This window comes from Sedimentitalea arenosa, from assembly GCF_016428585.1.
In the GTDB taxonomy this organism is placed as follows: domain Bacteria; phylum Pseudomonadota; class Alphaproteobacteria; order Rhodobacterales; family Rhodobacteraceae; genus Sedimentitalea; species Sedimentitalea arenosa.
This window is the reverse complement of the sequence record NZ_JAELVR010000003.1, coordinates 222,737-278,690: the sequence shown is the minus strand read 5'-3', so window position 1 is coordinate 278,690 and position 55,954 is coordinate 222,737. Positions and strand designations below refer to the sequence as shown.

At 66.0% G+C, this 55,954-nt stretch carries 53 protein-coding genes (2 of these 53 cut by a window edge); 21 read left to right on the top strand and 32 right to left on the bottom strand.

What is annotated here, in order from left to right; translation table 11 throughout:
* Together JF290_RS06020 and JF290_RS06015 are read right to left on the bottom strand one after the other, a co-directional pair.
* A protein-coding gene (locus JF290_RS06020; protein WP_199023858.1) for an amino acid ABC transporter permease crosses the window boundary here: on the bottom strand, window positions 1–611 show its 5' portion. Its footprint begins 61 nt before the window's first position; the window shows 611 of its 672 coding nt (coding positions 1–611); the start codon lies at window positions 609–611; its stop codon lies beyond the left edge, outside the window.
* A 98-nt stretch (window positions 612–709) separates the two neighbouring features.
* Window positions 710–1,450: an amino acid ABC transporter ATP-binding protein gene (locus tag JF290_RS06015; protein ID WP_199023857.1), complete on the bottom strand. Its 741-nt coding sequence runs from the start codon at window positions 1,448–1,450 to the stop codon at window positions 710–712.
* Window positions 1,451–1,581: 131 nt separating this feature from the next.
* Here JF290_RS06015 and JF290_RS06010 point away from each other — a divergent pair, with 131 nt between their 5' ends.
* Entirely contained in the window at window positions 1,582–2,352 is a 771-nt protein-coding gene (locus tag JF290_RS06010) for a transporter substrate-binding domain-containing protein (RefSeq protein WP_199023856.1), read from the top strand.
* 85 nt (window positions 2,353–2,437) lie between these two features.
* On the opposite strand, the gene JF290_RS06005 is transcribed toward JF290_RS06010, so the two are convergent.
* Genes JF290_RS06005 through JF290_RS05960 form a run of 10 tightly spaced genes read right to left on the bottom strand, consistent with a single transcriptional unit; the run spans window position 2,438 to window position 10,037 of the window.
* Complete coding sequence (locus tag JF290_RS06005) at window positions 2,438–4,135, bottom strand: Na(+)/H(+) antiporter subunit D (RefSeq protein ID WP_199023855.1); 1,698 nt, start codon at window positions 4,133–4,135, stop codon at window positions 2,438–2,440.
* Window positions 4,128–4,475: a hypothetical protein gene (locus JF290_RS06000; protein ID WP_199023854.1), complete on the bottom strand. Its 348-nt coding sequence runs from the start codon at window positions 4,473–4,475 to the stop codon at window positions 4,128–4,130. The genes JF290_RS06005 and JF290_RS06000 overlap by 8 nt, the downstream gene beginning before the upstream one ends.
* 10 nt (window positions 4,476–4,485) lie before the next feature.
* Entirely contained in the window at window positions 4,486–5,949 is a 1,464-nt protein-coding gene (locus JF290_RS05995; protein ID WP_199023853.1) for a proton-conducting transporter transmembrane domain-containing protein, read from the bottom strand.
* An 8-nt stretch (window positions 5,950–5,957) separates the two neighbouring features.
* Complete coding sequence (locus JF290_RS05990) at window positions 5,958–7,484, bottom strand: monovalent cation/H+ antiporter subunit D family protein (protein WP_199023852.1); 1,527 nt, start codon at window positions 7,482–7,484, stop codon at window positions 5,958–5,960.
* Window positions 7,481–7,918, bottom strand: coding sequence for a cation:proton antiporter subunit C (locus JF290_RS05985; RefSeq protein ID WP_199023851.1), 438 nt, complete (start codon window positions 7,916–7,918; stop codon window positions 7,481–7,483). The genes JF290_RS05990 and JF290_RS05985 overlap by 4 nt, the downstream gene beginning before the upstream one ends.
* 2 nt (window positions 7,919–7,920) lie before the next feature.
* A complete protein-coding gene (locus JF290_RS05980; RefSeq protein ID WP_199023850.1) occupies window positions 7,921–8,361 on the bottom strand; it encodes a Na(+)/H(+) antiporter subunit B in 441 nt (146 codons plus the stop codon).
* Complete coding sequence (locus tag JF290_RS05975) at window positions 8,361–8,894, bottom strand: DUF4040 domain-containing protein (protein WP_328701213.1); 534 nt, start codon at window positions 8,892–8,894, stop codon at window positions 8,361–8,363. The genes JF290_RS05980 and JF290_RS05975 overlap by 1 nt, the downstream gene beginning before the upstream one ends.
* A 14-nt stretch (window positions 8,895–8,908) precedes the next feature.
* A complete protein-coding gene (mnhG, locus tag JF290_RS05970; protein ID WP_199023849.1) occupies window positions 8,909–9,280 on the bottom strand; it encodes a monovalent cation/H(+) antiporter subunit G in 372 nt (123 codons plus the stop codon).
* A complete protein-coding gene (locus JF290_RS05965) occupies window positions 9,277–9,564 on the bottom strand; it encodes an MrpF/PhaF family protein (RefSeq protein WP_199023848.1) in 288 nt (95 codons plus the stop codon). The genes mnhG and JF290_RS05965 overlap by 4 nt, the downstream gene beginning before the upstream one ends.
* On the bottom strand, window positions 9,564–10,037 hold the full coding sequence (locus JF290_RS05960) for a Na+/H+ antiporter subunit E (protein ID WP_233155162.1): 474 nt from the start codon (window positions 10,035–10,037) through the stop codon (window positions 9,564–9,566). Before JF290_RS05960 ends, JF290_RS05965 begins: the two co-directional genes overlap by 1 nt.
* A 297-nt stretch (window positions 10,038–10,334) precedes the next feature.
* On the opposite strand from JF290_RS05960, the gene JF290_RS05955 reads away from it, so the two are divergent.
* Together JF290_RS05955 and JF290_RS05950 are read left to right on the top strand one after the other, a co-directional pair.
* Window positions 10,335–10,838, top strand: coding sequence for a rhodanese-like domain-containing protein (locus tag JF290_RS05955; protein WP_199023847.1), 504 nt, complete (start codon window positions 10,335–10,337; stop codon window positions 10,836–10,838).
* Window positions 10,835–11,668: a CE1 family esterase gene (locus tag JF290_RS05950; protein WP_199023846.1), complete on the top strand. Its 834-nt coding sequence runs from the start codon at window positions 10,835–10,837 to the stop codon at window positions 11,666–11,668. Before JF290_RS05955 ends, JF290_RS05950 begins: the two co-directional genes overlap by 4 nt.
* A 3-nt stretch (window positions 11,669–11,671) precedes the next feature.
* Here the strand turns inward: JF290_RS05950 and mdoH are convergent, their stop codons facing one another.
* The 6 genes from mdoH to JF290_RS05920 form a co-directional block, all read right to left on the bottom strand.
* Window positions 11,672–13,546 (bottom strand): glucans biosynthesis glucosyltransferase MdoH, encoded by a 1,875-nt coding sequence (gene mdoH / locus JF290_RS05945; RefSeq protein WP_199023845.1) that lies wholly within the window; start codon window positions 13,544–13,546, stop codon window positions 11,672–11,674.
* The gene (locus tag JF290_RS05940) at window positions 13,543–15,045 is read right to left on the bottom strand and encodes an OpgD/OpgG family glucan biosynthesis protein (protein ID WP_199023844.1); all 1,503 of its coding nucleotides are present in this window, start codon (window positions 15,043–15,045) and stop codon (window positions 13,543–13,545) included. Before JF290_RS05940 ends, mdoH begins: the two co-directional genes overlap by 4 nt.
* Entirely contained in the window at window positions 15,042–16,289 is a 1,248-nt protein-coding gene (locus tag JF290_RS05935) for an OpgC family protein (protein ID WP_199023843.1), read from the bottom strand. Before JF290_RS05935 ends, JF290_RS05940 begins: the two co-directional genes overlap by 4 nt.
* Window positions 16,290–16,313: 24 nt before the next feature.
* Window positions 16,314–17,687 carry a tetratricopeptide repeat protein gene (locus tag JF290_RS05930; protein WP_199023842.1) on the bottom strand — a complete coding sequence of 458 codons (1,374 nt, stop codon included), beginning with the start codon at window positions 17,685–17,687 and terminating at the stop codon, window positions 16,314–16,316.
* Between the two features lie 248 nt (window positions 17,688–17,935).
* Window positions 17,936–19,555: a thiamine pyrophosphate-binding protein gene (locus tag JF290_RS05925; protein WP_199023841.1), complete on the bottom strand. Its 1,620-nt coding sequence runs from the start codon at window positions 19,553–19,555 to the stop codon at window positions 17,936–17,938.
* Between the two features lie 72 nt (window positions 19,556–19,627).
* Window positions 19,628–20,113, bottom strand: a complete 486-nt coding sequence (locus JF290_RS05920; protein ID WP_199024012.1) for a DUF302 domain-containing protein — start codon at window positions 20,111–20,113, stop codon at window positions 19,628–19,630.
* A 133-nt stretch (window positions 20,114–20,246) separates the two neighbouring features.
* Between JF290_RS05920 and selD the strand changes: the two genes are divergently transcribed.
* On the top strand, window positions 20,247–22,412 hold the full coding sequence (gene selD / locus JF290_RS05915) for a selenide, water dikinase SelD (protein WP_199023840.1): 2,166 nt from the start codon (window positions 20,247–20,249) through the stop codon (window positions 22,410–22,412).
* Here selD and mnmH read toward each other — a convergent pair.
* From mnmH to JF290_RS05900, 3 genes are read right to left on the bottom strand one after another with little or no spacing between them, the layout of a single operon-like run.
* Window positions 22,385–23,455 carry a tRNA 2-selenouridine(34) synthase MnmH gene (gene mnmH, locus JF290_RS05910; RefSeq protein ID WP_199023839.1) on the bottom strand — a complete coding sequence of 357 codons (1,071 nt, stop codon included), beginning with the start codon at window positions 23,453–23,455 and terminating at the stop codon, window positions 22,385–22,387. The two genes, selD and mnmH, sit on opposite strands and share 28 nt — an antisense overlap.
* Window positions 23,456–23,503: 48 nt before the next feature.
* Window positions 23,504–24,169: an SOS response-associated peptidase gene (locus tag JF290_RS05905; RefSeq protein WP_199023838.1), complete on the bottom strand. Its 666-nt coding sequence runs from the start codon at window positions 24,167–24,169 to the stop codon at window positions 23,504–23,506.
* 17 nt (window positions 24,170–24,186) lie between these two features.
* Complete coding sequence (locus JF290_RS05900; RefSeq protein ID WP_199023837.1) at window positions 24,187–25,764, bottom strand: bifunctional metallophosphatase/5'-nucleotidase; 1,578 nt, start codon at window positions 25,762–25,764, stop codon at window positions 24,187–24,189.
* Between the two features lie 117 nt (window positions 25,765–25,881).
* Between JF290_RS05900 and JF290_RS05895 the strand changes: the two genes are divergently transcribed.
* Window positions 25,882–26,220, top strand: coding sequence for a DUF952 domain-containing protein (locus JF290_RS05895; protein WP_199024010.1), 339 nt, complete (start codon window positions 25,882–25,884; stop codon window positions 26,218–26,220).
* Entirely contained in the window at window positions 26,217–27,275 is a 1,059-nt protein-coding gene (locus JF290_RS05890) for a quinone-dependent dihydroorotate dehydrogenase (protein ID WP_199023836.1), read from the top strand. Before JF290_RS05895 ends, JF290_RS05890 begins: the two co-directional genes overlap by 4 nt.
* Before the next feature lie 115 nt (window positions 27,276–27,390).
* On the opposite strand, the gene JF290_RS05885 is transcribed toward JF290_RS05890, so the two are convergent.
* The 3 genes from JF290_RS05885 to JF290_RS05875 are packed head-to-tail and all read right to left on the bottom strand — an operon-like array spanning window position 27,391 to window position 29,652.
* Window positions 27,391–28,731: an MATE family efflux transporter gene (locus tag JF290_RS05885; RefSeq protein WP_199023835.1), complete on the bottom strand. Its 1,341-nt coding sequence runs from the start codon at window positions 28,729–28,731 to the stop codon at window positions 27,391–27,393.
* Complete coding sequence (locus tag JF290_RS05880) at window positions 28,712–29,233, bottom strand: PaaI family thioesterase (protein WP_199023834.1); 522 nt, start codon at window positions 29,231–29,233, stop codon at window positions 28,712–28,714. The genes JF290_RS05885 and JF290_RS05880 overlap by 20 nt, the downstream gene beginning before the upstream one ends.
* Window positions 29,233–29,652, bottom strand: coding sequence for a PaaI family thioesterase (locus JF290_RS05875; protein ID WP_199023833.1), 420 nt, complete (start codon window positions 29,650–29,652; stop codon window positions 29,233–29,235). The genes JF290_RS05880 and JF290_RS05875 overlap by 1 nt, the downstream gene beginning before the upstream one ends.
* Window positions 29,653–29,775: 123 nt before the next feature.
* Between JF290_RS05875 and JF290_RS05870 the strand changes: the two genes are divergently transcribed.
* The 9 genes from JF290_RS05870 to JF290_RS05830 all read left to right on the top strand — a co-directional run bounded on the left by JF290_RS05870 (window position 29,776) and on the right by JF290_RS05830 (window position 39,310).
* Entirely contained in the window at window positions 29,776–30,144 is a 369-nt protein-coding gene (locus tag JF290_RS05870) for a MerR family transcriptional regulator (RefSeq protein ID WP_199023832.1), read from the top strand.
* 193 nt (window positions 30,145–30,337) lie between these two features.
* Window positions 30,338–30,739 (top strand): MerR family transcriptional regulator, encoded by a 402-nt coding sequence (locus tag JF290_RS05865; protein ID WP_199023831.1) that lies wholly within the window; start codon window positions 30,338–30,340, stop codon window positions 30,737–30,739.
* A gap of 58 nt (window positions 30,740–30,797) precedes the next feature.
* A complete protein-coding gene (locus JF290_RS05860; RefSeq protein WP_199023830.1) occupies window positions 30,798–32,579 on the top strand; it encodes an acyl-CoA dehydrogenase C-terminal domain-containing protein in 1,782 nt (593 codons plus the stop codon).
* Window positions 32,580–32,639: 60 nt separating this feature from the next.
* Entirely contained in the window at window positions 32,640–32,807 is a 168-nt protein-coding gene (locus JF290_RS05855; RefSeq protein WP_199023829.1) for a hypothetical protein, read from the top strand.
* Window positions 32,808–32,816: 9 nt separating this feature from the next.
* Entirely contained in the window at window positions 32,817–33,956 is a 1,140-nt protein-coding gene (locus JF290_RS05850; RefSeq protein ID WP_199023828.1) for an acyl-CoA dehydrogenase family protein, read from the top strand.
* A gap of 286 nt (window positions 33,957–34,242) precedes the next feature.
* The gene (locus JF290_RS05845; RefSeq protein ID WP_199023827.1) at window positions 34,243–34,881 is read left to right on the top strand and encodes a glutathione S-transferase family protein; all 639 of its coding nucleotides are present in this window, start codon (window positions 34,243–34,245) and stop codon (window positions 34,879–34,881) included.
* Window positions 34,882–34,894: 13 nt separating this feature from the next.
* Window positions 34,895–36,106 (top strand): acetyl-CoA C-acetyltransferase, encoded by a 1,212-nt coding sequence (locus JF290_RS05840; RefSeq protein ID WP_199023826.1) that lies wholly within the window; start codon window positions 34,895–34,897, stop codon window positions 36,104–36,106.
* A 24-nt stretch (window positions 36,107–36,130) separates the two neighbouring features.
* Window positions 36,131–38,332, top strand: a complete 2,202-nt coding sequence (locus JF290_RS05835; protein WP_199023825.1) for a 3-hydroxyacyl-CoA dehydrogenase NAD-binding domain-containing protein — start codon at window positions 36,131–36,133, stop codon at window positions 38,330–38,332.
* 21 nt (window positions 38,333–38,353) lie between these two features.
* Window positions 38,354–39,310: a hypothetical protein gene (locus tag JF290_RS05830; RefSeq protein ID WP_199023824.1), complete on the top strand. Its 957-nt coding sequence runs from the start codon at window positions 38,354–38,356 to the stop codon at window positions 39,308–39,310.
* Here the strand turns inward: JF290_RS05830 and JF290_RS05825 are convergent.
* Window positions 39,286–39,942: a sulfotransferase family 2 domain-containing protein gene (locus JF290_RS05825; protein WP_199023823.1), complete on the bottom strand. Its 657-nt coding sequence runs from the start codon at window positions 39,940–39,942 to the stop codon at window positions 39,286–39,288. The two genes, JF290_RS05830 and JF290_RS05825, sit on opposite strands and share 25 nt — an antisense overlap.
* 140 nt (window positions 39,943–40,082) lie before the next feature.
* On the opposite strand from JF290_RS05825, the gene JF290_RS05820 reads away from it, so the two are divergent.
* A complete protein-coding gene (locus JF290_RS05820; RefSeq protein WP_199023822.1) occupies window positions 40,083–41,708 on the top strand; it encodes an AMP-binding protein in 1,626 nt (541 codons plus the stop codon).
* A gap of 84 nt (window positions 41,709–41,792) precedes the next feature.
* On the top strand, window positions 41,793–42,803 hold the full coding sequence (locus JF290_RS05815; RefSeq protein ID WP_199023821.1) for a hypothetical protein: 1,011 nt from the start codon (window positions 41,793–41,795) through the stop codon (window positions 42,801–42,803).
* 28 nt (window positions 42,804–42,831) lie between these two features.
* Here JF290_RS05815 and JF290_RS05810 read toward each other — a convergent pair whose 3' ends face one another.
* The 6 genes from JF290_RS05810 to JF290_RS05785 form a co-directional block, all read right to left on the bottom strand.
* A complete protein-coding gene (locus JF290_RS05810; protein WP_199023820.1) occupies window positions 42,832–43,575 on the bottom strand; it encodes a hypothetical protein in 744 nt (247 codons plus the stop codon).
* Window positions 43,576–43,631: 56 nt separating this feature from the next.
* Window positions 43,632–44,264: a uracil phosphoribosyltransferase gene (gene upp, locus JF290_RS05805; RefSeq protein ID WP_199023819.1), complete on the bottom strand. Its 633-nt coding sequence runs from the start codon at window positions 44,262–44,264 to the stop codon at window positions 43,632–43,634.
* Window positions 44,265–44,341: 77 nt separating this feature from the next.
* Window positions 44,342–45,553, bottom strand: coding sequence for a phosphopentomutase (locus JF290_RS05800; protein WP_199023818.1), 1,212 nt, complete (start codon window positions 45,551–45,553; stop codon window positions 44,342–44,344).
* Entirely contained in the window at window positions 45,553–46,857 is a 1,305-nt protein-coding gene (locus JF290_RS05795) for a thymidine phosphorylase (RefSeq protein ID WP_199023817.1), read from the bottom strand. The genes JF290_RS05800 and JF290_RS05795 overlap by 1 nt, the downstream gene beginning before the upstream one ends.
* Window positions 46,858–46,861: 4 nt before the next feature.
* Window positions 46,862–47,254, bottom strand: coding sequence for a cytidine deaminase (locus JF290_RS05790; protein ID WP_199023816.1), 393 nt, complete (start codon window positions 47,252–47,254; stop codon window positions 46,862–46,864).
* On the bottom strand, window positions 47,251–48,342 hold the full coding sequence (locus tag JF290_RS05785) for a cupin domain-containing protein (protein WP_199023815.1): 1,092 nt from the start codon (window positions 48,340–48,342) through the stop codon (window positions 47,251–47,253). Before JF290_RS05785 ends, JF290_RS05790 begins: the two co-directional genes overlap by 4 nt.
* 147 nt (window positions 48,343–48,489) lie before the next feature.
* Here JF290_RS05785 and JF290_RS05780 point away from each other — a divergent pair, with 147 nt between their 5' ends.
* Window positions 48,490–50,763, top strand: coding sequence for an NADP-dependent malic enzyme (locus JF290_RS05780; RefSeq protein WP_199023814.1), 2,274 nt, complete (start codon window positions 48,490–48,492; stop codon window positions 50,761–50,763).
* A gap of 487 nt (window positions 50,764–51,250) precedes the next feature.
* Window positions 51,251–53,140 carry a propionate-CoA ligase PrpE gene (gene prpE, locus JF290_RS05775; protein ID WP_199023813.1) on the top strand — a complete coding sequence of 630 codons (1,890 nt, stop codon included), beginning with the start codon at window positions 51,251–51,253 and terminating at the stop codon, window positions 53,138–53,140.
* Between the two features lie 15 nt (window positions 53,141–53,155).
* Here prpE and JF290_RS05770 read toward each other — a convergent pair whose 3' ends face one another.
* Window positions 53,156–54,184, bottom strand: coding sequence for an endonuclease/exonuclease/phosphatase family protein (locus tag JF290_RS05770; protein ID WP_199023812.1), 1,029 nt, complete (start codon window positions 54,182–54,184; stop codon window positions 53,156–53,158).
* A gap of 137 nt (window positions 54,185–54,321) precedes the next feature.
* On the opposite strand from JF290_RS05770, the gene JF290_RS05765 reads away from it, so the two are divergent.
* Together JF290_RS05765 and JF290_RS05760 are read left to right on the top strand one after the other, a co-directional pair.
* Window positions 54,322–55,743, top strand: a complete 1,422-nt coding sequence (locus JF290_RS05765) for an amidase family protein (protein ID WP_199023811.1) — start codon at window positions 54,322–54,324, stop codon at window positions 55,741–55,743.
* A 39-nt stretch (window positions 55,744–55,782) separates the two neighbouring features.
* Window positions 55,783–55,954, top strand: partial view of a long-chain-fatty-acid--CoA ligase gene (locus JF290_RS05760; protein WP_199023810.1) — the beginning only. The gene runs 1,388 nt beyond the window's last position; only the first 172 of its 1,560 coding nucleotides appear in the window; its start codon is at window positions 55,783–55,785; its stop codon lies off the right edge, out of view.

Genomic DNA, 55,954 nt, shown 5'->3' with positions numbered 1-55,954 from the left:
AGGACCAGCACAAGGTATTCAAGGATCAGGAAGCTGTAGATCTCCAGCGGGCGGTACTCGGTGACCACCAGTTCGTTCGCCCGCCGCGTCAGTTCCTGCATTCCGATCACGCTGGCGAATGCGCTCATCTTGACGATGTAGATGAACTGGTTGGCCAGCGGCGGCAGGATGCGCCGGATCGCTTGGGGCAGGATCACGTAGCGCATGGTCTGGACATAGGTCAGCCCGATGGTGCGCGCGGCCTCGGTCTGCCCCTTCGCGATGGACTGGATCCCGGCCCGATAGATTTCCGCCGTGAAGGCGCTGTCGGAAATCGCCAGCGTGATGATCGCGCCCCAGAACGGATCGATCGGGATGTCCAGCCCCATCGACCTGAAGACCAGCGGCAGGCCGTAGAACACCCAGAACAGCATCGGCAAGAGCGGAATCGAGCGCACGAGTTCCACGTAGACCCGGTTGACGATGCGCAGCCCCCGCCGCTCGGACAAGCCGGGCAAGGCCACCAACAAACCCAGCACGATTGAGATGGACGCGGCGATCAGTGAGATCAGGATCGTCGCGCCCATGCCGTTCACAAGGAACTTGAGGTTGGTCCAACCCGCCGGTGTCATCGGGTTGACGACGTACCATCCCCAATTTGAACTCGAGGCGCAGCCCGCAAGCAGAATGCAGCAGAACAGAAGCGCGAAGGGCGTGATCCTGCGCAAGGTCAATGCTGCAGGATCCGACCGAGGAACGCCCGGCACCGATCCGACCCAGGATTGGCGAAGAATGCCTCGGGCGGTCCGGTTTCGACGATCTCGCCAGCGTCCATGAACACCATCTTGTCGGCCACCTTCCGTGCAAAGCCCATCTCGTGGGTCACCACGATCATCGTCATGCCGTCCTCGGCCAATCCAACCATCACGTCGAGCACTTCCGAGATCATCTCGGGGTCCAGCGCCGACGTTGGTTCGTCAAACAGCATGACCTTGGGCTCCATGCACAAGGATCGGGCAATCGCGACACGTTGCTGCTGGCCGCCGGACAGCTGCGCTGGGCGCTTGTCCGCCTGTTCCGGGATGCGCACCCGGTCGAGATAGCGCCGCGCCCGCGCCTCGGCATCGGTCCGCGAAAGGCCACGCGCCTTCATCGGGCCCAACACCAGATTTTCCAGCACGGTCAGGTGCGGGAACAGGTTGAACTGCTGGAACACCATGCCGACCTCCGAGCGGATCGCGGCCACCGTCCGGTCGTCGTCGGTCAGCTCGATCCCGTCGACACGGATCAGACCGGATTGATGTCGTTCCAGACGGTTGATGCAGCGCACGACGGTTGATTTTCCCGACCCGGACGGCCCGCAGATCACCACGCGTTCTCCTGCCGCGACGGTCAGGTCGATGTCCTTGAGAACATGAAAATCCCCGAACCACTTGTTCACGCCGACCATTTCGATGGTGGTTTGACTCATGTCGTCGGCTCCCTGCGCCGGCTCCCCGCAGGGAAGAATTTTCTTGAGGTTATCGGTGGAGTATTAGTTAGTTCAAGGTTCAATAAAGAACACAGGGCCCGGTCGCGCGGCCGGACAACAGGGGAAACCACATGAAACACTGGACCACCACACTGGCCGCCGGCCTGCTCAGCATCGGGCTCGCGGTCGGTGCGCAGGCGCAATCCGCCTTGAACGAAGTCCTGGACAGCGGCGTTCTGAAGGTCGGGACCACCGGCGACTGGAACCCGATGACGCTGCGCGACCCGGCGACCAACAGCTACAAGGGGTTCGACATCGACGTGATGACCGAACTGGCCGCCGATCTGGGCGTCGAAGTCGAGTTCGTGCCGACCGACTGGAAGACGTTGGTGAACGGCGTCGTGGCCGGCAAGTACCACATGACCGGATCGGCCTCGATCTCTCCGGCGCGCATGAAGGTCGCGGGCTTTTCCGAAAGTTACATCGCGGTCGAGATCTTTCCCTTTACGACGCCCGACCTGGCAGACAAGTTCGATGGCTATGACTCGATCAACCAACCCGGTGTGACGGTGGCGACGACTCTCGGCACGACATTCGAAGCCATGGCCCGCGAATGGTTCCCGAACGCCGAGATCAAGGTCGTGGAAGCGCCCGCACGCGGCTTCCAGGAGGTCCTGTCCGGGCGGGCCGACGTGTTCATCACTTCCAACATCGAGGGCGCGACGCTGGAAGAGAAATTCGGCGTCGTCCGGGTGCCGGGGACAGAGCCGCGCGCGCCCACGCCGATCGCGATGCTGTTACCGCAGGACGACCAAGTCTGGATCAACTACGTCAACAACTGGGTCAAGGTGAAACAGGCGCAGGGATTCTTTGACGAGACCCGTGCGAAATGGGGTATCTGAGCAAGACCGACCACCTGAAACAAGGGGGCTGCGCCGTGCGTGGCCCCTTTTTTACTTCATGCGCAGCGACTGCAAGATCGCCCGTCTAGGACACGAAGTTCACGATCAGCGTGACGCCCAGCAGAATCGCGATCCAGAGCACCATCGACCCGGTCGGCCAGAACTGCGCGATCCTGCCCTGCGGCCCATAGCTGTGATACATCCGGATGATGAGGCTGCGCAGCCCGTCGTTCACCATGCTCGACATCCGTGCCATGGCAGATCCGAGCGTCTCGCCGATCCCGCCGACAATACGCGGCAGGAGGCGGCGATAACTCCAGTCAGTGTCGAGGTTGACCGATTTCAGCGCGGTCGGATAGAGCCCCGCCCGCATCAGAACCGCAAAGGCCAGGGTCGAGAAGACCAGCAGTTGAAGCTGCGTGATCACGTGCGTGGTCGAGTAGGCCGAGTAGTCCACATCATAAGGCAACAGCGCGTAGAGCGGGACGGGATAGGACCCGAACGCGATACAAAGCACCGCCGTCACCGCCATCGCCAGCAGCATGTTCCACGGTGCCTCCTTGGGTCGCAATCCGCTGTCCTTGGCAAAGAAAGCGAAATAGGGAATGCGCAGCCCGGTGGTGAGGAACACACCCGCCGAGGCCAGAAGCATCGCGCCCCAGACCATGTAGTGCTGTTCCTTCAGCGATGCCGACAGGATCAGCGACTTGGTGGCGAACCCGGCGAACAGCGGAAAGGCCGAGATCGACGCCGCGCCGATCAGGCAGAAGAGCATCGTCAGCGGCATCGTGCGATAGAGCCCGCCCAGATCGCTCGCCTTGGCGGTACCCGTGCGGAACAGCACCGCTCCGGTGCACATGAACAGCAGCATGCCATAGGCCACGCCCACCACCGCGTGCGCAACCGCGCCGTTCAGCGCCAGTTCGGTACCAAGGCCAATTCCGACCAGCATGAACCCCTGCTGAAGGTTCAGTGCATAGGCCAGAACCCGGCGCAGGTTGTTGTCGATCTGCGCCCAGATCAGCGGGTAGAGCGCGGTCGCCACCCCGATGTAGATCAGGATCTCCGTGCCCGCGAACCCACGCGCCAGCGCATAGATCGCCAGCTTCGTGGTGAAGGCTGACAGGATGACAGTGCCGGTGACGGTTGCTGCGGGATAGGCGTCTTGCAACCAGTTGTGCAACAACAGGAAGGCGCACTTGATGCCGAACGCGAGAAAGATCAGACATGTCGCGAGCGAGCCGAGTTCCATCCGCTGGAACGCGATGCTGCCGGTCTCGCTATAGAGCAGGATCACTCCCGCCAGAAGGATCACCCCCGATCCGACCTGGATCAGCAGATAGCGCATCCCGGTGTGATAGGCCCCCTGCGTGCCCCGCGCCCAGATCAGGAAGACAGACGAGATCGCCGTGCCTTCCCAGTATATGAACAGTGTGATCAGATCACCCGCAAAGACCGCACCGATGGCCGCGCCCGCGTAAAGCAGCGCCGCAACCTGCTGCACCGTGTCCCTGAGATGCCAAGCGTAGAGATTGCCCAGAAACGCCGCGAGGCAGAACACCAGCGCGAAGATGCGGCTGAGCCTGTCCACCCGCATGAGCTCGAGCGTGAAGCCGAAGAAATCGACCTGCATCGAGGTGCCCAGCGGCGTGGTCCAGATTTGCCAGGCGGCGACGATCGGGACCGCGACCAGAAACAGCGCCCTCACCGCTCCACGCGGCAGTACCGGCAGGATCAGCGCGCCGAGCACGAAGAGGAAAGCGGTGGGAAGCTGCTCAGTCATCGTAGCGCACCCTGTCCAGCTGGTCCTCGGGGTAAGGTTCGGCTTCGACGTCGTTCGGCGCGTAGTAGCTCTCGTCCCGTTTCAGGATCGCCCGCATCCCTGTGGCGACGATGATGAGCGCGGCACTGACGAGGCCTCCGAACAATGCGTAGAAGCCCGGGATCTCCTCGACCACGAGATAGGTGTGCTTGTGATAGAGGAAGTCCGCCGCGAACAGGCCCGCGCAGAGGATATAGAGCCCATAGACGATCAGCTTTGGTGCGCCCGGCCTGTCCACCCACATGAACGCACGTCCGAGAGCGGGATACTTGTCCGGGTTGTCCTGTGTGGTCTTGCGCATCACGGCCCCCTCACTCTGCCACCAGCGGCGACAGGAAAATCTCGATCTGACCGGCGAAGAAGAACAGGGCGATGCACCCGGCCGCGGTCAGAACCGGCGGCAGCCAAACCAAAAGACCCGCCTCGGCGCGGGGAGCATCGGCCGCGATCTCGGCGTTGGGCAGGAAGAAACCGCGCCCCACGATCGGCAGCAGATAGGCCACGTTCAGCAGCGAACTGATCATCAGAACCGCGATCATCACCATCTGCCCGGTGTCCGCCGCGCCCATCACCAGCAGCCACTTGCTCCACGATCCGCCGAGCGGCGGCAGGCCGATGATCGAAAGGGCCCCTATCAGGAAAGCACCGAAGGTGAACGGCATGATGCGGCCCAGACCGTCCAGCTGACTGATCTCGGTCTTGTGCAGGGCGACATAGATCGATCCTGCGCACATGAAGAGCGTGATCTTGCCCATCGCGTGCATGGCGATATGCATCCCGCCGCCCAACACCCCCATCGACGTCGCCAGCGCCATGCCCAGCGTGATGTAGCTGAGCTGGCTCACCGTCGAATAGGCCAGCCGCGCCTTGAGGTTGTCCTTGGTCATCGCGACGACCGACGCCGCGAGGATCGAGAAGGCCGCCAGCCACATCAACCATTCCGACGCGCCGGTTTCGGCCAGGAAGTCTATCCCGAAGATATAGATGCCCACCTTCAGCATCGTGAAAACACCGGCCTTGACCACCGCGACCGCGTGCAGCAGTGCCGAAACCGGGGTCGGCGCGACCATCGCGGCGGGCAGCCAGCGGTGAAACGGCATCAGGGCCGCTTTGCCGATCCCGAAGGCATAGAGCGCCAGCAGAACCGCCACCATTGGCCCGGCGATATGGTCCTGAAGAATGCCGCCCTTGGTGAAGTCGAGCGTGCCGGCAATCATCCACGTCCAGATGATCGCCACCAGTTGCAACCCGATCGAGGTGCCGATCAGGATGCCAAGATAGGTGCGCGCCCCGTTGCGCGCCTCGGGCGTGCCCTTGTGCGCGACCAGCGGAAAGGTCGCGAGAGTCAGGGCCTCGTAGAACAGGAACAGCGTGAACATGTTGGCCGAGAACGCGATGCCCATGGTTGCGGCAATGGATATCGAGAAGAAACAGAAGAACCGCGCGTGGTGGTCCTCGTTGTTGCCGCGCATGTAGCCGACGCCGTAGAGATGCGTCACGATCCAGAGCCCGCTGGCGACGATGGCGAACAGCAGACCAAGGGGTTCGACGTTGAAGGCGAGGTCGAGCCCCGGCATGACCGAGAACAGCACCAGCGGGTCAGTGGTTCCGCTGCCTTCGTTGGACAGGATGGTCATCACACAACCGAATGTCGCCAGCGCCGCGACAAAGGTCATGCCATCGCGCAGGTTTTCGCTGTCGCGCAGCAGCATGTTGCCCACCGCCGCGAGCGCGGGGATCAACATGCTGGCCAGTATCGCTGTGTTGGTGTCCATGCCGCCCCCTAGTGCAATCCGGTCGAACCGGCCAGAAGACCCTGCGCAGCGGTGCGCGCGGCGGTCAGCGTGACATCGGTATCAAGCCCGAAATAGATGCAGGCCAGCGCCCCGATCCAGATCGGGATCACCATCGACATCGGAGCTTCGCGCACGGTGCTGCTTTCGGACGCCGGCTGCATGTAGAGCACTTCGAGAACGCGCCAGACATAGATCACCGCCAGAAGGCTCGACAGCACGATCAGCAGGGCGACCGGCCACCAGCCCTTTTCAAGCGCCGCCTCGACCAGAACCCATTTCGAGATGAACCCGGCCGTGCCCGGAACCCCGATCAGGCTGAGCCCGCCGACCACCACCGCTGCCGAGGTCAAAGGCATCTGCCGTCCCATCCCCTGCAGCGTGTCATAAAATGTGCCCTTGGCACTGAACACGTAAGCCCCGACCGCCATGAACAGTGCGGCCTTGGTGATCCCGTGGTTGAACAGGTGCACGATGGCCGCCGTGACCCCTGTTTCGGACAGGAAGGCGATGCCGAGCAGGATGTAGCCGATCTGCGCGATACTGGAATAGGCCAGCATGCGCTTGAGATCACTCTGGAAGATTGCGACGAAACTGGCCGAGAACATCGCCACCACTGCCAGTGGCAGAATGATGAAGGCGAGCGTGTTGGTCCCGAACAGGAAATCCGGATCGAACACCGAGAAGACGAAGCGCAGGAGAACGTACACCGCCACCTTGGTCGCCGTTGCCGCGAGAAACGCCGTCACCATCGAGGGGGCGTAGGTGTAGGCGTTGGGCAGCCAGCTGTGCAGCGGGAACATCGCGACTTTCAGGCCGATCCCGACGACGATGAACGCGAAGCCCGCGCGCACCGTGCGGTTGTCGCCCAGATCCTCGATCCGGCCGGCGATGTCGGCGAGGTTCAGCGTGCCGGTCGCCATGTAGAGAAACCCGATCCCGATCACGAAGAAGGTCGCGCCGATCGTACCCATCATCAGGTAGTCATAGGACGCCGTCAGCGCGCGCTTGTCTCGTTCCGAACCCTGCGCGATCAGCACGTAGGTCGCCAGTGACGAGATCTCGAGGAACACGAAGATGTTGAACGCATCCCCCGTGATCGCCACGCCCAGCAGGCCGCTCAGGCACAGCAGGAAGGCGGTATAGAACAGCGCATGATGCTTGGCCGAGACCTCGTCCTCGACGCTGCGCCGGGCGAAAAGCAGGACCAGCGTGCTCATCGCCGTCACCAGCAGCAGCACGAAGGCATTGGCCGCATCGACCCTGTATTCGATCCCCAGGGGCGGTGCCCAGCCGCCCATGTGATAGGAAATGATCGACCCGTCGATCACCTGCATCAGAAGCAGGATCGACACCACGAACGCGGCCGCGCTCGCGAGGAAGGTCAGTGGCCAGGCCAGACGGCGCGATCCGACGACGACCACAAGCGGCGCCATGACGAAAGGCAACAGCACCTGGATAGCGGGCAGATGATCCACCAGCGTCATCGCCGTGTGTGGGACGGTTTCCGTGCTCATCCGACGCGCTCGGCCTTGACTTCGCTATGGGCGCGCAGATCCTGCAATGCCAGTTCCTTCTCGATTTTCAGAAGCTCGTCTTCCTCGATGGTGCCGTATTCCTCACGGATGCGCACGATCAGTGCGAGCCCGAGCGAGGTCGTCGCGACGCCGACGACGATCGCCGTCAGGATCAACACGTGTGGCAGCGGGTTGGAATAGGCGACCGTCGGGTCGATGTTCATGTCGATCGGAAAGATCGGCGCGGTGCCGCCCTCGATCTTGCCCACCGAGATATAAAACATGAAGACCGACACCTGGAAGATATTCAGCCCCACGATCTTCTTGACCAGGTTGCCCTTGGCCACGACGATGTAGAAGCCGGTCATCATGAGCACGATGAACAGCCAATAATTCATGTGGCCGAGAACGAAGGCCCAGTCGAAATTCTGCATCCCTACCAAGCCTCGTCGTCCATGATCGGCGTCCGCGATGTGAAGGCGTAGTAGATCGTGACCATGACCCCGGTCACGGTGATACCGACACCCAACTCGACCAGCAGGATTCCGTAGTGCTGCCCGTGCTCGGGATGATCAGGAGTCATCGCACTGTAGTTGAGGAACTCGTAACCGAGGAACATGCTGACCAGCCCGGTGCCTGCATAGAGCAGCACCCCGAGCGCCGAAAGCTTGTGCACGAGCCAGGGCGGAAGAACCTTCTGCGCCTCATCGAGGCTGAAGACCACGCCATAGATGATGAAGCCGACCGCCATGATCACCCCGGCCTGGAAGCCGCCACCGGGGGAGTAATCCCCATGAAACTGCACGTAAAGCGCGAAGATCATGATCGAACCGATCAGAAGCTTGGTAATGACTCGCAGGATCAGGTGATGGCGCATCAGGTGTCCTCCCTTTCCTTGCGACGACGCCGGCGCAACCCGCTGAGCAGGAGCAGAACGCCGACGGCTGCGGTGAAGACCACGGCCGTTTCGCCCAGCGTGTCATAACCCCGGTAGCTGGCCAAAACGGCGGTGACCATGTTCGGAACGCCGATTTCGTGCGGGCTGCGCTGGATGTAGTCGGGTGCGACATGGGTATGCGCCGGTGCATTCGGGTCGCCGAGGCTCGGCATGTCGAGCGTGCCATAGACCAGCGTCGCGCCTGTGACGAAGACGACGAAAAGCGGGATCGCCGGGGAATGGGTCGAGGGACGCTCGAAACGCGAGGTCAGGGCCAACGTACCCAACATCAGCACGGTCGAGATGCCGGCGCCCACGGCCGCCTCGGTGAAGGCCACGTCGACCGCGTCCAACGTGACCAGCAGCAGCGCCGACAACAGGCTGAACACGCCCGACAGCATGGCCGTCGCGAACAGGCTCTGCGTGCGTACGACGGCCAGCGCGGTCATCACCAGCATCGTGAAGAGGACGATATCGATAAAGAGTTCTATGCCGTGTCCGCCTTGTCGTCTGTCTTGTCTTCGGACTTGCCCTTGGTGCCGGACTTGACGGCCGAGCGCGGCTTCAGCCCGGAAACCAGCGCCGCGTTCGCCACTGCGTGTGTCGAGGTCGGCCCGGTGATGAAAAGAAAGGCGAGGATGATGAACAGCTTGACGGTAATCAGGGTCCACCCTGCCTGCATCGCCATGCCGAGCAGCAGCAGGATGACGCCGGCGCTGTCGCTGATCGACGCCGCGTGCAGACGTGACCAGAAATCCGGAAAGCGCAGGATACCCACCGCGCCGACGATCGAGAAGAACGATCCCGACAGGATGAAGACCCAGCTGAGGGTTTCGACCACGAGTTCCATACCGCTCATCCGTCAGCCTCGGTGATGTCGCGGCGCACGTCGCCGATCGCGCGATAGCGGAAGAACTTGAGGATGGCGATCGTCCCCACGAAATTGATCAGCGCGTACAGCAGCGCGATGTCGAGGAAATCCGGCCGCCCGGTCAGGAAGCCGAGAAGGCCGATGAACAGCACGGTCTGCGTCCCGAACATGTTGAGTGCCATGACGCGGTCATAAAGCGTCGGCCCCGCGAACAGGCGGATCAGCACCAGGATCATCGCGATGAAGAGCGCGATGGTTGCGACGATGAACATCAGGCGGCCTCCGACTTTTCGATGGCCGCGACCCGCGCATCCATGTCCGCAAGCGCGCCCATGTCCTCGGGCGCATAGGACAGTGCGTGTACGAGAAAGAACCCGACATCCGTTTCAACCGTGAGCGTACCCGGAGTCAGCGTGATCGAGTTCGCATAGATCACCTGCCCCAGATCGGTGCGTTGGTTGTAGGGCACCGAAAACATGTGCTGCCCGATCGGCATGCTGGGCGACAGGACAACCTTTGTCACGGCCCAGTTCGACTTGGCGATCTCGACCAGGAGCCAGCCGAAATAGGCGAGCGCCGCCAGCGGTCTGATCTCGATATGAACCCGATCGCCATCGACCTCGTCCATCCGGTACAGGACGTAGACCACCAGCAGCACCGAGGCCGCGCCCAAGCCCAGGACCAACGGCTTGTAGAGCCCCGACATCAGCAGCCAGAGCGCTGCCAGTACAGCTCCCGTTCCCAAACTGCGCAAAGGTTGTCCTCGTCCCTGCCGTCATGCGCCCGGATGAGAGCTGCCAACGGTCGTTATCTGCTTCGCGATTCGTAGAATACTAACAAGGTTTTCAATTTTGAACACACCCAAGCCCCGAAAGGCCCATCTGGCGCGGACCCTGCCCCGATGGGGCTGGGAACGCAATAATCTTTGCGATCTTTCATCCTCGGGCGCAGCCATAGCCGCAACATGCCCGCTGACGCGATCTTGATCGCGCTGGCTTTGGTGGGTCACGTCAAACGGCCCGGTTCGTGTTAAAACGCTGGCATGAACTCGAAGACCACGACCGACACACAGGGCAAGGGGACGGTCGCGCCGTCGCGGCGTGCCGTCCTCGTGCTGGCCGGAGCCGCCGCGACGTTTGCCGCCGTGACCGGCTATCGATTGCTGACCCGGCCGGTTTATGACGGCGGCCATCTCAGCGTCGAAGCCGCCCACCGGCAGGCCGCCGAGGGCACAATCCTTCTGGTCGATATTCGCCAGCCTGAAGAATGGCGCGACACGGGGATACCCGAACACGCCCGACCCATCGACATGCGGCGCGATGACTTTCCCGAGGCATTGACGGCCGCGCTCGGTGCGGACAGGTCGCGGCCCATCGCGCTCATCTGCGCGCGCGGCGTGCGTTCCGCACGGCTGAGCACCTTGCTGACCGAAGCCGGGTTCAACAACATTCTCGACGTGCCCGCAGGGATGCTCGGCTCTGCCGCGGGACCGGGCTGGCTGGCGAAGGATTTGCCCGTCACGCCCTATTCGGAAACGGCTGAATGATCGCGAAGACGGCGGTCGCGCTCGCCCTGACGGCCGTTGCGACGATGGCGCAGGCGCGCTGCGGGCCCGAGCCCGAGGCCGCCTGTTCGGTTGCGGGCGGCGAATATCATGTCATCCTGCCGCCCGAGCCGACCGACGCGATCCCCGTTGTCGTCTTCCTGCACGGCTGGAACAGCAACGGGCGCAACGTGAGCAACAACCGCGCCCTGGTGGAGCCGATCCTCGCGCGCGGGTACGCGGTGCTCGCGCCCAGCGGGTCGCGCATTATCGGAGACGGCGCGGGGCGCGGCTGGAATTTCTACCCCGGCTGGGAGGGGCGTAACGAAGCAGGGTTCCTCGAGAACGCCGTAACGGATGCGGCGGATCGCTTTGGCCTTGATCGCGCGCGGGTGTTGTTGGCGGGGTTCTCAGGCGGCGGCTTCATGGTCAACTACATTGCCTGCCAGTCTCCTGACGCCTTCACCGCCTATGCGCCCGTGGCCGGGGGCTTTTGGCGCCCGCACCCGACCGACTGCACGGGGCCGGTGCGGCTGTTTCATACCCACGGATGGTCGGACACGACCGTGCCGATTGAGGGTCGGTATCTCGGAAACAAGCGGTTCCAGCAGGGCGATATCTTCGCCGGTCTGGAGATCTGGCGCGCGGCCAATCGCTGCCCTGACGAAAAACCCAGCGGCTATTCTGAAACCGGCCCGTTCCTGAGGCGTGCCTGGTCCGGCTGCGCGGCGGACAGTGCACTGGAATTCGCCCTGTTTCCTGGCGGGCATCGCATACCGGACGGCTGGGCCGACATGGCCCTCGACTGGTTCGAAGAGATCACGGCACGGTAAGTCTCACTCCGCCGGCGCGCGCACCATTTCCGGTTCAAGCGCCGATTTCAGCTGTGCGCGGTAATGCCGTGCCGCCTGTGTAATGAGCGGCTCGCGATAGGTCTCGCGCGTGCCCATCCAACCCTGCGCATGGCGTGGCATCGCCATCCCGCTGAGCGCCGAGAGCGGCACGGCGAAGAGCAGGCTGATCGCGATGGGCAAAAGCCAGGGCGACACGAGACCGGCAAGAATGCCCGCGGTGAGCGCCGTGCCGCTGATCGTCTCGATCGCGTGGCACTTTATCAGCGTGGCGACACCATAGTGTCCACCCGCGCGCGCCTGGGGAGTCCAGCCCTTCTGCAGGCCGAACATCACCCGGAACACCGCCACCATCTGCTGCACCATCAGGATCGGCGCATACAATACCGCCAACAGCACTTCGGACAGGAAGGACAACGCGAAGCGCCAGCCGCCGCCGAATTCGCCGAACCGCGCACCGGTCAGCGGGATGGCGAGGATCGCCATCAGCTTGGGCGCAAGAAGCATCGCGTACATCAGCACGATGATCAACACATGGCGCGAGTCAGACACCTCGGGCCAGGTCGGTATCAGCGGGTTCGACGCGTTGAAATACGTCAGCACGCTTGCGTCCTCGCCCACGCCGATCAGCGCCCACATCACCAGCAGGGCGAACCAGATCGGCGACATCAGGTAACCGACCGCGCCATGGAACATGTGGAACCGCGAGATCGAGCGGAACCCGCGCGAGCGCAGCAATTTCAGGTGCTGCAGATTGCCCTGGCACCAGCGCCTGTCGCGCAGGATGTGATCGATCAGCGTCTGCGGCGTTTCCTCATAGCTGCCACGAATCCGCGGCAGGAAGCGCACGCCCCATCCGGCGCGGCGCAGCAGCCCGGCCTCGACGAAATCATGGCTCATGATCAGTTGTTCGCGCCCGCCGGTCGTGCGCAGGTGCGGCAACCCGGCACAGGACGCAAATGCGGCGGTGCGGATGATCGCGTTGTGGCCCCAGTAGTTGCCCTCCTGCCCGCACCAACGCGACACGCCTTCGGCCAGGGCCTCTCCGTAGACCCCGTTGGCGAATTGCTGCATCCGGGCGAACATGGTTTGCGCGCCGATCAGGTGCGGAAAGCTCTGGATCAGGCCAGCCCCCGGGTCACGCGCCAAAGCGTCGGTCAGGCGGATGATGGCGCGGCCGGTCATCAGACTGTCGGCGTCCAGCACCAGCATGGCGGGATAGGCCGCGCCCCAGCCCGAAACCCATTCGGCGATGTTGCCGACCTTGCGGTCGGTGTTCCGCGGCCGGCGTCGGTAGTAGAGCGTCAGCCCCGGCGACAGGGACGCCTGCAGGGTGCGCACGCTGTCGCGCTCTTTCGCGGCGATGTCGTCGTCCTGCGTGTCACTCAGGATGAACATGTCATAGCTATGAATTCCGCCGCGCGCGCGTAATTCCTCGAGCATCGAGCGCGCATTGCCGAGGACATACCAGGGCTCCTCGTTGTAAATCGGCATCAACAGCGCGACCTTGAGCGGTTCGATCCGCACCGGGCGGTTGCGCCGCTGCCGCCGGCCCAGAGATACCAGCCCGAGCAGGACCGTGCTGACCGTGAAAGCAATCCAGAAGAAATTGAAGGCGATGAGCGTCAGCAGAATGCCTTCGACTATGTTGATGCCCTGGTCCGAGAACCAACCGAGGATCACCCAGGTGAGGCCGAGGGTCGCCACCAGCGCCGGTCCGAACGCCAACAGACGCCAGAGCCAGACGCCGCGCACAGGCGCAGCACCCGGGGCGTCGCGGTCGCGAAACTCGGCCTGAAAATCCTGCGCCGGCATCTCCATCGGAGCGCGCGGCGGCATGATGCACAGATCCGTGCTCATGCAGTCCACCTGTAGAGCCAAACTTCACTGGCCATCTGATCCTCCTTGCGCAATTGCGCGCGCAGTTCGACGAGCGTCCGCTCGCCGGGTTCGAAGGTAAACGCCAGACGAAGCCCTCCGGTTTCCGGATTTCTTTGCAAAACACCCGTGCTGGTCTCGACATCAGGCGAGGACACCTCGGCCACCAGCGCCTCGGGCCCGGCCTCCAGCAGCGGATGCGGTGCGAAATCGACCGTCACGATCCGTCCGCCGTGCAGGTGGCGCCCCATCCGCGTGTTGATGACCCGTGCATAATCCGCTGCGATCGGCGCCTGCGTGCCCCAGGTCAGGCGATAGGCGAGATCGATCCGCGCGCCGGCCTCGTAAGGGATCCTCGGGCGCCAGTAGGCGACGATGTTGTCATAGATTTCCTGATCCGCCGGGATCTCGACCAGCGTCACCGCCCCCTGCCCCCAATCGCCGCGGGGTTCGACCCACAGGCTCGGCCGGCGGTGATAGTGTGCCTCAAGATCTGCGAAATCAGAGAGCCGCCGCGCACGTTGCATCAGCCCGAACCCGCGCGGGTCGCTGTCGAGAAACGACGAAACCTGCAGGGTTTTCGGGTTGGCGAGCGGTCGCCACAGGATCTCGCCATTGCCGTTCAATATCATCAGGCCGTCGCTGTCGTGCACGGCCGGGCGGAAATCGTCGAACCGGTCGCGGTTGGTCTCGTCGAACAGGAACATGCTGGTCAGCGGGCCCAGCCCCACATGGGGCAGGGCCTCGCGGGCCAACAGGGTCGCTTCGACCTCCATCACGCAGGCCGGGCCCGGCCTGATATCGAACCGATAGGCGCCCGTCACGCTGGGGCTGTCCATCAAGGCGTGCACGATCATGTTGCGCTGCCCCGGCTCCGGTCGTTCCAGCCAGAAGCGTATGAAATCGGGGAATTCCTCGCCCTCGGGATCGCCGGTCCTGAGCGCGAGCCCGCGCGCCGACAGGCCATAGATCTGGTCCAGACCGATGGCGCGGAAATAGCTTGCCCCCTGGAACACGCAGAATTCATCCGTCAGTCCCGGGCGATGCATCTCGGTGCGCAGGCGCAGGCCCGAGAAGCCGAGCGTGTCGTCGACCGGCAACACGGGCACGGTCTCGGACTTCTCGAACATCGACATGTCGAACATGACCGGAGTGGTCGTGCCGGACTCCACCGTCTCGACTTTCACGGTGCGCGGGAAATAGAGACCGGGTGTGAAGAAATCGACGTTGAACGGCGTCTCGGTGCCATACCACAACGCTGCTTCGGGTCGGAAACGGATAAGCTTGTACTGCTCGTATGTCAGATCGCGCCATTCCTGCGGCACCATCTCGCGCGGGGTATAGGGCCCTGCGGCCAGTTCCTCCGCCAACGAGACGACGAGGTTGCGATCGAATGCCTGCAAGGGCGTTGTCGCCCAGGCCGGTCCGGTCAGGGCCAGAGCCGAAGCGCTGGCTAGAAAACGTCTGCGAGAAAGGCTCATGCCCGTTTGCTCCGCCACGGTTGGGATTTGAACCAACCAGCCAGATAGGCAACCGCGATGATCATTGCAAACCCCCCCAGGTTCACCAGCAGAAATGTCGCGGGGCTTCGCCCGGTCATGTCGAGAACGAAGCCCAAAACGCGCGCCACGGCCATCGAAAAGACGAAGACGGCGAGTGACTGCTGGCCGACCTTGGTGACCACCGCCAGCACGCCGCGCCAGAGCGTTGCGGCCCCGCCACTGCCCTCGGCCCGCAACCTGCATCCGCCGTCGCCCGCCACGACCCAGGCCAGGTAGGCAAGCGACAGGAAATGGACATAGCGCAACACGCCGAAGTCGGTCTTGTCGCGCAGGCTGAGCCCGGTCGCCCGTTCCTGCGCGCCGACCCAGGTCCAGACCCCCTTCAGCGCGTCGCCGAGATCCGGACTGACAGCCGTGATCCATGTCACCACTTTCCACGAACCGAACGGTGCCGACAGAACCAGAAAAGCTATCGCCGCCGTGATCAGCAGTGGCGAAACCGGCGGCGCGGGCAGCCAGCCGCGCATGAAGGCGAAGCCGGTGAAGAACAGCAACTGCCATCCGAACGGGTTGAAGAACCATTCCCGATCCGACCAGGGTTCCGCCGGCAACCACAGCAGGCCGATATTGGCCCCGATCCAGAGCGCGATGCTGGCCCCCGCGACGGCGGCCAAACGAAACCCTGCCAGGGCCATAAAGAGCGGCATCAGCGCCAGGACCACCAGGTACATCGGCAGGATATCGAAATAGTTCGGCACATAAGTGAGCGTAAAAAGCCCGACGATCTGGGTCATCGGATCGTCGAAGAAATGGCCGAGATTCAAGGATTCGACATAGTTCCTCTCGAACGTTCCGTAAGTATCCAGCGCCGCCATCACCATGGCCACGAAGAAGAACAACGCGATGTGCGCCCAGTAGACCTGCCACACTCGAAAGGCGACGCGGGCGGTGCCCATCGCCCACCCCTTGCGCAGGAAAGCCCCGCCAAAGGCGATGGCCGACGCCATGCCGGAACAGAACACGAAGATCTCTGTGGCGTCGGACCAGCCGAACCGCGCCGGAATCCAGCCGGCCCAGGCGTTGTCCGGGATGTGCGCGACAAGGATGATGAACATCGCGATGCCGCGATAGAAATCCAGCCGCGGATCACGAGTCGTTGACGCGGCCGCCGCCGGTTTAACCGGCAGTGAAACGAAGTCTGCTGAGGGCGAAACGGTCGCCATGGTCTTTTCTACGCCTTGTTCGAGTTATTGGGCCGGAACGCTCTCTGCCCCAGATTCGCCGCGCGCGATAGAGATCAAATCGCGCCGAACGGCGGTATATCCGTCTTCGGTCCCGGCGCGAAGCGCTTGCCGCTCTTTCAGGATTCGTTCGGCGTCATCCAGCCGACCTGCGCGCAGGCCCGCATCGATCGTCATGCGCTCGAAAACGTCGCGCTGCGCATGGCTTCCGCCAGCCAGTTGCATTGCCTCCCGCGCCCTCACCAGGTGCGCGAAGGCCGCACCGTAGCGTGCTTCTCCAAAGGCCCGAACGCCCTCGGCCGCGTCCAGACCGGGCCGGGCCATACGCTGTTCGAACTCGTCCGGCGCTGCGGTCGTCGCATCACGCTGCATCCGGCGCATCAGCGTGGCGATCTCGGCTTTGCGCCGCTCGGCCGTGAGGGCCATAAGATAGTGCAGATCGGCGAAGATCAGGCAGCCATCCTGGGTGCGCGCGGCGCTCAGATCGGCCAGTTCCTGCCAGCGGTCCGCCACATCGACACCTTCCAGTTCGAGCCGCATCAGCAGGGAGGTGGCGTTGGAGATATCGCGATAGTCGTCGGTGCGGTCCTTGCGGATCTCGCTGTCGTAGAGCTCGATCACCGCGTCGTTCTCTCCCTGATCGAGATGCAGCAGCGCCTTGTGCCACCAGACGTGGTAACGGAAGTTGTTGCAATGCGCCCAGGCATTCTCGCGCCCCGCCAGCCATTTCAGGCCGGCCCGCGCGTTGCCGGTCATGTCATGGACATGCGCCACGGCGTGCAGGCCCCAGGCATCGTCCGGCGCGGTCCAGAGCGCCTGACGTCCCGCGATCTCGGCCCGTTCATAGTCGCCGGTTTCTTCCAGCGCGAAGGCGTGGCAGCCCAGAAGATAGCCGTGGCCCGGGTGGTCCGGAGCGTAGGCCGGCAAGACGCGCTCGACGGATCGGCGCATCCCGGTCCCGTCGCCCAGAACGAAGCGGATCGCGTGGCTCAGCTTCATCGCGAGGGCATCTTCGGGATGGCGGCGCAACACCTGTTCGAGATGTTGGACAGAACGCGACGGATACCCCTGCAGCCAGGCCGCGAGCGCCTCGACAAACTGCCGGTCCCGCTCGTCGGCGTGGCCTTCGGACAGCGCCTTGCGCGCAGCGGCAAGATCGTCTTCCGCCACAGCGACGAGTTCGCGCCGCCCGAGAAGCAGGTAGAACAAGCCTTTCACCGCATGCCCAAGGGCAAAGCCCGGCTCCGCCTGAAGAACGGCCATCAGATGCTTGGGCGTCACCGCGGAATGCGCAAGGAACCCGAGCAGTGCGGCATTCCACTCGGTCAGGGTCTCGGGCCGTGTGACGCAGGTCTTTTGCCCGAAAACGTCATGTTGCATGCTGGGATCCAGTTCAGGTGATCGAAAGGTCTAATGTTCACTACCAGAGCGTAACGTGTTGAAATATCTCTATCGAAGCGGCTCTCGCATTGGTGAGAGCGCGTGTGGGCAATGCGAGAATTATTGCCTGTCGTGATGCCGATTTGGGCGATTAGTCGCCACAGGTGCGCCCGCATCGGCAAGGCGGCGCGCATGGTGGCACGGAATCGCCGTTTCGTGATCCTTACCGAACCGTGTCGCGCAAGCGATCAGATGCGCCCGTCATATCCCTGCGCATCGATTTCGGCGGCAATGACGGTAAAACGATCAGCCGTCAGCGCCTGTTCAAGCGCGATGCGCAATTCTTCGCGCGACCGAACACGCACGCCATTGCCCCCAAAGGCGCGACCGATGGCGGCGAAATCGTGGCGGCCGAAATCGACCCCCTTGTTCGCCATCTGTCTCTGGCGTTGTTTCAATTCGATCAGGGCAAGGCTCGCATCGACGAACACCACGAAGATCACCGCCGTGCCAAGTTCGGCGGCGGTCGAGAGCTCGCCTGCGACCATCAGGAAGCCCGCATCGCCCGAAAAACAGACGACCGGGCGATCGGGCGCGGCCAACTTGCGTCCGATCGCGAGGGGAACGGCGCAGCCCATGGTACAGAGCCCGGAGGATTGGACAAGATCGCGCGGTGCCATGCAGGTCCACATCTGGGACAGCAGGATGCGATGCGCGCCGCTGTCCACCGTGGCGAGCGTCTGCTCGGGCAAGACGTCGCGTGCTTCGGCGATGACCGCCGCCGGCCCCCAGTCATCCTCCGTCGGAAAGGCCGAACGCAATGCGTTGCGCGTAGCGTCGGGCTGACCCTCGGGCCAATTCTTGCGGGCCTTCAATCCATGGGCCAGCGCCTCGACCGTCGCCGGTATGTCGGCGATGATCTCAAGGCTCGCCTGGTGCATGTAGTGCGTGTTGGCGACCGCCGCGATATCCACGACCTTCTGCAGGTCGACATCCCAGGCATCGCGCCAGCCCGGGCGCATTTCGATCGGGTCGTAGCCGATGGCAACAATCAGGTCCGCCTGGCGCACCAGAGGCAGCAGGTGGCTGTCGGCCAGAGGTGACAGACCCGCTGCGCCGAGACAGAGCGGATGGGTTTCGGCGATCACACCCTTGGCCTTGTAGGTCGTGACGAAGGGGATATCGAAATGCTCGACAAAGGCGCGCAGCACGCAGCCCGTGTCGCCGTCCAACACGTCCAGTCCGATCACCGCCAGCGGTCTTTCCGCCTGCACCAACCAGTCGCGGGCCAGCGCGAGGTCGGCTCCCGCAGGTGCGGTCGCGCTGGCCGGGCAGCGGCGGCGCGGGCGCGAGAGGGGGACCACTGCGTCGGCGACCGAGATCGGCACATCCACATGCACAGGCCCGGGTCGCGGATCGGTGGCGCAGTTGATCGCCTTGTCGGCGATCGTATCGGCCCCCGTTGCAGTCAGGCGAAAGCTGGCCTTGGTGATCGGGGTGAACACCGCCGCATGGTCGAGAACCTGATGTGTGTAGGTCAATGCCTCGTCTGCATCGACGCAGCCGGTCAGGACGATCATCGGCACCCGGTCCTGGTGCGCGTTGGCGACCACGTTCACCCCGTTCATCGCGCCCGGACCGATGGTTGCGACCAGTATCGCGGGGGCGCCGTCCTGGTGATGGACGCCTTCGGCGATGAACCCGGCAGCGTTCTCGTGCTTGACCAGGGTGAAGCGGATACCGGCTGCCTCGAGCGCGTCGACAAGGGTCAGAACCTCTCCGCCCGGCATCCCGAACGCGTGACGGCAGCCTGCCTCGTAGAGCCGTTTGGCGAGCACATCGGCAGCGCGCAAGGTGGGGGATGTCATTCGGTCATGCTCCGGCCGGAAATGGTGCGACCGCAGTGGCGAAGCGCGCGCGCCGCGGCAAGCCCCTTCACGTCACTGTGACGGGTCTGTCGCCGCCGCGGCGATGGCCGCGAAGCGCGCGTCGAGTTCGGCCGCCATGTCGGCCAGGTCCCGCCCGCCTTCATCCATGTAGGGCGCGAAGACGTGGCTCGGCGTCTTGTAGGACAGCGTGGCGGTGTCGTCCTCGTTCTCGGTCACATAGATGCGAATCGGAGCCTCGATCATCGCGGCAGTCGACAGCGCGAGGATGCGCACTGCGAAATCATTGTTGAAGATACCGATCACACGGTTTTCCGGGATTGTGATACCGCGCCGCGCGGCCATGGCAGTCGGGCCGGCCTCGGTCACCACCCCCATCTGGTTCGCCTGGGTCGCGGTCCTGACGGACTCGACCAGGTCCGCGTGGTTCTGCGCGGTCGGCAGGATCACCCAGCCGTCACGCTCGCTCAGTTCCTGGGCGGCGACGGCAGAGGTGCCGACGAGCGCCAGCATCAGGAGGATTCCGATGAGGTTTCGCATGACATCTTCCCTTTTCGAATTGAACCGCTCATAGAGTGCCGCAATCCCTTCGCCCTGGACAATCACGATTGCGCCGCTTTCCGTCAGCATGCGCCGCCTTGCGCGGGTGTCAAAAGCCGATACAACCGGATCCATGCAGAACGCCCACCTTCCCCTGACCCATGACCTCGTACTGATCGGCGGTGGCCATACCCATGCGCTGGTGCTGCGGAAATGGGGGATGCGTCCCCTGCCCGGCGCGCGCGTCACCGTGATCAACCCCGGCCCGACGGCGCCCTATTCAGGGATGTTGCCGGGGTTCGTGGCCGGGCACTACGATCGGGAGGAGCTGGACATCGACCTTGTCCGGCTCGCCCGGTTCGCCGGCGCGAGGGTCATTCTCGGGGCGGCGGAAGAGCTGGACCTGAAACAGCGGCTGGTACATGTACCCGGGCGTCCGCCGATCGCCTTTGACCTCTGCTCGGTCGATATCGGCATCACCTCGGACATGCCGGGCCTGCCCGGTTTCGCCGACCACGCGGTGCCTGCGAAACCGCTCGGGCCATTCGCCACCCGCTGGCGGGCCTTTCTTGAGGATGAGGCCAACGGGTCGGCGCCGGTCGTGGTGCTGGGTGCAGGCGTCGCGGGCTGCGAGCTTGCGATGGCGATGGCCCATGCGCTGTCCGTCCGCGGGCGCGTGGCAGAAGTCACGCTGATCGATCGCTCGGACGCACTGACGGATATCGGGACAAGGGCGCGCGAAACGCTGCTGACGCAGATGGCGGCGCTGGGGATCAAGGTCCTGGAGCGGGTCGAGGTGGCTGAGATCACGACCGAGGCCGTCCTGCTGTCCGATGGCAAATCCATCCCATCCGGGTTCACCACCGGGGCCGCCGGGGCACGGGCCTATGACTGGATCGGGCAGAGCGGACTGGACGCTCGCGACGGTTTCGTGACTGTCGGCGCGACCCTGCAATCCAGCGACCCCTCGGTGTTCGCCGTAGGCGATTGCGCCGCGATGACCCATGCGCCGCGGCCCAAGGCGGGCGTTTATGCGGTGCGACAGGCGCCGATCCTGTATGACAATCTCTGCGCGGCGATGACCGGCGGCCAGATGCGGCGCTACCAGCCACAGAAAGACTATCTCAAGCTGATCTCGATGGGCGAGAAATCGGCCCTCGCCGAACGGTTCGGCCTGACCCTGTCCGGCCCTCTGATGTGGCGGTGGAAGGATCGTATCGACCGCAAGTTCATCGGCAAGTTCCGCGACCTGCCGGTGATGGACGCGGGCGAGTTGCCGCCGGTGCACACCAGCGGCCTCAAGGAGGCGCTCGGCGACAAGCCGATGTGCGGCGGATGCGGCGCGAAGGTCGGTCGCGGCGCGCTCAGGCGTGCCCTTTCGGCGCTGCCCGGCACCGACCGGACCGACGTGACCACGTTGCCCGGCGACGATGCCGCCCTGTTGCAGACCGGCGGAGCGCGACAGGTCATGACGACCGATCACCTGCGCGCCCTCGTTGAGGACCCGGTGGTGATGACGCGGATCGCCGCCGTGCACGCGCTCGGCGATATCTGGGCGATGGGGGCCGAGCCGCAGGCGGCTACGGCGACGATCATCCTGCCCCGCCTCGCCCCTGCGCTGCAGGAGCGGACGCTCGGCGAAATCATGCAGACTGCGGCCGAGGTGTTTCGTGCCGCAGGTGCCGAGATCGTCGGCGGCCATTCCTCTGTTGGCAGCGAGATGACCATCGGGTTCACCGTGACCGGGCTCTGTACCCGCGATCCGATCACGCTGGCGGGCGGACGACCGGGAGACGTCCTGATCCTGACCAAGCCGATCGGCAGCGGCGTGCTGATGGCCGCCGACATGGCCGGCGCGGCGCGGGGCGAGTGGATCGCTGCGGCGCTGGACCATATGGTGCGTCCGCAAACGACCGCTTCACGGTTGTTGGCGTCGGCACGGGCAATGACCGACGTCACGGGGTTTGGCCTGGCCGGACACCTGCATGGCATCTGCGAAGCCTCGGGCACCGGCGCTGTGCTTCATCTGGACGCGATCCCGGCCTTGAACGGGGCCGAGGAGATGGCCGCAGAGGGCATCCGCTCGACCCTGTATCCCGAGAACCGCGCGCTGGTTCCCGAACTGCCCACGGGCGGCAAGGCCGATCTGCTGTTCGATCCGCAGACCGCCGGCGGGTTGCTGGCCGCGGTCGATCCGGGCGAGGCCGACGCGATTCTCGCCGCGCTTCGCGAACAGGGCATTCCGGCCGCGCGTATCGGCGCCTTGACCGATCAGGTGGGACTGCTGACGCTGGACTGACCGACCAGCGCCTCTATTCGTGCCGCAAGTGTGTCGAGACCGCGTGCGTCGAGCGTCTCGGCCGCCACCCGGGCCAGCACTGGTGCGTCCACGGCCTTGCGGGACTTGTCGTAGGATGGATCGTAGTGCTGCTCCATCAGGGCGCGGGTCACGCCCGACCGGTCACCGGCATCAATCTGCGCGAACCAGTCATCGACGATCGCATTGCCGCGAAAGGCCCGCAGATGGGACAGCAGAGACTTGAGCCGCGCCCCGTCTGACAGGATGTCGTCATAGACCCGCACCAGATAGGCGGTGCGCGCGGCGATCGGCGCGGCAATCTCGATCCGCGGCGCGGACTTCATCACGGCCCAGAGGCTGGGTGGGATGAGGCGTTGCCCGATCTTGTTGGACTCGGCCTCGACCACAACCGGGCGGGTTGGGTCCAGCGCGCAGAGCGCCTGTGCCAGCCGGGTCTCGAACCCCTTCTGGCTGGGCTGGTCGCGCCCCGTGCTGCCGAGGATCGAGCCGCGGTGATCCGCCAGCCCTTCCAGATCCAGCACCTGAACGCCACGCGCTGCCAAGAGGTGCAGAAACTCGGTCTTGGCGGTGCCGGTATAGCCGTCGAGCGCGATCAGGCGATGCGGCAGCGGGGTCTGGTAGAGCATGTCGTTCACCAGCCGGCGATAGCTGCGGTAACCGCCCTCGATCAGCCCGGTCCGCCAGCCGATCTGGCCCAGCATCCAGGCGAAGGATCCCGACCTTTGCCCGCCGCGCCAGCAATAGACCAGCGGGCGCCACCCCCCGTCGAAATCGCGCAGCTCGGATTCGATATGCGCGGCGGCATTTCGAAAGACCAGCGCGGCGCCCAGCTTGCGCGCAAGGAACGGGCTCTGCTGGACGTAGATCGTACCGACTTCGGCGCGCTCGACGTCGTTCAGAACCGGCAGGTTGATCGCCCCCGGCACGTGGTCCTCGGCGTATTCCGACGGGCTGCGCACGTCGATCACGGTATCGAAACCATGATTCAGCAGATCAGGCAGGCAGGCGAAACGGTCAGACATGCGCCCCCTCTAGCGCGCCCGGAACGCCTGTGAAAGGCGCTTTCCTTCTCATGCGTCGGGCAACGGTTCGACCAATTCGGGCCCGCTTGCACGGTTCGAGTTGACGGCCGGGCCGACGCGGAAAGCCTCGACCACGTCCTCGTCCGCCGGGCGCATGAGACGCGCAGCGCCCTTGCCCGCCTCGCCCAGCCACAGCGGCCAGTCCGCCGCGGCAAGGATCAGCGGCATCCGGTGGTGTATCTCCGAGAGGCGCTCATTGGCGGCGGTCGTCACGATGGCGCAGGTCGTCACCGGGTCGTCCTTGCCCCAGGTCTGCCAGACGCCGCCGAATGCGATCGGCGCACCGTCCCGGCGCCTGATGTACCAAGGCAACCGCGTGCCATCGCTCGCCTTGGTCCACTCGTAGAACCCGCTGGCGACGATCAGGCAACGCTGCTCGCGGCAGGCCGCGCGGAAGGCCGGTTTCTCGGCCAGCGTCTCGGCCCGCGCGTTGATCAGCAGCGGCCCATCCGTGGGTGTCTTGTACCAATGCGGCAGGAACCCCCAGCGCATTGCCACGAGGTCGCGGCCCGTCTCGCCAGGACGCACCACATGCACCGCGTCGGTCGGGCAGACGTTGTAGTTGGGCACGTCCGGCAGATCGTTGGCCGGACGGGCCTGAAACAACTGGGCCATCGCATCGGGGGGCAAGGTGATCGCGAACCGTCCGCACATGCGCGGGCAATCCGGCTTTACTTCCGGACGATGCGCCCGTCCACATAGGGCTGGTAAGGCGCGTTGACCGCGAGGTATTCGGCCGTGACGTCCGCCAGGTCGGGGCCGTAGTCATAGGCGTTCTTGTCGTCGCCCGAGAACATGTCGTAGCCGTCGCCGCCCTTGCGCACATAGTCGTTGGTTACGACCGTGTAGGTCGCTGCCGGGTCGATCGGAACGAACCCCTCTTCCGAGGCGACCAGCACCTCGACGATCCGGCCCTCGTTCGGCGCGACGGACGGGTCCCATGTGAATTTCAGGCCAGCGACCTGCGGGAACCGGCCCTTGACCTCCTCGACCTCGCTGACACCGTTTTCCAGCGCGGCGATCACGCCCTCGCCGCTGATCTGGAAGGTCGACAGCGTGTTCTGGAACGGCAGCACCGTCAGCACCTCGCCCATCGTGACCTCGCCGGCATCGATACTGGCGCGCAGCCCACCGGAATTGGCGATGGCGATCTGCACGCCCTGGTCGGCGACCCGCGCCAGCATCGCATCGGCCACCAGGTTGCCCATCTGGCATTCCTGCACGCGGCAGGTGTCGCGGTTGCCGTCGATCTCGGTGGCGGCCGCGGCGACCACACGGTTGCGGATCTCGTCCAGCGGCCCGGCAAGCTCCGAAATGCGCGCGACCGTGTCGCCGTCCTCCTCGACGGTGGCGTCCATGATCAGCGGTTCGCCAACCGCAGACACGACCTTGCCCGCATCATCGAAGGTCACGTTCAGCTCGCCGAGGAACTTGCCGTAGGCATAGGCCTGAACGATCGCGGTGTCGCCCACCATCGTGGGATAGGGGCCCGCCGCACCGTCCAGCGTGTTGCTGAGCAGGGTGTTGGAATGGCCGCCCACGATCACGTCGACCCCGGTTGTTCCCGCAGCGACGCGCTGATCGACGCCATAGCCCGAATGGCTGAGCACGATGATCTTGTTCACGCCCATTTCGGTCAGCTTGTCGACCTCGCCCTGCACCGCGGCGACGGGATCGCTGAAGGTGATGTTCGGGCCCGGGCTGGCGAGGTCGCGCGTGTCCTCGGGGGTCAGGCCAATCAGCCCGAGCTTTTCGCCACCGCGTTCGATCACGGTGGATTTCTGCAGCGTGTCGGCCAGCAATTCCTCGCGCGAGACATCGGCGTTGGACATCAGGACCGGGAAGCTGACCGCATCCATGAAGCCGCGCAGCACCTCGGGGCCGTCGTCGAATTCGTGGTTGCCCACGGTCATCGCGTCATAGCCCATCTTGTTCATCATCTCGGCCGCGACCTTGCCCTTGTAATAGGTGTAGAACAGCGAGCCCTGGAACTGGTCGCCGCCATCCACCAGAATCGCGTTGTCGCTGCGGGCCCGCGCGTCCTCGATCGCGCGCACCAGGCGGGCGGAGCCGCCAAAGCACTTGCCCTCGGCGTTGTCTTCAGTGCCGCAGGTGCTGTCGTACTTGCTGATCGGCTCGAAGCGGGCATGGAAATCGTTGGTGTGAAGGATCGTCAGCGTGTAATCGGCGGCGGCCACCCCGGCCGTCAGGCCGAGCGCGGCGGCGGAGGTCATCAGTCGGAACAGCATGTGGAAACTCCCTGGCAATGTTCTTGTTGCCGGGATCGTGCGTCCGTTTGCGCGCGCTGTCAAAGGGAGTCGCGATCACGCTTGACCGATTGCCGCCACCGGGGCATGACCGCCGCCATGTTGATCTACAAGATACTCCGCGCCGACGAGTGGGCGGCGCTGCGCGAGGCCGGAACGAGCGCGGGCGCGCCGGTCGATCTGGCCGATGGCTACATTCATTTCTCGACCGCCGAACAGGTCGCCGAAACCGCCGCGAAGCATTTCGCCGGGGTCGACGGGCTGGTGCTGCTGGCGGTCGAGGCGGATGGCCTCGGCGCGGCGCTCAAGTGGGAAGCCTCGCGCGGCGGCGCGCTGTTTCCGCATCTGTACGGCCCGCTGCGCATGGTGGATGTGCTGTGGTCCCAACCGCTGCCGTTGCAGGACGGTCGGCACCGGTTTCCCGAGGGTCTGTCGTGACGACGCTGGAGCGCGCGGGGCTGGCCCTGTTGCGGCGGGTCGATCCGGAGACCGCGCACGGGTTGGCGTTGCGCGCGCTGAAGGCCGGCATGACGCCGCGGCCCGGGCCCATCAGTTCGCCGCGGCTGCGGTGCGACCTGGCGGGGATGACGCTGCCCAACCCGGTCGGGCTGGCTGCCGGGTTCGACAAGAACGCCGAGGCGCTGGCGCCGCTGGCGCAGGCGGGATTCGGGTTCCTCGAGGTCGGCGCGGCGACGCCGAGGCCGCAGCCGGGAAACCCGCGCCCCCGCCTGTTCCGGCTGATGGAGGATCGCGCCGCGATCAACCGGTTCGGCTTTAACAACAAGGGGATGGAGGCCATCGGACGGCAGCTCGAGGCGCGGCCGCGCGAGGCTGTGATCGGCCTCAACCTGGGGGCGAACAAGGACAGCGCGGACCGGGCGCAGGACTTCGCGACCGTGCTGACACACTGCGGTCCGCAGCTCGATTTCGCCACGGTCAACGTGTCGTCGCCCAATACCGAGAAGCTGCGCGACCTGCAGGGCCGGGACGCGCTGTCCGCGTTGCTGACCGGTGTCATGGCGGCGCGCGACGGGCTTGCCCGGCCGATCCCGGTGTTTCTCAAGATCGCGCCCGACCTGACGGAGTCCGAACTGGACGACATCGCCGCGGTCGCGCGGGCCACCGGTATCGACGGCATCATCGCCACGAACACCACGCTGGCGCGCGACGGGCTGCGCAGCCCGCACAAGGGCGAAACCGGCGGGCTGTCGGGCGCGCCGTTGTTTGAGCGCTCGACCCGCGTTCTGGCCCGGCTAAGTGTACGGCTTGACGGGGAAATTCCGCTGATCGGCGTCGGCGGGATCGGCTCGGCCGAGGACGCCTATGCGAAGATCTGCGCCGGGGCGTCGGCGGTTCAGCTTTACACCGCGCTGGTCTATGGCGGGCTGTCGCTGGTGCCCGAGATCGCCGAAGGGCTGGACCGGCTGTTGGCGCGGGACGGGTTCGCCAACGTGGCGGACGCGGTGGGCAGCCGGCGCGCGGACTGGGTTTGACATTGCGGCCGGCGCGGGGTGTGCACCCCGTGCAGATCGCGTGCATACCGCGTGCATACGCGCGATGCCAGGGCGGCCGGCGCGCGGCGGCACCTCAGGCCGGAAGATCCGACCGCTAGAGCGCGCCGTCGCGGGTCGCCCGTTCGAGCGCCGGGTAGCGCGCCGCGAGCGTCAGGGCGCGGGCCACGAAAGAGAACAGGAACGCGATCCAGAGGCCGTGATTGCCGTGGGCCGGCACCAGCAGGGCCGCCGCGACAGCGAAGGCGGCGGTGGACAGGATCGCCATGTTGCGCATGTCGCGGGTGCGGGTGGCGCCGATGAAAACGCCGTCGAGCATCCAGCTGGCGACGCCGAGCACCGGCACCAGCACCATGTAGGGCAGGTAGACGCGGGCCTCGGCCTGCACCGCGGGCACCTTGGCCATCAGGTCGACCAGCGCCCCGCCCCAGAGCGCGAAGGCCATCGACAGCATCACCGTGCCGACCAGCGCCCAGAAGGTCGAGATCAGGATCGCGCGGCGCAGGCGGTGGACGCTGGCGGCCCCGACCGCCTGCCCGACGAGCGCCTCGGCCGAGAAGGCGAAACCGTCCAGCGCGTAGGCGGTGATCTCGATGAATTGCAGCAGGATGTGGTTGGCCGCGAGGGTCACGTCGCCGAAATCTGACCCGAGGAACAGGAAGGAGACGAAGATGCCCATCAGCATCAGCGAGCGGATCAGGATGTCGCCGTTCACGCTGAGCATCCGCAGCAGGCGGACCTTGTCGAAGATCCGCGGCCAGTCGCGCCAGGCCGGGCTGCGGAAGGCGTCGCGGCAGAGCCAGAGCGCCATGGCGAATCCGCTCCATTCGGCGAGGAAGGTGGCGAAGGCGACGCCCTGCACGCCCCAGCCGAGCCCGAGCACGAACCAGAAATCGAGCGCCACGTTCAGCCCGTTCATCCAGAGCTGAAGCACCAGCACGCCGCGGGTGCGTTCCAGCGCGATCAGCCAGCCGGTCGCGCCGAAGATCGCGATGGCGGCGGGGGCCGACCAGACCCGGATGGCCATGTAGTCGCGGGCCAGCGATTCGACCTCGGCCGAGGCGGGCGACAGCCGGAACGCGGCCCAGAACAGCGGCAGTTGCAGCAGGATCAGCGCCACCCCGGCGGCGGCGCCGAACAGGATGGCGCGCGTGAGCAGTGCCGTCACCTCGCCGGAGCGACCGGCGCCATGGGCCTGGCTGGTCAGCCCGGTGGTGCCCATGCGCAAGAAGCCGAAGATCCAGTAGAGCGAGGAGATGATGATCGCGCCGATCCCGACCGCGCCGATCGGCGCGGCCTGGCCCATCTGGCCGACCACGCCGGTGTCCACCGCGCCGAGAATCGGCACGGTGGCGTTGGACAGAACGATTGGGATGGCAATGTTGAGCACCCGGCGGTGGGTGATCGGTCCCGCCTGCTCAGCCGCTGCGGGATGCATCGGTCGGCGGCATCAGGAAATGCCCGTTGGCCTGTGCGAAGAGCTTGTCGCGGTTGTCCTGCCAGGCTTCGACCCGCACCGAGGCATAGCGCCGTCCGGCGCGGCAGACCGTGGCGCGCGCATAGGCGTCGCGCGGCAGGCCCGAGCGCAGGTAGTCGACGGTGAAGTCGATCGTCTTGGGCAGGCGCGGCAGATCGCCGGCGGCCAGCTTTTCGGTGTCGATCGCGCCGCTTTCGATATCGGGCCAGAGGTAGGCCCAGCTGAGCGTGATGATCGAGGTGGTTTCGAGGAAGGCCGCGGTCACGCCGCCATGGATGGCGGGCAGGAACGGGTTGCCGATCAGCTTGTCGTCGAACTTGAGCAGGCCGGTCAGCTCGTCGCCGCGGCGGTCGAATTCTATCCCGAGAAAACGGATATAGGGCACGCCCTCCACCAGCGCCTTGAGCGCGGCGTCGCGGCGTTGCTTGACCACCTGCATCGGTTCGGGGCGGGTGCGGGCCATCAGGCTTTCTCCACGGTGAAGGAGCCCGACGCGGTGGCGACCGGGCGGTCCATGTCGTCATCGGTGGCGGTGGCGCGCACGAAGGCGACGTTGCGGGTGATGTGATAGCAGGTCGCGGTGGTGCGGATCGACTGACCCGGCGTCGCGGCGCGCATGTAGTCGATCCTGAGATCGATGGTGGCGGTGCCGCCGGGGGCGGAGGGGTGGCTCATCACCGCCGCGCCGCAGCAGGTGTCCATCATGGCCGAGACCGCGCCGCCGTGGATCACCCCGGTCTTGGGGTCGCCGATCAGGCGGTCGTCATAGGGCATTTCGATCGTGGCGGTGCCTGCGCCGATATCCGTCAGCTGCATGTTGAGCGCCCTGGAATGCGGGATCGCCTCGATGAACTGACGCGCCAGCTTGACCTTGTCGACCATGGCTCCAATCTCCTGTTTCCGACGTGGCGCCCTTATGATCAGCCCGCGCGCCAAAGGGCAAGCCCGCTGGTTGCGCTCGGTCTGACTTGCGCCTACGGTTTGAGCATCAGGGAAGAGGAACGCATGTCCGACTCACGTCTGTCATTCAAGGAAATGTGCGCCAAGTTCGACGTGACGCCGCGCACCCTTCGCTATTACGAGTACATCGAGTTGCTGCAACCGGACCGCGAAGGCCGCGCCCGGTTCTACGGACCGCGGGAATCGGCCCGGATGAGCCTGATCCTGCGCGGGCGCAAATACGGTTTCCAGCTGGAAGACATCCGCCAGTGGCTGCTGATCTACGAGAAGGAAGGCACCGACGCGCAGGCGCAGGCCTTCATCGAGATGGCCGATCGCCAGATGGTCGAGTTGGAGAGCCAGCTGGAGCAGCTCCAGGAGGCGATTCACGAGCTGAAGACCCTGCGCGACGAGACCGCCGCCAACCTCGCCTGACCCCGAAAGGACGACCGGACAGCGGGCCGGCGCGATCCGGTTTCCGGCCATCCGGCGGAGCCTTTGACCGGCATTCCGAACTCCGCGCGAAGTGACGTGACGTTCAGCTTACGTCAACGTCAACTGCCTGTTGCAATCTCATGCCATCGCCCTCACCTACCTCTCGTGAGCACGGATACCGAGAGTATGAGTTATGACCGATGACATGATGACGATCCGCGAAATGTGCGACGCGTTCGACGTGACGCCGCGCACCCTGCGGTTCTACGAATCCAAGGAATTGCTGTTTCCCGTCCGCGACGGGCAACGCCGCCTGTTCACCAAGCGTGACCGGGCTCGCCTGAAGCTGATCCTGCGCGGCAAGCGCTTCGGCTTCAGCCTGGAAGAGATCCGCCAGTTGCTGGACCTCTACCACATGGGCGACCAGCAGCACACGCAACTGGTGCGCACCTACGACATCGCCCGCGAACGTCTGGCCGACATGGAACGTCAGCGCGACGAGCTGACCCAGGCGATCGACGAACTGAAGAGCCAGCTGGAATGGGGCGAGAAGATCATCGCCAACGCCCGGCCGGACCGGAAAGCCGCCGAGTGACCGCATAAGGTCCCGACTGCCGACTATCGACCACACTGAATCAACAGGAACAACCGAGATGCCAAGCTACACCGCCCCGACCAAGGACATGCAATTCCTTCTGCACGACGTGCTGAAGATCACCGAGACCGACATTCCCGGATATGACGAGCTGGAGCCCGACTTCACCAGCGCCATCCTGGAGGAAGCCGGCAAGATCAGCTCGGAAGTGCTGCAGCCGCTGAACGCCGTGGGCGACACCGAGGGCTGCACGCTGGAGAACGGCGTGGTGCGCACGCCGACCGGCTTCAAGGCGGCGTTCGAGCAGGTCAAGGAAGGCGGCTGGCCGGGTCTGGACATGCCCGAGCAGTATGGCGGGCAGAACATGCCCTACCTGATCGGAACCGCCGTGGGCGAGATGTTCTCGGCCGCCAACCAGGCGTTCACCATGTACCAGGGCCTGACCCACGGCGCGGCCAGCGCGATCCTTGCGCACGGCACCGACGCGCAGAAGGACATGTACCTGCCCAAGATGGTGTCCTGCGAATGGACCGGCACCATGAACCTGACCGAGCCGCATTGCGGCACCGACCTCGGCCTGATGCGCACCAAGGCGGAACCGCAGGGCGACGGCAGCTACAAGATCTCGGGCCAGAAGATCTTCATCTCCTCCGGCGAGCATGACATGGCCGACAACATCGTCCACCTGGTGCTGGCCAAGATCGTCGGCGGCCCCGAGGGCATCAAGGGCGTGTCGCTCTTCATCGTGCCGAAGTTCATGGTCAACGAGGACGGCAGCCTGGGCGCGCGCAACGGCGTGACCTGCGGCAAGATCGAGGAGAAGATGGGCATCCATGGCAACTCGACCTGCGTCATGAACTATGACGAGGCGACCGGCTACCTGCTGGGCGAGGAGCACAAGGGCATGCGCGCCATGTTCACCATGATGAACGAGGCCCGCCTGGGCGTCGGCATGCAGGGCCTGGCCCAGGCCGACGCGGCCTATCAGAACGCGCTGGAATACGCCAAGGACCGCCTGCAGGGCCGCGACGTGACCGGCGCGAAGAACCCGGACGGCCCGGCCGATCCGCTGATCGTGCACCCGGATATCCGCCGCAGCCTGATGGACCAGAAATCCTTCGTCGAGGGTGCCCGGGCCTTCATCCTGTGGGGCGCCACGATGATCGACCGCGCCCATCGCAGCCAAGACAAGGACGCCGACGGCCTCGTGTCGCTGCTGACCCCGGTCATCAAGGGCTTCCTGACCGATCAGGGCTATGACATGACGGTGCAGGCCCAGCAGGTCTATGGCGGGCACGGCTATATCGAGGAATGGGGCATGTCGCAGTTCACCCGCGACGCCCGCATCGCGATGATCTACGAAGGCGCCAATGGCGTTCAGGCGCTCGACCTCGTCGGCCGCAAGCTGGCGCAGGACGGCGGCAAGCACGTGATGGCCTTCTTCGACCTGGTGAAGAGCTATGCCAAGGAGAATGCCGGCCAGGACGAAGCCTTCGACCGGGATTTCCTCGAGCCGCTCAAGGCGGCGTCCAAGGACCTGCAGGCCGCCGGCATGTATTTCATGCAGAACGGCATGAAGAACCCGAACAACGCGCTGGCCGGCTCGACCGACTTCATGCACATGTTCGGCCATGTCTGCCTGGGCCTGATGTGGGCCCGGATGGCGAAGGCCTCGATGGACGCGCTGAAGTCGGGCACCGCTGACGCGGCGTTCCACGAGACAAAGCTGGCCACGGGGCGCTACTACATGGCGCGTCAACTGCCGGCGACGGCGCTGCACCTGACCCGCATCCAGACCGGGGCGGACACGGTGATGGCGCTGGACGCGGCGAACTTCTGATCCCTCGGCGCGGCGGCCCCAAGCGGGTCGCCGCGCCCCTGACTCTCGCTGCAGGACATCATGCCGAACCGCGTTTGCCCGACCCACAGCCCTGCCGCCGCCCGGACCGGCGGCGCAGGCATGTGCGAGCGGGCCCTTGCGTTCAGTGACGTGGATGACCTGCGCGGCGAGATCGACGCGACCCGACCCGGCCGGCACATGGCCGGGATCGACCCCCACAAGACGTAAGGAGCGCCCATGTCCCAAAGCTGGATGACCGACGAACACCGGATGCTGGCCGAAATGGCCCGCACTTTCTTCGAAGACGCCTGGGTGCCGCAGATCGAGAAATGGCGCACCCAGGGCGAGATGGACAAGAGCATCTGGCCGCAGGCGGGCGAACTGGGCCTGCTCTGCTCCTCGATCCCCGAGGAATACGGCGGCGCCGGCGGCGATTTCGGCCACGAAGCGGTGATCCTGATGGAGGCCGCACGGGCCAACCTGGCCAGCTGGGGCAACAGCATCCATTCGGGCATCGTGGCGCATTACGTGCTGGCCTACGGCTCGGAAGAGCAGAAGAAGGCCTGGCTGCCGAAAATGGCGCGCGGCGAGATGGTCGGCGCCCTGGCGATGACCGAACCCTCGGCCGGCTCGGACGTGCAGGCGATCAAGACGAAGGCGGTCAGGGACGGCAACGCCTACAGGCTGAGCGGGCAGAAGACCTTCATCACCAACGGCCAGCATGCCGACCTGATCCTCGTGGCCGCCAAGACCGATCCTTCGCTCGGCGCCAAGGGCATCTCGCTGGTGGCGGTCGAGACCGAGGGCGCCGAAGGCTTCACCCGCGGGCGCAACCTCGACAAGATCGGCAAGCACGCGTCGGACACGTCCGAGCTGTTCTTCGACGACGTGGAGATCCCGCCCGAGAACATCCTCGGCGGCGAGGAAGGGCGCGGCTTCTACCAGATGATGCAGCAATTGCCGCAGGAACGGCTGATCATCGCGGTCGAATCGGTCGGCGCGATGCAGGGTGCGGTCGAACGCACCATCGCCTATTGCAAGGAGCGTGAAGCGTTTGGCGGCAACCTGCTTCAGTTCCAGAACACGCGGTTCCAGCTGGCGGAATGCAAGACCAAGCTCAAGGTGGCGGAAGCCTTCCTGGACGACTGCATCCGCGACCTGATCGCGGGCAACCTGAGCGTCGAGAAGGCCGCGATGGCGAAATACTGGACCACCGACACCCAGGGCGAAGTGCTCGACGCCTGCCTGCAGCTGCACGGCGGCTATGGCTACATGCAGGAATACGCCATCGCCGAAATGTGGACGGATGCACGGGTGCAGCGCATCTACGGCGGCACCAACGAGATCATGAAAGAGCTGATTGCGAGGTCGCTTTGACCCTGCGAACACCATCGCAAGCGGAAACGCAGGACCGCCTCCGGCGGGAGTATTTTTCCGAAGATGAAAATGCGCCCCCGCCACTGGGCGACTGCCATCCGGACGGGGGCGTCTTCACCTTCGGCGGTCATCGGCTCTCCAGCCTGTACCGCATCCGCGAGGCTGCCCCATCGAGGTTAACGTCCGGTTATCGCCAAGGCGCCGCTGCTTCATCTTCGTCGAAATACTCCACGGGGGTGCGGGGGTGTGAAACCCCCGCTCCGCCATCACAATCGAAAGGCCGACCATGACCATGAAACTCTACTGCTTCGGTGAAAGCGGAAACTCCTACAAGGCAGCGCTGGCGCTGGAACTCTCGGGTCTGGACTGGGAGCCGGTCTTCGTCGACTTCTTCAACGGGGAAACCCGCTCCCCGGAGTACCGCGCGAATGTGAACGCCCTCGGCGAAGCCCCGGTGCTGGTGGACGGCGATTTCAAGACCGGGCAATCCGGCGCGATCCAGGCCTATGTCACCGAGAAATCGGGCAAGTTCGGCGGCAAGACCCGGGACGAGAACTACGAGATCTTCCGTTGGGTGCTCTGGGACAACCACAAGCTCAGCTCGACGGCCGGGATGACGCGGTTCCTGATGAACTTCCTGCCCGAGGACAAGCGCCCGGCCGAGGTTATCGCGTTCAACCAGGGCCGGCTCAAGGGCGCCTACGAGCTGCTGAATGCGCATCTGGAGGGGCGCGACTGGATCGTCGGCGACGGCATCACCAATGCCGACCTGTCCTGCTGCGGCTACCTCTACTATCCCGAACCTTTCGGGTTCGACAGGGCCGACTGGCCCCATATCGACGCGTGGCTGACGCGTCTTTCGCAAACACCGGGCTGGAAAGCCCCCTACGATCTGATGCCCGGTTCCCCCGCGGACCGCGCCTGAAGGAGAGAAACCCATGACCGAAGCCTATATCTACGACGCGCTGCGCACTCCGCGCGGCAAGGGCCGCAAGGATGGCAGCCTGCACGAAGTCACCAGCCTGCGCCTGTCCGCCCTGACGCTGAACGCGGTGAAGGAGCGCAACAATCTCGACGGTCACGCGGTCGAGGACGTGATCTGGGGCAACGTGACCCAGGTGATGGAACAGGGCGGCTGCCTTGCGCGCTCTGCCGTTCTGGCCTCCGATCTCGACGAGACGATCCCGGGCCTTGCGATCAACCGGTTCTGCGCCAGCGGCATGGAGGCCGTGAACCTGGCCGCGAACCAGGTGCGCGGCGGGGCGGGTGACGCCTATATCGCCGGCGGGGTCGAGATGATGGGCCGGGTGCCGATGGGCAGCGACGGTGCCGCCATCGCGGCCGATCCCACGGTCGCGTTCGACAGCTATTTCGTGCCGCAGGGCATTTCGGCCGACATCATCGCCACCGAATACGGCTTTACCCGCGACCAGGCCGACGCGCTGGCGATGGAATCCCAGCGCCGCGCCAAGCAGGCCTGGGACGAGCAGCGGTTCTCGAAATCCGTCATCACCGTGCGCGACCAGAACGGATTGCCGATCCTGGATCACGACGAATACATGCGCCCGCAGACGGACATGCAGAGCCTCGGCAGCCTCAACCCGGCCTTCCAGATGATGGGCGAGCAGATGCCGGGCTTTGATAACGTTGCGCTGCTGAAGTACCCGCATCTGGAGAAGATCGAGCACATCCATCATGCCGGGAACTCCTCGGGCATCGTGGATGGCGCCGCTGCCGTGCTGATCGGCAACAAGGCATTCGGCGAGAAATGGGGCCTGACGCCCCGCGCCCGGATCAAGGCGACCGCCAAGATCGGCACCGATCCCACCATCATGCTGACCGGCCCGGTGCCGGTGACGCAGAAGATCCTGGCGGACTCCGGCATGGAGATCGGCGACATCGACCTGTTCGAGGTCAACGAAGCCTTCGCCAGCGTCGTGCTGCGCTTCCAGCAGGCGTTCGACGTCGACCCGGAGCTGGTCAACGTCAACGGCGGGTCGATCGCGATGGGTCACCCGCTGGGGGCCACGGGCGCGATCATCATCGGCACGCTGCTGGACGAGCTGGAACGCACCGGCAAGCAGACCGGCCTCGCGACCCTGTGCATCGCGTCCGGCATGGGCGCGGCAACGATCATTGAGCGCGTGTAAGAGCGCCGGATCAGGAGACAAGACATGACCGATTTCACAATGAAGAAGGACGCCGACGGCGTCGCCATCATCACCTGGGACGTTCCGGAGAAATCCATGAACGTCATGCGCATGGACGGCATGCGCGAGTTGAACGCGCTGATGGATGACGCGCTGGCCGACGATGCGGTCAAGGGCATCGTCATCACCTCGGGCAAGCCCGACAGCTTTGCCGGGGGCATGGACCTCACCCAGTTGGCGGTGATCCGTGACCAGTCGGGCGACGACCCGGCGGCGGCGCTGTTCGATTTCGTGATGCAGGGCCATCACATGATGCGCAAGCTTGAGCTGGCGGGGATGGACCCCAAGACCAAGAAGGGTGGCAAGCCGATCGCCTCGGCCCTGCCCGGCACGGCGGCGGGCATCGGCCTCGAGCTGCCGCTGGCCACGCATCGCATCTTTGCCGCCAACAACCCCAAGGCGCGGATCGGCCTGCCCGAGATCATGGTCGGCCTGTTCCCCGGCGGTGGCGGCACCACGCGGCTGGTGCGCAAGCTGGGCGCGATGGGGGCGTCCTCCTTCCTGCTGGAAGGCAAGATGCTGGAGCCGGCCAAGGCCAAGGCGGCGGGCCTGATCGACGAAGTGGCGGACGACCCGGTCGCCGCCGCGCGCGCGTGGGTGCTGAACGCCAAGGATGCCGACCTGGTCAAGCCGTGGGACGCCAAGGGCTACAAGATGCCCGGCGGTGCGCCCTACCACCCGGCGGGCTTCATGACCTTCGTCGGGGCCGCCGCCATGGTGCATGGCAAGACCAAGGGCGCGTTTCCGGCGGCCAAGGCGCTGCTGAGCGCGGTCTATGAAGGCGCGCTGGTCGATTTCGACACCGCGCTGCGGATCGAGGCGCGCTGGTTTACCCATGTGCTGATGAACCCGTCCTCGAGCGCCATGGTACGCTCGCTCTTCGTGAACAAGGAAGCGCTGGAAAAAGGCGCGGTACGTCCCAAGGACGTGGCCGATCAGCGGGTCAAGAAGCTGGGCGTGCTGGGTGCGGGCATGATGGGCGCGGGGATCGCGCTGGTGTCGGCACAGGCCGGGATCGAGGTCGTGCTGATCGACCGCGACCAGGCGGCCGCCGACAAGGGCAAGGCCTATACCGAGGCGTATCTGGACAAGGGCATCGCCCGCAAGAAGGTGACGCCCGAGAAGAAAGAGGCGATGCTGGGCCTCATCACCGCCACCCCGGATCTCGACGCTCTCAAGGGCTGCGACCTGATCATCGAAGCGGTGTTCGAGGATCCCAAGGTGAAGGCCGAGATGACCCAGAAGGTCGAGGCGATCATCCCCGAGGATTGCATTTTCGCCTCCAACACCTCGACCCTGCCGATCACCGGCCTGGCCAAGGCGTCCAAGCGCCCCGAGCAGTTCATCGGCATCCACTTCTTCAGCCCGGTGGAAAAGATGCTGCTGGTCGAGATCATCAAGGGCAAGGAGACCGGCCCGCGCGCGGTCGCCAAGGCGCTGGATTACGTGCGCCAGATCCGCAAGACGCCGATCGTGGTCAACGACGCGCGGTTCTTCTACTGCAACCGCTGCATCATCCCCTATGGCAACGAGGCCACGCGGATGATCACCGAGGGCGTCGCGCCGGTGCTGATCGACCATGCCGCGCAGCAGCTCGGCTTCCCGGTCGGCCCGGTGCAGCTTGGCGACGAGACCAGCATCGACCTGGCCGCCAAGATCACCCGCGCCACGATGGAGGCGATGGGCGACGACTATCCGGCGTCGGAGGCCGACAACCTCGTGTTCTGGATGGAGGAACAGGGGCGTCTGGGGCGCAAGGCCAAGGCGGGCTACTTCGACTATGACGAGAAGGGCAAGCGTCTGGGGTACTGGAAAGGCATCCACGACAAGTACCCGCTGGCGGACAAGCAGCCAGACCTGATCGAAGTGCAGGAACGGCTGATGTTCGCGCAGGTGCTGGAAGCGGTCCGCGCGCTGGAGGAAGGCGTGGTCGAGGATATCCGCGAGGCCGATGTCGGCGCGATCCTGGCCTGGGGCTTTGCGCCCTGGTCGGGTGGCCCGCTGAGCTGGCTGGACATCATCGGCGCACCCTATGCCGCCGAACGCTGCGACCAGTTGGAAGCGGCCTATGGCGAGCGCTTCAAGTGCCCGGCGCTGCTGCGCGAGATGGCCGAGAAGGGACAGACCTTCTATGGCCGCTTCGCCCCGGAAGCGGCGGCAGCGTAAGGAAAAAGGCGGGGCGCGCAGATGACACAGGATACGCGCCCTGCCCCACCGGCCCCGGTTCTGCCCTGGACCATGGTGGCCATTCTGATCGCGGTCGGTGCCGGGCTTCTGGTGCCGACCGCTTTCTTTTGGGAGGGCAGTCTGGTCCCGGCCGCAATCGGGTTGATCGCGGGGCTGGCGGGGGGGCTGCTTGGGCGGCTCGGGACATCGCTGGGCGCGGGGGGCACGCTGATCCTTGCCGTGGCGCTGCTGGCGGGTTCACCGGGGATCATCGGAGTGTGGATGATCGGCGCGGTTCTGATCGCGCTCGCCGGGATCGAGGCCAGCACCGTGGGCGGGCGGTCCTTTGTCCTGTCGCTTTACGGGTTCCTGTCGGTTCTGCTGGTCCCGTCGACGCCGGAGCCGATGGCGGCCCTGCCGTTTCTCTCTTTGGGTGTGGCTTGGGGCGCGGGCGCGACCTGGGTCTTGGGATTGACAGGCCGGGTTGCGGCCCCACCGGCGAAACCCGCCTTCGGGCTTGGCCTTGCCCTGTTCCTGTTCGCGGGGCTGGTTGTGACCACATGGGTTGTGGAATGGCAGGCCGCGCCGCTGGGGTATTGGATGGTGCTGTTGTTCATCTTTCGCGCGGTCGCGCCGCAGGGCCGCACTTTGCGCAGCGCGCTGCGCTATGGGGTCGGGGCGACGCTCGGCTGCGGGGCGGCGGTTCTGCTCACGCCTCTGGACCTGCCGCCGGACGTGGCGGCACCGCTGGCCTTTGCGCTGATCGTGGTCGGGTTGCGGATGCTGCCCAATCCCGGCCCGTGGTCCGCCGCCGCCTTTACCGCGGCGATCCTGATGGGCCTGGCACCGGGGCCGGAAAACGCCTTGTTCCGACTTGAAGCGGCCCTGTTTGTCGTGGTCCTGACCGCAGTATTGGGCGCCGTGATCGACGGGCTGTGGCGGCTGGTGGCGCGTCAGGGCGACGGGTCGAACGCATAGCCAAAGCGCGCGATGTCTTCGGCACAGCAGGAGGCGACGATCTCGGCGGCTTGATCGGTGTAGGCGGCGCGATAGTCGGCGGGGCGGGTTGATCGGTTGGCGTGCGGCAACGTCAGATCGAACCCCAGATGGGCAAACAGCGGCGCGGCATCTTCGGCGAAGTGTTCGATGCGGATATAGGCGTTGCACTGTTCCGCCCCGTCGGCGCGGCGCATGTAGCTGCGGGCCGGGTGCCGCGTCAGGCTGGCCTGTGTGTGCGGGTGTGACAGGAACGCCGGGAAATCGGTGTCTTTCGCCAGCGTGACCGCGGGGTGGTCGAATTGTTGCGTGCGCAGCCAATGATAATAGCTGGCCGCCCGGTCCCAGGGATTGCGCACCAGGGTGAAGGCGAACAGGTTCTTGAGGGTTTCGTCGGGCACGAGGCCGTCTATGTCGGCCAGGGTCGAATGTTTCCACAACCGGCCGCGCGCCTGTGCGCCGCCGAGCCGCCGCCGCCGCTTGAGCGCCTTGGGCGTGTCGCCCAGCATGAGATCGTCGCGCATCGCGCGCGCCTCGAGCGCCAGCGCGAGCGAGGTGCCCCCGGTCTTGGGAATGTGGATGAAGACGTAGGTGCGGCCGGGGCTCAGGATCATGGCGGCACGCTAGCCGATTGCGCCGCAAGCGCAATCCTCGCAACGGGCGCCGCTGGCCGATCGCCACTTTCCATTCGCGCGTTCCCGGCGCAATATCCACGTCCAGATCGGGACGGACCAGCAGGCAAGGGAGCGAGATCATGGGATGGATGGCTGACGAAACCGGGTTGGACAAATGCGCCGCGAACCACGTGCCGCTGACCCCGCTGTCGGGATTGCGCCGCGCCGCGCATGTGTTCTCGGACGAGCTGGCGGTGGTGTATGGTGCGCATCGCAAGACCTATGCCGAATATTACGACCGTTGCACGCGGCTGGCCGCCGCCCTCGCCGCGCTGGGGGTGAAACCCGGAGACGTGGTGGCGACGGTGCTGCCCAACATCCCCGCCCATGCCGAGGCGCATTTCGGCGTGCCCGCCTGCGGGGCGGTGCTGAACGCGATCAACACGCGGCTGGATGTGGGCACGGTGGCCTATATCCTCGGCCATGGCGGGGCCAAGGTGGTGCTGGTCGATAGCCAGTTCCTGAACACCGTCGAAGCCGCCGTCGCGCAGCTGGAGGGCCCCGCGCCGATCCTGATCGAGGTGCCGGACGCGCCGGCGGGCCATCCGGCGAGCGGGCGGCACGCCCTCTACGAACAGGTGCTGGGCAATGCCGAGCACGACTTCGACTGGGTGATGCCCGCGGACGAATGGGAAAGCATCGCACTGAACTATACCAGCGGCACAACCGGACGGCCCAAGGGCGTGGTCTATCACCATCGCGGCGCCTATCTGAACGCCATGGGCCAGGTGATCAGCTGGGGCATGGTGCTGCGCCCGCGCTACCTGACCATCGTGCCGCTGTTTCACTGCAACGGCTGGTGCCACACCTGGATGATGCCGATGGTCGGCGGCACGATCGTCTGTTGCCGCGACATCACCGCCAAGGCGATCTTCGACGCCATCGCCGACGAGAAGGCGACCCATTTCGGTGGCGCGCCCATCGTGCTGAACACGCTGGTCAACGCGCCCGAGACCGAGCGGCGCGACTTCGACCACGTCGTCGAGGTGTTCACCGCCGGCGCCCCCCCTGCCCCGGCCACGCTCGCCAAGATCGAGCCGATGGGCTTTCACGTGACGCAGGTCTACGGGCTGACCGAGGTCTATGGGCCGGCCACCGAATGCACCTGGGGGCCGCATCTGGACCACCTCGAAGGGCCGGCGCGGGCTGCGATCAAGGCGCGGCAGGGCGTCGCCATGCCGTTCATGGAGCATATCACCGTGGTCGATGACGCCATGCACCAGATCGCGATGGACGGCGCGGCGCAGGGCGAGATCGTGATGCGCGGCAACGGCGTGATGAAGGGCTATTACAAGAACCCCGAGGCGACGGCGGAGGCCTTCAAGGGCGGCTATTTCCATTCCGGCGACATCGCCGTGCAGCATCCGGACGGCTATATCCAGATCGCCGACCGCGCCAAGGACATCATCATCTCGGGCGGCGAGAACATCAGCTCGGTCGAGGTCGAGGGCGTGCTGATGAACCATCCCGACGTGCTGCTGGCCGCCGTGGTCGCAAAACCGGACGAGAAATGGGGCGAGGTGCCCTGCGCCTTTGTCGAGCTGAAGGACGGGGCCAGCGCGACCGAGGCCGACCTGATCGCCTTTGCGCGCGAAACGCTGGCCGGGTTCAAGTCACCCAAGAAGGTGGTGTTCCAGGAATTGCCCAAGACATCGACCGGCAAGATCCAGAAATTCGAGCTGCGCAGCCTCGCGGCGCGGTTGTGAGCGCGCGGCGTCAAAGCCGTTTGCCGCTCTCCTGCCGCCCGTGCTAGCATCCGGCGCAAAGAGAGGCCGTGCAGACTCCGCCAGATGACCGCATTGAAGGAATACGACCGGCTGGAAGCCTCCGGCCTGTGGCGCGCGAGTCCGCTGGAGCAGCGCCGTGACGTGATCGTGTCGATCGGCGAGGCCACCCTGACCATCACCGACATGAAGGAGACGGCGCTGGCGCATTGGTCGCTGGCGGCGCTGGACCGCGTCAATCCCGGAGAGCTGCCGGCGATCTATTGCCCCGATGGCGACCCCGGCGAAACGCTCGAGATCGCCGCCAACGAGACCGCCATGGTCGAGGCGATCGAGAAGCTGCGCCTGGCGGTGGAGCGCACCCGCCCGCGCCCTGGCCGGTTGCGGCAGGCCAGCGTGATCGGGGTGCTGGTGGCGCTGATCCTGCTGATGACGCTGTGGCTGCCGGGCGCGCTGGTGCGGCACACGATGGGCGTGGTCCCGGCCGTCAAGCGGCAGGCGATCGGCGAAGCGGTGCTGGGCCGGATCGAGCGCGTCGCGGGGCGGGCCTGCCTGACACCCGAGGCGGCGCCGGCGCTGACGCGGCTGGCCCGGCGCACCGGCGTGCGCAAGCTGGTCGTGCTGCGCACCGGGGTCACCGACAGCCGGGCATTGCCGGGCGGGATCGTTCTGATTCACCGTTCGCTGCTGGAGGATCACGAGGATCCGGCCGTGGTGGCGGGCTATGTGCTGGCCGAGCGGGTGCGCGCGGCGGGTTCGGATCCGCTGGCCCGGATGCTGGCCGAGGCGGGGCCGGTGGCCACGTTCCGCCTGCTGACGACGGGCGAGGTGACGCAGGACACGCTCGACGCCCATGCCGAACGGATGACGCAGGCCAAGCGCGCGCCGGACGCGGTCGACAGCCTGCTGGGCGCGTTCGCCGAGGCCGGTATCCCCTCGACCCCCTATGCCTATGCGCTGGACGGCAGCGGCGAGAGCGTGCTGAGCCTGATCGAGGCCGACCCGATGGCGGGGCAATCGCCGGAGCCGGTGCTGCGGGATCGCGACTGGCTGCTGCTGCAATCGATCTGCGGCTGACCCGATCCGGGTCCCGCAAGGCCGGGAGTCAGCGATCCGCCTTGGGCGGAAAACGTGCGTCACCCGCGCGTGTCGACAGGCGCGTCACGGCGAGGCCGCCCGCCTGCTGTCGTATCGGCGGGCCCGGTTCCTGGAAGGCGATGGCTTGCGGCAGGGCCGACCGGTCGATCTGCACCACCGGCACGTCGGTCGGCAGCGGGCGCAGGCTGCGCGGCACGGTCCGCGTCCAGATGCGATCGGTCTGCGCCTCCCCCTGCGCGCTGCGGACGCCGCGATGCGGGTTCAGCCGCCCATCGCCCCAGCCCGCCGTGAAACCGGCCGGCGGCGCGCGATGCGGACGGATCATGCTGGGCGCGAGGATCATCTCGGTCCGGTGCGGGTTGAGCCGGCCATCGTCCCAGGCCGGGCGGTAGCCGCGCGGCACGGCCATCACCACCGTGTTGCGGCGGTTGTCATAGACGTGCCGGGGAATGATGCGCGTTTGGCCCGCCGGCGCGGCCGCGCTGCGCGGTGCCGGGGTCGCCATGGCGGCGGTGCGGGTGGGCGTGCGCCCGCAGACCTGCACGCGGGTCGCATCACGGCGCGGCACCCAGGTCACGACGCCGTCGATGCTGGCGCGGGCAAAGACACAGCCCCGCCCGTCGACATATTCGGTGCCGGCAAAACCCGGCGGCGGGCTGTCGGCGGGGCCGGAAAGCCCCTGGGCCGAAAGCGGGCCCAACGCCGGCAACAGGCAGAACAGGGTGGCGATCAGGAAACGCGTCTGGCTCATTCGATCCTCACAATCCATGCGGCCGCGCGGTCGCCTTCCGGCAGGGCGCGCCGCGCCTACTTGGTGCCGAACATGCGGTCGCCCGCATCGCCCAGGCCCGGCATGATGTATCCCTTTTCATTTAACCCCCGGTCAACGGCGGCGGTGAAGATCGGCACGTCCGGATGGGCCTCGGACATGCGCTTGACCCCCTCGGGGGCGGCGAGCAGGCAGAGGAAGCGGATGTTGGTCGCTCCGGCCTCTTTCAGCAGATCGACGGCGGCGGCCGAGGAATTGCCCGTCGCCAGCATCGGGTCGACCACGATCACGAGGCGATCGTCGAGCCCCTGCGGCACCTTGAAATAGTATTGCACGGGCTGCAGGGTCGTCTCGTCGCGGTAGAGCCCGATGAAGCCGACCCGCGCCAGCGGGATCAGTTCGAGCACCCCGTCGAGCATGCCGTTGCCGGCGCGCAGGATCGAGATCAGCGCGAGCTTCTTGCCGGCCAGCGTCGGCGCGTCCATCGACTCGAGCGGGGTGTCGATCCGCTTGACCGTCATCGCCATGTCGCGCGTCACCTCGTAGGCGAGCAACTCGGTGATCTCGCGCAGCAACTGGCGGAACACGGCGGTCGAGGTGCCCTTCTCGCGCATCAGGCTGAGCTTGTGCTGAACCAGCGGGTGATCGACGACGGTGACGCTTTCAGGCATTGCGGCTCTCCCAGTGTGGCGGCCCGATCTTTTTGGGCCAGCCCGCCCCGGTCTGCAACCCGGATGCGCGCGCGATGTCAGAAAAAGCTGCGCCCCGGCCCGCGCGACGGAACGCCGAGGTGATGTGCGACGCTGGCGGCCACGTCGACGAAGGCGACATGGCCGATGGACCCGGCTCCCTTGCCCGCCACCAGCACCGGCACGCGCTCGCGGGTGTGGTCGCTGCCGATCCAGCTGGGATCGTTGCCGTGATCCGCTGTCAGCAGCAGGATGTCGTCCGGGCGCAGCCGCGACAGGATCGGACCCAGCGCCGCGTCGAACCATTCGAGCGCGGCGGCATAGCCCGCGATGTCGCGCCGGTGACCATAGCCGCTGTCGAACTCGACGAAATTGGCGAAGGTCAGGCTGCCCGGCCCGGCGGTGTCGACCAGATCGGCGAGATGAGCCATCAGTTCTGCATCGCTGCCCTTGCGCAACTCGTCGATGCCCTGCATCGAGAAGATGTCGCCGATCTTGCCGAGCGCGTGGACCCGCCCGCCGGCCTGCTGCACCCAGTCGGTCAGGACCGGCGCGGGCGGGGCAATGGCGAAATCCTTCCGGTTGCCGGTGCGCGTGAAGCCGGTGTCCGCGGTGCCGATGAAGGGGCGCGCGATCACCCGGCCCACCTTCATCTCGTGCAGCATCGGTGCGACCGCCTTGCAGACTGCGAGCAGGCGGTCGAGGCCGAAGGTCTCTTCATGCGCGGCGATCTGCAGCACGGAATCCGCCGACGTGTAGCAGATCGGCCAGCCGCTGCGCATGTGCGCGGCGCCGAGATCGTCCATGATTTGGGTGCCCGAGGCGTGGCAGTCGCCCAGTATCCCGTCGGTGCCCGCCGCGCTGGCGATCGCGGCGCTCACCCGTTCGGGAAAGGCCGGGTGCGTGTCGGGAAAGAAGTGCCAGGTCCAGGGCACCGGCACGCCGGCCAGTTCCCAATGGCCCGAGGGCGTGTCCTTGCCGGGCGACACCTCGGTCGCGGCCCCCCAGAGGCCGGTGGGAGTCGCCCCCAGACCCGGCGTCGCAGCGCCCGACGCCAGCCGCACCGCGGCCCCCAGCCCGAGCGCGTCGAGAATGGGCAGGTGCAACGGGCCGCTGCGGCCGTGCTCGGCCTGTCCGGCCATACAGGCCTGGGCGATATGGGCCACGGTGTTGGCGCCGGTATCGGGCACGCTGCCGTTGAAAAAGCGCCCGGCATCCGGCGCGCCGCCGATGCCGACGGAATCCATCACCACGAGAAACGCGCGCGCCATCAGCCGATCCTTTCATGAATGAGGTCGGGCAGAGCGGGCGGCTGCGGCGACAGGGTGATCGCGGCCAGCACCGCCGCGCGCGCCGCCTGCGCCGCGTCCTCGCGCCCGGCATGGACCAGCGCCAGCGGCTGGCCGCGCCGCACCGTCTGACCGAGCCGCACGAGTCCGGACAGGCCGACCGCCGGGTCGATCACGTCGCTTTCGACCAGCCGCCCGCCGCCCAGCGCGACCACGGCCAGGCCCAGCGCCTCGCCGTCGATGGCCGCAACATGGCCGTCGCGGGGGGCCGCGACCTCGTGGATCACGGTCGCTTCGGGCAGGAACCGCGCCCAGTCGGCGGTGAAGGACAGCGGGCCGCCCTGCTCGGCGATCATGCGGCCGAACCGTTCGGCGGCGCGGCCGTCGCGCACGGCGGCGACCACGCGATCGGCCCCGTCCTGCACGTCGTCGACCAACCCCGCATCCGCCAGCACCACGCCACCGAGCGCCGCCGTGAGATGCAGCAGCGGCCCCTCGGCCTGCCCGGTCAGGACCCGCATCACCTCGGCCACTTCGAGCGCGTTGCCCAGCGCCGGGGCGAGCGGTTGATCCATGTCGGTGATCAGCGCGGTGGTGCGGCAGCCGGCGGCATTGGCGGTCTTGGTCAGCGCCTCGGCCAAGGCGCGCGCGGCATCGGGCGATTTCATGAAGGCGCCGCTGCCCAGCTTGACGTCGAGCACCAGCGCATCGAGGTTCGCCGCCAGCTTCTTGGACAGGATCGACGCGGTGATGAGGTCCAGGCTTTCGACCGTCGCGGTCACGTCGCGAATCGCGTAGAGCCGCCTGTCCGCCGGGGCGACCTCGGCGGTGGCGCCGACGATGGCGCAGCCCACATCGGCGACGATCCGGTGCAGCCGGTCGAGCGGCACCGAGGTCGCGACCCCCGGAATGGCTTCGAGCTTGTCGAGCGTGCCGCCGGTATGGCCGAGCCCGCGGCCCGAGATCATCGGCACGTAGGCCCCGCAGGCGGCGAGCGCCGGGGCCAGCACCAGCGAGACGCAATCGCCCACCCCGCCGGTCGAATGCTTGTCGACCACCGGGCCGGGCAGGTCCCAGCGCAAAACCTGTCCGCTGTCGCGCATCGCCAGCGTCAGCGCCGTGCGCCCCGCTTCGCCCAGTTCGCCCATGCAGACGGCCATCGCGAAGGCACCGGCCTGCGCGTCGCTGACCGTGCCATCGGCCAGGCCCTCGGCGAACCACGCGATCTCGGCCGCATCTGGGGCCTCGCGGCGCCTCAGCTTGGCGATGATGGCGCGGGCATCCATCGGGTCAGTCCCGGCGCATGTGATCGGTGTTGAAGGCGCCGGGCAGCAGTTCGGCCAGCGTCATGACCTGTTCGGCCCCGTCGGTCGTTGCCATGGTCACGCGCACGTCGCCCGCCCCGAATTCCGCGAGTTTCTGGCGGCAGCCCCCGCAGGGCGAGACCGGCACCGGGCTTTCGGCGATGACATAGACCTCGGCCACGGCGGTATCGCCGGCCAGCACCATCGCGGCGATGGCCCCGGCCTCGGCGCAGGTGCCTTCGGGATAGGCCACGTTCTCGACGTTGCAGCCCATGTGGACCGCGCCCGAGGCGGCGCGGATCGCCGCGCCGACCTTGAAGTTAGAATAGGGCGCATAGGCGTTGCGGCGGGCGCGCTCGGCGGCGTCTTTCAGGCTCATGCGGTCTCCAGTTCGGTTGCGAAATCGCCGGGAAGGGCGACTTCGAGCAGTTCGACATCCGCGCTCGCCGCGCTGAGGCGCGTCTTCATGCCGGGCGGGATGACGAAGGCATCGCCGGTTTCCAGCCGCTGCGGATCGCGGCCCTCGCCTTCGAGCGTGACGCTGCCCTCCATCACGAAGGTGAACAGGATGTCGCTGTCATGGCTGGCCCAGACAGGCGCGCCCGGCGCGCGGCGCACGACCTGCACCCCGGCCACGTTGCGCGTGTTCGCGGCGATGGTGGTATCGCGGCAGACGAAGCCGGGAAGGCGGAAGGGCCGCCAGTCGGCATTCCTGGCCTGGTTGAAGACGAATTTCTGCCCCTGCCATTCGCGATCGGGGCGTAGGTGCGGCGTGGGCAACTCCATCTCGTGATCGATCTCGGTGACGTGTTCCGCGGGCACGCCGATCTCGATCACCTCGACATTGTCGCTGGCCAGAAGGACGCGGTGGCGGATCTCGGGCGGCTGGACGAAACAGTCGCCGGCGGTCAGGCGCATCGGCGGGCCCTGGTCCTCGTAGACCACGTCGACCCAGCCGCGATAGCAGAAGATCAGCTGGAACCCGACCTTGTGGAAATGCACCATGTCCGGCACCGGGCCACCATCGGGAATCCGGATATGGCTGGCGATGATCGAGCCGCCCAACCGGTCGGGGATCAGGTCGCGATATTGCATCCCGGCGCGGCCGATGATCCAGGGGGCCTGGTCGGCGAGGCGGCGCACCACGAAGGAATGCAGCGTTTGCGGCAGAACCAGCGGCGGGTTGCGCTCGGCGATCTCGACCCTCGTGCCATTGGGCGCGGTCAGCGCGGTGGCGCCGCCGGCGAAACCCAGCGGATCGTCCGTGAGGATGCGGATCGTGCCGGGGTGTTCGGTCGCGCCCTTCTCGACGCGCAACCGCAGCCCGTGGCCCGAGAACACCGCCGTCTGCGGGTCGTCGGCCGGATAGATCATGTCGAGCCGCATTCCCAGAACCTTGGTGAAAAACGGGATGTCGTCGCGCAACTCGTTTGTCGGAAGCCGCATTTCGGCTATGGTGTCGGCCATCTGTTCCCCGTCCGTTTTTCGCGAAGAGTGCAGGCCGGATCGGGATTCTGCAAGCAAACGACTGAAAGACCTTTCGGCATTTTCGATGTTGTTTCCGCGACGTCAGTTAGTTTAAGGCTCAACTAAATTTCACGAGGAGTTCGGGCCATGTCCGACAACCAGACGCTGCGCCAGGCCGCATTGTTCTATCACGAGCATCCCAAGCCCGGTAAACTGGAAATCCGCGCGACCAAGCCGATGGCCAACGGGCGCGACCTGTCGCGAGCGTATTCGCCGGGCGTGGCCGAGGCCTGTCTCGAGATCAAGGCCGACCCGTCCATGGCGGCGCGCTATACCACCAAGGCGAACATGGTCGGCGTCGTGACCAACGGCACGGCGGTTCTGGGGCTGGGCAATATCGGCGCGCTGGCCAGCAAGCCGGTGATGGAAGGCAAGGCGGTCCTGTTCAAGAAATTCGCCAATATCGACTGTTTCGACATCGAGGTGGATGAATCCGACCCGGAGAAGCTGGCCGATATCGTCTGTGCGCTCGCCCCGACCTTCGGGGCGATCAACCTCGAGGACATCAAGGCGCCGGACTGTTTCATCGTCGAGAAGATCTGCCGCGAGCGGATGAACATCCCGGTGTTCCACGACGACCAGCACGGCACCGCCATCGTCGTCGGCGCGGCTGCCAAGAACGCCATGCTGGTGGCCGGGAAATCGCTGGCCGACGTCAAGATCGTCAGCACCGGCGGCGGCGCGGCGGGCATCGCCTGCCTGAACATGCTGGTGAAGATGGGCGCGAAACGCGAGAACATCTGGCTCTGCGACATTCACGGGCTGGTCTATGAGGGCCGCACCGAGGACATGAACCCGCACAAGGCGATCTTTGCCCAGGCCAGCGACAAGCGCACGCTGGACGAGGTGATCGAGGGCGCGGACATGTTCCTGGGCCTGAGCGGCGCGGACATCCTGACCGCCGACATGGTCGCCAGGATGAGCAAGAAGCCGATCATCTTCGCCCTGGCGAACCCGAACCCGGAAATCCAGCCCGAACTGGCGCGCTCGGTCGCGCCCGACGCGATCATCGCCACTGGGCGCAGCGACGTGCCCAACCAGGTCAACAACGTGCTGTGCTTTCCCTTCATCTTTCGCGGCGCGCTGGATGTGGGCGCGACCGAGATCAACGACGCGATGAAGCTGGCCTGCATCGAGGGCATCGCCGAGCTGGCCCGCGCCACGACCAGCGCCGAAGCCGCCGCCGCCTATAGCGGCGAGCAGATGACCTTTGGCCCCGACTACCTGATCCCCAAACCGTTCGACCCGCGCCTCGTGGGGGTCGTGTCGTCCTCTGTCGCCAAGGCGGCGATGGACAGCGGTGTCGCGACGCGGCCGATCGACGATCTGGACGCCTATCGCGAGCGCCTGAACCAGAGCGTGTTCAAGTCGGCGCTGCTGATGCGCCCGGTCTTCGAGGCCGCCCGCATGGCCAGCCGCCGGATCGTGTTCGCCGAGGGCGAGGACGAGCGTGTGCTGCGCGCGGCACAGGCGATCCTGGAGGAAACCACCGAGACGCCGATCCTGATCGGCCGTCCCGAGGTGATCGAGGCGCGCTGCGAACGCATCGGGCTCGACATCCGGCCGGGGCGCGACTTCCAGCTGGTGAACCCGGAAAACGACCCGCGCTACTACGACTACTGGACCAGCTACCACGCGCTGATGGAACGCCGCGGCGTGACACCGGACCTCGCCAAGGCGATCATGCGCACCAACACCACCGCCATCGGCGGGATCATGGTGCATCGCGGCGAAGCCGACAGCCTGATCTGCGGCACCTTCGGGGAGTACCGCTGGCACCTGGGATACATCACCCAGATTCTCGGCACCTCGGCCCTGCGCCCGCATGGCGCGCTGTCGCTGATGATCCTCGAGGACGGGCCGCTCTTCATCGCCGACACCCATGTGCATCAGCGCCCCAACCCCGAACAGCTGGCCGAGATCGCCGAGGGCGCGGCCCGGCATGTGCGCCGCTTCGGACTGGAACCCAAGATCGCCTTCTGCTCGCAATCGCAGTTCGGCAACCAGACCGGCGGGTCGGGCGAACGTCTGCGCGACGCGATCGCGATCCTGGACCGCCGCCCGCGCGATTTCGTCTATGAAGGCGAAATGAACCTCGACGTGGCGCTGGACCCGGAACTGCGCGCCCGCATCTTCCCGAATTCACGTCTGCTGGGCGCGGCGAACGTGCTGATCTTTGCCCATGCGGATGCCGCGAGCGGTGTGCGCAATATCCTGAAGGCCAAGGCCAACGGGCTGGAGGTGGGTCCGATCCTGATGGGCATGGGCAACAACGCGCATATCGTGTCGCCCTCGATCACCGCGCGCGGCCTGCTGAACATGGCGGCTATCGCGGGCACGCCGGTCGCGCATTACGGCTGAAAACGATACCGCCACATGCGAGGGGCATGTGGCGGATCGGCACGTCAAATGGCCTATTTCTTGATCGGCTTTGCGCCTGGTTTGGACGGCTTCGCCTTCTTGTCGCCCATGGCAACAACCCTTTTTTTGCAATGCGATCGGCACCACGCCTCTCGCCCCTCTCCCATGCCACGGCGACCCCGAGTCGCGCTGTCGCGATTTCGACCGCGATGTCGTTTTTCATCCGTGTTCCGGTGTCCCGGCGGCGACCGCGACCGGCGACCCGAGTCGGTGACACGCGATTTGCATCCAGACCGCCAAACTTTGCAAACCCGCCACGGACGAGACAGAAATCGGCATATTTTTTGGATGTTTGCAAAAATTTGCACGCGCCGCCACGGCATTTCTGCAAATTCTTGCGTCCTTCTGCCGCTGATATCGGTAACTGTCTTGTCTGACGTCACGTCACTCCCTTACACGATCACAGGACCACGAAGGAGGACAGTCCATGAGCTATGCCGAGACCTATGAGAGATGGAAGCAGGATCCGGAAGGCTTCTGGATGGAGGCCGCCCAAGCCATCGACTGGGTCAAGGCTCCGACCCGTGCGCTGAACGCGGACAATGCGCCGCTCTACACGTGGTATGCCGACGGGTTGGTGAACACCTGCCACAACGCCGTGGACCGCCATGTCGAAGCGGGCCGGGGCGCACAGACCGCGATCATCTATGACAGCCCGATCACCCAGACCAAGCACAAGATATCCTACGCGGAACTGCGCAGCCGGGTCGCCTCGCTGGCCGGGGCCTTGCGCGCCAAGGGGGTGGAAAAGGGCGACCGCGTCATCATCTACATGCCGATGGTGCCCGAGGCGCTGGAAGCGATGCTGGCCTGTGCGCGCCTGGGCGCGGTGCACTCGGTCGTCTTCGGCGGCTTTGCGGCCAACGAGCTGGCGGTGCGGATCGACGATTGCAAGCCCAAGGCGATCATCGCCGCCTCCTGCGGGCTCGAGCCGGGGCGCGTGGTGCATTACAAGCCGCTGCTGGACGGCGCGCTGGAGCTGTCGACGCACCAGCCCGACTTCTGCGTGATCTTCCAGCGCGAACAGGAGGTCGCATACCTGGAAGAGGGCCGCGACGTGGATTGGCACGGCTTTCAGTATGGCGTCGACCCGGCGGAATGCGTTCCGGTCGAAGGCGATCACCCGGCCTATATCCTTTATACCTCGGGCACCACGGGGGCGCCCAAGGGCGTGGTCCGCGCCACCGGCGGGCATCTCGTGGCGCTGAACTGGACGATGAAGAACATCTACAATGTCGAGCCCGGCGACGTGTTCTGGGCCGCCTCAGATGTCGGCTGGGTCGTCGGCCATTCCTATATCTGCTACGGGCCGCTGATCCACGGCAACACGACGATCGTGTTCGAAGGCAAGCCGGTCGGCACGCCGGATGCCGGCACCTTCTGGCGGGTGATTTCCGAACACGGGGTCAAGTCCTTCTTCACCGCCCCGACGGCCATCCGCGCGGTCAAGCGCGAGGACCCGGAGGGCAAGTTCACCAAGCCCTATGACCTGTCCTGTCTCAAGACGCTCTATCTTGCCGGCGAGCGGGCCGATCCCGACACCATCGAATGGGCGCAGCGGATCCTGAACGTGCCGGTGATCGACCACTGGTGGCAGACCGAAACCGGCTATGCCATCGCCGCCAACCCGATGGGCATCGATCCCCTTCCCGTCAAGATCGGCAGCCCCTCGGTCGCCATGCCCGGCTATGACGTGCAGATCCTCGATGAGGCTGGCCACCCGATGAAACCGGGCGAGCTGGGCGCCATCGCGATCAAGCTGCCGCTGCCGCCGGGCACCCTGCCGAACCTCTGGAACGCCGAGGAGCGGTTCCGGAAATCCTATCTCGACCATTTCCCCGGCTACTACGAAACCGGCGATGCCGGGATGAAGGACGAGGATGGCTACCTGTGGATCATGGCGCGCACCGATGACGTCATCAACGTCGCGGGCCACCGCCTGTCGACCGGCGCGATGGAGGAGGTTCTCGCCAGCCATCCGGACGTGGCCGAGTGTGCGGTGATCGGCGTCACCGACCAGCTCAAGGGCCAGGTGCCGGTGGGCTTCCTGTGCCTGACCAAGGGGGTCAACCGGCCCGAGGGCGAGATCACCGCCGAATGCGTCAAGCTGGTGCGCGACAGGATCGGTCCCGTGGCCGCCTTCAAGCTGGCGGTGGTGGTCGATCGACTGCCCAAGACCCGATCGGGCAAGATCCTGCGCGCGACCATGATCAAGATCGCCGACAGCGAAGAGTTCAAGATGCCGGCGACCATCGATGACCCGGCGATCCTCGACGAGATCAAGACGGCCCTGCAGACCATCGGCTATGCCAAATAAGGGCGCGGGGCCGGGTCACGCCCCGGCCTCCGCCGCGATGCCGGCGAGGAATTCGTCGGAGTAATCCACCTCGATCTCGATCCAGATCGGCAGGTGATCGGACATCTCGTGCGTCGTCCAGCCCGGATAGGTGCGCGCCCAGTTCGCATAGGGCTTGCCGGTGTCCGGGCTGTCGCGGATATCGCGGGCGATCTGCTCGTAGGCCGCCATGTCTTGGGGGCGGAACACCGACCGCCGCCAATCGAACGCGCCCTTGCGCAGCAGGCGCGTTTCGGTGCCCTGCCCCGAAAACGCGATATGGTCGAACAGCTTGTCGCCCCCGAGATTGGTCGGGCCGAAATCCGGCACGAGGAAACCCGCCGTCTTGAGCGCGGCCATCATCGCGTCGTCGCTGCTTTCGATGTTCATGTCTCCGAGCAGCACATAGACCTCGCCCTCGTCCCTGGCGCGCCGGGCGAGGATATCGGCGAGCGCCGCGATCTCGCGCGCCCTGAGCCCGAGGTCGTCGCCGAAGCGGATATGCGCGGTGCAGAGCGTGAAGCGGAACCAGCCGGCCTGGAACGACGCGAAGAAGGGGGTGCGCGCGATCTGGTCGCCCTCGATCAGCGAGTCGCGCGGCAACACGACCTCGCCGATCAGGTTGCGGAACCGCACCCGGTTGCTGTTGTAGAGAAACGCCATCCGTTCGTCGTTGCCGCTGTCGCCCGCGGTCACGTCGGTGACGAAATAGTCCCAGTTTCCGCCCAGCAGGCCGACCAGACGCTTGAGCGGCCCCAGATCGGGCTTGATCTCCTGCACCGCGCAGATGTCGAAATGATCGATGATCTCGGCGATGTAGTGATAGCTTTCGTCCAGCCGGCTGCGGCCGCCGTCGAAGGCGCGGATGTTCCAGGAGCCGACGATCAGCGAATTGGACCGGCGGGTGTCGCGGATCTGCACCGCGAGGTCGGCGCGCAGACGCAACAGGCCATCCGCGATCCAGCCGCTCTGCCCCGGCGCGCTGCGTCCCGGCGGATAGTCCCGGATGGATTTGTAATAGGCCATGAAGGGTCTCCTCTGAACGGTGCCACCATCCTAGACCGCCCGCCCCATGGCACAATCCCCGACTGCGGCGGCGGCCCTACCTTTTGCTTGCGCCGGTGGTCGGTGCGGATAGGCTGCGGCCAAAGGGAGGACACCGCATGACCGACAGACCCGTATGGCAATGGAGCGCGACCGAAACCGCCAACGCGATCCGCGAAGGCCGGCTGAGCGCCGTTGAGGCCACCGAGGCCGCGCTGGCGCGGATGGGCGAGGTCAACCCGCACCTGAACGCGGTGGTCGAGGACCTGAGCGGCGAAGCGCTGGCCGAGGCGCAGGCGCTGGATGCGCGCGACACGCCCGCGGGTCCGCTGCACGGGGTGCCCGTCACGATCAAGATCAATGTCGACCAGACAGGTCATGCCACCAGCAACGGCCTGCCCGCGCTCAAGGACAATATCGCCCGGGATGACGCACCCATCGTGCGCAACCTCAAGCAGGCGGGTGCCATCGTGATCGGGCGCACCAACACGCCGGAATTCTCCTTTCGCGCCGACACCGACAACCCGCTGCATGGCCGTACCCGCAACCCATGGGGCGACCACATCTCGCCCGGCGGCTCGTCCGGCGGGGCGGGGTCGGCGGTTATGGCCGGGATCGGCGCGCTGGCCCATGGCAACGACATCGGCGGCAGCCTGCGCTTCCCGGCCGCCGCGAATGGCGCGGTCACCGTCAAGCCGGGATTGGGGCGCATCCCCGCCTGGAACCCCAGCCAGAAGGAGGAGCGCGGGATGCTGGCGCAGGCGATGTCGGTGCAGGGCCTGATCGCGCGCAGCGCCGCCGATCTGCACCTGTCGATGCCCGCCGCCATCGCGCCCGATCCGCGCGACCCGTTCCACGTTCCGCTGCCGTGGCGCGGCGCGGCGCTCGACGGCCCGATCCGGGTGGGCTTCACCACCGAGACCCCGGGCTTCGACTTGCATCCCGATGTGGCGCAGGCGCTCGAGGCGGCGCGTGACGCGCTTGCCGATGCGGGCTACGAGGTGGTGCCGATCGACCCGCCGAACCTGCGCGAGGCCGCGCGGACAGGCTATCGCGCGCTGATGGGCGAGGTCCGCGCCCTGATGGAACCCGACGTCAGACAGAACGGCTCGCCCGCGATCAACGCGGTGTTCGATGCCTATTTCGAGGAGTTTCCACCCTTTACCGGGGATGCGTTGCTGCGGGCGATGGCGCAGCGCAGCCAGTTCGCCCGCGAATGGTCGCTGCTGCTGGAGGACACCCCGCTGGTACTGTCACCCTTCCTGCCGCAGCCCTTCTTCGGGCCCGATCGCGACACTGAAGGCGCCGAGGGCGTGCGCGAGGCACTCGGCTCGGCGCTCTGGTCCTATTCGATGAACTTCATGGGGCTGCCGGCGGGCTGCCTGCCGACCCGCCTGGCCGAGTTGCCGAACGGACCGCAGCCAATCAACGTGCAGATCGTGGGCCGTCGCTGGCGCGAGGATCTGATCGTCGATGCCTGCGTCGCCATCGAGAACCGTCTCGGCACGGTCTGCGACACGCTCTGGGCGCGGATGGGCTGAGACCGGCCGAAAGGACCGACAACGGGGAGGGATCAAGCAATGCAAGTGACGTCAATCCTGCGCCGCGCCGCGCAGATCAACCCAGAGGGCAAGGCGACGATCTTCGCGGATCGCTCCCAAAGCTGGCGCGCGTTGCAGACGCGGGTCGCGAAACTGGCCGGGGCGCTGCAGCGGCTGGGCATGGCCGAGGGCGACCGTGTCGCGCTTCTGT

What these genes read in the sequence shown, in the direction of transcription:
- JF290_RS05855 (WP_199023829.1), top strand. Translation starts at nt 32,640, where the DNA reads ATGCCGAACCGCGTTTGCCCGACCCACAGCCCTGCCGCCGCCCGGACC.
- JF290_RS05865 (WP_199023831.1), top strand. Translation starts at nt 30,338, where the DNA reads ATGACCGATGACATGATGACGATCCGCGAAATGTGCGACGCGTTCGAC.
- JF290_RS05840 (WP_199023826.1), top strand. Translation starts at nt 34,895, where the DNA reads ATGACCGAAGCCTATATCTACGACGCGCTGCGCACTCCGCGCGGCAAG.
- JF290_RS05810 (WP_199023820.1), bottom strand. Translation starts at nt 43,575, where the DNA reads ATGAGCCAGACGCGTTTCCTGATCGCCACCCTGTTCTGCCTGTTGCCG.
- JF290_RS05780 (WP_199023814.1), top strand. Translation starts at nt 48,490, where the DNA reads ATGTCCGACAACCAGACGCTGCGCCAGGCCGCATTGTTCTATCACGAG.
- JF290_RS06000 (WP_199023854.1), bottom strand. Translation starts at nt 4,475, where the DNA reads ATGCGCAAGACCACACAGGACAACCCGGACAAGTATCCCGCTCTCGGA.
- mnmH (WP_199023839.1), bottom strand. Translation starts at nt 23,455, where the DNA reads ATGTCTGACCGTTTCGCCTGCCTGCCTGATCTGCTGAATCATGGTTTC.
- JF290_RS05940 (WP_199023844.1), bottom strand. Translation starts at nt 15,045, where the DNA reads ATGAGCCTTTCTCGCAGACGTTTTCTAGCCAGCGCTTCGGCTCTGGCC.
- JF290_RS05955 (WP_199023847.1), top strand. Translation starts at nt 10,335, where the DNA reads ATGAACTCGAAGACCACGACCGACACACAGGGCAAGGGGACGGTCGCG.
- JF290_RS05885 (WP_199023835.1), bottom strand. Translation starts at nt 28,731, where the DNA reads ATGCATCCCGCAGCGGCTGAGCAGGCGGGACCGATCACCCACCGCCGG.
- JF290_RS05900 (WP_199023837.1), bottom strand. Translation starts at nt 25,764, where the DNA reads ATGCTGTTCCGACTGATGACCTCCGCCGCCGCGCTCGGCCTGACGGCC.
- prpE (WP_199023813.1), top strand. Translation starts at nt 51,251, where the DNA reads ATGAGCTATGCCGAGACCTATGAGAGATGGAAGCAGGATCCGGAAGGC.
- JF290_RS06010 (WP_199023856.1), top strand. Translation starts at nt 1,582, where the DNA reads ATGAAACACTGGACCACCACACTGGCCGCCGGCCTGCTCAGCATCGGG.
- mnhG (WP_199023849.1), bottom strand. Translation starts at nt 9,280, where the DNA reads ATGAGCGGTATGGAACTCGTGGTCGAAACCCTCAGCTGGGTCTTCATC.
- JF290_RS05790 (WP_199023816.1), bottom strand. Translation starts at nt 47,254, where the DNA reads ATGAGCCTGAAAGACGCCGCCGAGCGCGCCCGCCGCAACGCCTATGCG.
- JF290_RS06015 (WP_199023857.1), bottom strand. Translation starts at nt 1,450, where the DNA reads ATGAGTCAAACCACCATCGAAATGGTCGGCGTGAACAAGTGGTTCGGG.
- JF290_RS05985 (WP_199023851.1), bottom strand. Translation starts at nt 7,918, where the DNA reads ATGCAGAATTTCGACTGGGCCTTCGTTCTCGGCCACATGAATTATTGG.
- JF290_RS05795 (WP_199023817.1), bottom strand. Translation starts at nt 46,857, where the DNA reads ATGGATGCCCGCGCCATCATCGCCAAGCTGAGGCGCCGCGAGGCCCCA.
- JF290_RS05935 (WP_199023843.1), bottom strand. Translation starts at nt 16,289, where the DNA reads ATGGCGACCGTTTCGCCCTCAGCAGACTTCGTTTCACTGCCGGTTAAA.
- JF290_RS05995 (WP_199023853.1), bottom strand. Translation starts at nt 5,949, where the DNA reads ATGGACACCAACACAGCGATACTGGCCAGCATGTTGATCCCCGCGCTC.
- JF290_RS05925 (WP_199023841.1), bottom strand. Translation starts at nt 19,555, where the DNA reads ATGACATCCCCCACCTTGCGCGCTGCCGATGTGCTCGCCAAACGGCTC.
- JF290_RS05920 (WP_199024012.1), bottom strand. Translation starts at nt 20,113, where the DNA reads ATGCGAAACCTCATCGGAATCCTCCTGATGCTGGCGCTCGTCGGCACC.
- upp (WP_199023819.1), bottom strand. Translation starts at nt 44,264, where the DNA reads ATGCCTGAAAGCGTCACCGTCGTCGATCACCCGCTGGTTCAGCACAAG.
- JF290_RS05830 (WP_199023824.1), top strand. Translation starts at nt 38,354, where the DNA reads ATGACACAGGATACGCGCCCTGCCCCACCGGCCCCGGTTCTGCCCTGG.
- JF290_RS05880 (WP_199023834.1), bottom strand. Translation starts at nt 29,233, where the DNA reads ATGGCCCGCACCCGCCCCGAACCGATGCAGGTGGTCAAGCAACGCCGC.
- JF290_RS05875 (WP_199023833.1), bottom strand. Translation starts at nt 29,652, where the DNA reads ATGGTCGACAAGGTCAAGCTGGCGCGTCAGTTCATCGAGGCGATCCCG.
- JF290_RS05765 (WP_199023811.1), top strand. Translation starts at nt 54,322, where the DNA reads ATGACCGACAGACCCGTATGGCAATGGAGCGCGACCGAAACCGCCAAC.
- JF290_RS05930 (WP_199023842.1), bottom strand. Translation starts at nt 17,687, where the DNA reads ATGCAACATGACGTTTTCGGGCAAAAGACCTGCGTCACACGGCCCGAG.
- JF290_RS05980 (WP_199023850.1), bottom strand. Translation starts at nt 8,361, where the DNA reads ATGCGCCATCACCTGATCCTGCGAGTCATTACCAAGCTTCTGATCGGT.
- JF290_RS05895 (WP_199024010.1), top strand. Translation starts at nt 25,882, where the DNA reads ATGTTGATCTACAAGATACTCCGCGCCGACGAGTGGGCGGCGCTGCGC.
- JF290_RS05770 (WP_199023812.1), bottom strand. Translation starts at nt 54,184, where the DNA reads ATGGCCTATTACAAATCCATCCGGGACTATCCGCCGGGACGCAGCGCG.
- JF290_RS05815 (WP_199023821.1), top strand. Translation starts at nt 41,793, where the DNA reads ATGACCGCATTGAAGGAATACGACCGGCTGGAAGCCTCCGGCCTGTGG.
- JF290_RS05950 (WP_199023846.1), top strand. Translation starts at nt 10,835, where the DNA reads ATGATCGCGAAGACGGCGGTCGCGCTCGCCCTGACGGCCGTTGCGACG.
- JF290_RS05905 (WP_199023838.1), bottom strand. Translation starts at nt 24,169, where the DNA reads ATGTGCGGACGGTTCGCGATCACCTTGCCCCCCGATGCGATGGCCCAG.
- JF290_RS05965 (WP_199023848.1), bottom strand. Translation starts at nt 9,564, where the DNA reads ATGTTCATCGTCGCAACCATCGCGCTCTTCATCGCGATGATCCTGGTG.
- JF290_RS05990 (WP_199023852.1), bottom strand. Translation starts at nt 7,484, where the DNA reads ATGAGCACGGAAACCGTCCCACACACGGCGATGACGCTGGTGGATCAT.
- JF290_RS05850 (WP_199023828.1), top strand. Translation starts at nt 32,817, where the DNA reads ATGTCCCAAAGCTGGATGACCGACGAACACCGGATGCTGGCCGAAATG.
- JF290_RS05825 (WP_199023823.1), bottom strand. Translation starts at nt 39,942, where the DNA reads ATGATCCTGAGCCCCGGCCGCACCTACGTCTTCATCCACATTCCCAAG.
- JF290_RS05800 (WP_199023818.1), bottom strand. Translation starts at nt 45,553, where the DNA reads ATGGCGCGCGCGTTTCTCGTGGTGATGGATTCCGTCGGCATCGGCGGC.
- JF290_RS05860 (WP_199023830.1), top strand. Translation starts at nt 30,798, where the DNA reads ATGCCAAGCTACACCGCCCCGACCAAGGACATGCAATTCCTTCTGCAC.
- JF290_RS05835 (WP_199023825.1), top strand. Translation starts at nt 36,131, where the DNA reads ATGACCGATTTCACAATGAAGAAGGACGCCGACGGCGTCGCCATCATC.
- JF290_RS05870 (WP_199023832.1), top strand. Translation starts at nt 29,776, where the DNA reads ATGTCCGACTCACGTCTGTCATTCAAGGAAATGTGCGCCAAGTTCGAC.
- JF290_RS05785 (WP_199023815.1), bottom strand. Translation starts at nt 48,342, where the DNA reads ATGGCCGACACCATAGCCGAAATGCGGCTTCCGACAAACGAGTTGCGC.
- mdoH (WP_199023845.1), bottom strand. Translation starts at nt 13,546, where the DNA reads ATGAGCACGGATCTGTGCATCATGCCGCCGCGCGCTCCGATGGAGATG.
- JF290_RS05820 (WP_199023822.1), top strand. Translation starts at nt 40,083, where the DNA reads ATGGGATGGATGGCTGACGAAACCGGGTTGGACAAATGCGCCGCGAAC.
- JF290_RS05845 (WP_199023827.1), top strand. Translation starts at nt 34,243, where the DNA reads ATGACCATGAAACTCTACTGCTTCGGTGAAAGCGGAAACTCCTACAAG.
- JF290_RS06005 (WP_199023855.1), bottom strand. Translation starts at nt 4,135, where the DNA reads ATGACTGAGCAGCTTCCCACCGCTTTCCTCTTCGTGCTCGGCGCGCTG.
- selD (WP_199023840.1), top strand. Translation starts at nt 20,247, where the DNA reads ATGCAGAACGCCCACCTTCCCCTGACCCATGACCTCGTACTGATCGGC.